Raw genomic sequence first — 57,395 nt, 5'->3', positions numbered from 1 at the left:
CCTGCACAGGACCCGGGTAGTTTTCAAGGGTGGCGCGGAGATTGTCGGCCTGCTTTCCGTCGGGGAAGCAGGCGTCTGCGATAGTGCGCAACGCCCCTGTTGCGCCGTCCAGTCGTTTGAAGCGTATGATATTTTCGATCATACGGCGCGAGATCAGTGACTTGTCGTGAACAAGGAGCTGAAGGATCGGCTCAAGGGTTTTGCGTCGATCTTCCGAGATGAAGCCGTTGATGAACGTCATGTTCACGTCGGGACCAAGCCCGGCCGGGGCAATCAGAGACAGCGAGGCGACTTTCTCTGGAGCAAGCCGCGCCAGCTCCAGCGAGATCGCGCCGCCAAGAGAGTGGCCAATGACATGAACTTTGTCTGCGTCGAGAGTTTCCAGAAGCTTCGCGACGGTTCCGGCGAAACTGGAGGGCTTGCCTTCGCCGGCGCTCTTGCTGGACTCGCCGTGACCGGGAAGATCGAAGGCAATCACGCGGCGGTCATGGGAAAGGGCGCTCTGGTTCAGCATCCAGCTGGTCAGATCGCCGCCGAAACCGTGGATCAGAAGAACGGGGAGTTGCGAACCCTCGGCAGCGCCCACGTCCTTTACGCGAATGTCGAGGCCATCGACGGAAACGGTGGAGGGCTCTGCGTCGGCGGCGGAGGCTTCCGTGTCCGCAGAGGCGTTATTGGCCTGAAATTCGGCTATGAACGCGTCGATGGCGTCGTCAGCGACGCTGGCGTCCGCAACGACGCCGAGTAGCGCGCCGACCGGCAGCGTTTCGCCTGCCGCGACGACCTGACGCCGTAGAACGCCCGAGACCGGGCTCTCGTAGCCGTTCGTAATCTTGCTTGTCTCGATATCGGCCAGTTCCTGACCTGCGCTGACTGTCTCGCCGACCTGGATGAGCCAGTCGGCAAGTTTGCCTTCCGTCATGGCGAGGCCGAACTTGGGCATGGTGACGGGGGTAATGGCGCCGGACATGGATTAAACCTCCTCTTTCATCCGATAAGACATGACGGATTTCACGGCCGCTTCGATCTTGTCTGCGTTGGGCATGTATAGCGCTTCCAGCGTCGACGAGAACGGAACCGGGGTGTGCGGCGGCACGACGCGGCGGATCGGAGCTTTAAGGGCGTCGAAGGCCTCTTCCGCGACAAGGGCCGCCACATCTGTCGCCAGATTGCAGCGCGGGCTCGATTCATCGACGATCACAAGACGTCCCGTGTCGGCCACGCAATCGAGGATCGTCCCGGTGTCGAGCGGAGACGTCGTGCGCGGGTCGATAACTGTGCAGGAAATTCCGGATTTTTCCAGACGATCGGCTGCTTCGTTGGCGAAGTTCACCATGCGTCCGAACGCGACGATGGTCACGTCGTCGCCCTCGCGGGTCAGGTTCGCCTCACCGAAGGGGATGGTGTAAGAACCGTCCGGAACGTCTTCCTCGTCATCATACATGACCTTGTTTTCAAGGAAAATGACCGGATCGTCATCGCGGATCGCTTCGATCAGCAGGCCTTTCGCCTCATATGGAGACGACGGGATGACGACTTTCAGGCCCGGAATATGCGTGAACAGCGGGTAGAGCGCCTGACTGTGCTGGGCGGCCGCGTTGAAGCCTGCGCCGTACATGGCGCGGATAACCAGCGGCGTGCGGGCTTTTCCACCGAACATGTAACGGAATTTTGCAGCCTGATTCATGATCTGGTCGAGGCAGCAGCCGACGAAATCGACGAACATCAGCTCGGCAACCGGGCGCAATCCGGTGGCGGCGGCTCCTGCGGCGGCGCCGATATAGGACGCCTCGCTGATCGGTGTGTCGAAGACGCGATCTTCGCCGAATTCGGTCTGCAATCCCTTGGTGACGCCAAGCACGCCGCCCCATGCGTCGGTCACGCCGGACGTTCCGCCCCGACCGCCTGCGACGTCTTCGCCCATCAGGATGACGCGTGGATCGCGTCGCATTTCCAGCCGCAGCGCCTCGTTGATCGCCTGGCGAAAGCTTTTTTTGCTCATTGGTTCAGGTCTCCGTGTGCGTCTGCGGAATCAGTAGGCGACGTAAACGTCTTTAAGGAGATCCGCGTCTTCCGGCGTTGGAGCCGCCTTCGCGGAGACGACGGATTGTTCGACTTCCGCTTTTACGGCGGCGTCGATTTCGTCGAGCGCAGCGGCGTCCAGAAGTCCGGCTTCGGTCGTGCGCCTGCGGAAGTTGACCAGACAGTCGCGCTCGGCGCGTTCGCGTGCGACTTCTCCGTCGATGCGATAACTCATGGAATCGCCTTCGAAGTGCCCATACCAGCGGGAGAGGTGGACGTGGACCATAGCGGGGCCTTCGCCCGCGCGCGCGCGTTTGATCGCTTCCCCGGCAGTCTCGTAGACCGCGAAAAAGTCCGTGCCGTCACATTCGTAGTAAGGCATGCCGAAGCCTTCAGCACGGGCTTTCTGAGTTCCGGCGACGGCGTAGGATGCGCCGGTCGCTTCTCCATAACCGTTGTCCTCGACAACAAATATCGCAGGCAACTGCCAGACTGTGGCCAGGTTCAGGCTTTCCAGCGTCGAGCCCTCGTTGGATGCGCCGTCGCCGTAGAACGCGACGGCCACGCCGCCGTCCTTCAGCAGTTTGTGCGAGAGAGCCGCCCCGCAGATGAGCGGCGGCCCGCCGCCGACAATGCCATTTGCGCCAAGCATTCCCAGAGACAGGTCGGCGATGTGCATCGATCCGCCTTTGCCGCGACAGACGCCAGTGCTGCGTCCATAGATTTCGGCCATCATCCCATCCACGCCGACGCCTTTTGCGATGCAGTGGCCGTGTCCGCGATGGGTGCTGGCGATGGTGTCGGTGTCCGTCAGATTGGCGCAAACGCCGACGCCAGAGGCTTCTTCACCGCAATAAAGATGAACGAATCCCGGGATTTCGCCCGTGGCGAACTCGACATGCAGGCGTTCTTCAAAATCGCGGATCGTGCGCATGGATCGGTAGGAACGAAGGAGTATATCTCTGGCGATTTGCATTGATTGCGCCTTATTCATCAGAGGTTCGGTGGTCGATTGACCGCGTCGTCCGGCTGCGCCATGAATTCGTCACGAGCGCCAGCGTCAGGCGATGTGAACGACTTCAAAGCGGCGCGGTTAAGACGCCGGATAATCAATGTCACGCGCATGTGACCTATAGCGGCCCTAACTGTCGCGGATATGCGACACACATGGTTTGGGTCAGGAACGGACCGAAGCAATGCACGATGTGATCACGATCCCGGAGGAGCGCTTCGCAGGACTCAAGCCGCCGCTTCGGGCGTCCTGGAGCCGCTGCGCCGGAGATTATCGGATGGATCCGGCGCATCAGGTGGGGGCTGATCTTCTGTGTGGCGCCGAGTTGAGGCAGGCCTGCTCGCGGATGGGCGCCTTGATGAAGACCGCCGACCCGGAGCTTGACCGCCTGCATGGCATTGTCTCGACACTTGAGTACACGGTGCTGCTGTCGGACGCCGAGGGGGTCGTCGTTTCGCGACGGGGCGATGGTCCATTCGAAAAGGGGTGTCGCCGGTGGCATCTGTGGCCCGGCGCCCGTTGGGGCGAAGGCGAGGCAGGCACCAACGGCATCGGCACCTGTCTGGTCGAGGGCGCGCCGGTGACGGTGCATATGGAGCAGCACTGGCGACTGGGCTTGCGTTATCTTGCGTGCACGGCCGTTCCATTTTTTGGTCCGGACGGGCGTGTGGCCGGGGCGCTGGACGCGAGTTCGATCCGACCGGATCCAACCGGGCGAGTGGCGGTGATGATGGAGGCCGTGTTGATCGACGCGGCGCGGCGCATCGAACGCAGAAGCTTTATCGAGGCGTTCAGCTCGCACTCGATCGTGCTTCTGGGGGAGGGAGACGGAGTGTCCCTGCCGATGGTCGCGTTGGATGAAGCGAAGGTCGTGGTGGGCGCCACGCACGCCGCGCGCGTCAAACTGGGACTGGGCGATCGTCCTGGCGGCGATGTGTGTTTCGATCTGGGCGCCCGGGGTATGGGCGCGCCGGATTTCATGGAGGCTGAGCGGGCGGTGATCGAAGGCGCGCTGGCCATGGCGGGCGGGAAAGTAAGTCCGGCGGCGCGGCTTCTGGGCGTCAGTCGGTCCACATTGCACAGAAAAATAAAGGCGCTGCGTGAGCAGGCCTGACGGCCTGTGAACCCGTTTGAAAATGCGCGCAGGCGATGATCCGGCGCGCATTTTCTGTGCCTCGACGTTCGCGACCAGCAAAGCCGCTCCACTCTGATGCTCGAAAGCGCACGCTGGCTGCGGCTTGAGCCGGGCCGCTCCCGCTCGCTGGCGCATAGTTCCATATCGGTTCTGAGCACGCTTCCGCCGCTTGGGGAACGTCAAGGACCGCGCTACAAGCGACGCGGGCCGATCCGGTTCGGTCTGCGGGGCGCATTGCGTCGTCCGCCATTAATCCTCGGTGGAGCGCGGCCATGGCTGACGGACGTCTTGTTATAGGCACGAAGCGTTATTCGTCATGGTCCATGCGGGGGTGGCTATCCGTTCATCTGGCTGGTCTGGATGTCGTAGAAGAGCTCGTGGCGCTCGCCCAGCCTGACACCGCTGAGCGTCTTACTGCGCTGTCTCCCAGCGCCCGGGCGCCTTATCTGGAGCATCTTGGCGTCAGCGTGTGGGACAGCCTGGCGATCGCCGAATACTGCGCGGACATCGAGCCGTCTCTGTGGCCCGTCGATCCGGTGAAGCGCGGGTTCGCCCGGTCCATGTCTGCAGAAATGCACTCCGGTTTTCAGGCGCTGCGTGTGGCGATGCCGATGAATCTCGGCCGCGGGGGGCGAGGGCTGGCCAACGGAATTCCAGACGCGGTTAGAGCCGACATCGCGCGGATCGACGCGTTGTGGACGGAAGCTCGGGATCGCTTTGGCGGTGGAGGCCATTACCTGTTCGGGGCGGAGTTCGGCAATGCGGACGTAGCGTTCGCGCCGGTCGTCGCCCGGTTTCTGGGTTATGGCGCGCCCCTGTCGGCGACGGCGCAGCGCTATGCGGAGGCGGTGCGTGCGCATCCTCTCGTCGCACGCTGGTATGCCGAAGCCGAGGCGGAGCCGACGGAGTGGCTTGCCGAACGCTACGAATCTGCAGATTGACGGCGGCGGTCGGCGGCGCGCGTGTCTGGCGGTCTTGTCACGGTTCTTCCTCCACGTGAACGCTTTGCGCCGGGCGAAGCCGGGGCGGTGGCGCTGCTTGTGCGTAGCCTCGCAGAGCCCGGTGAGACTGTTGTTGGCGGCTCGACCACGGGACAGCCGTTTCAGGATGTCCGATTTTTAGCCGCCATTGATCGAGGGCCGTGGCGTTCCCGGTGGCCGCGTCGGCTGTCTCCGCCGTTCGGCGTCCGGTTTGGCCCGCTTCGATACGCCGCTTCAGTTGCGGCTGTTCTCGACACGTTACGGCCGACTGGCGTTGAAATTCATAACCGACCCGAAATCGCACTGGCCTTGCGACGCTGGTTTCCCGATATCCCGATGCGTCTTGTCCTGCATAACGATCCTTTGGGGATGCGGAAGGCGGGGTCTGCACGGGAAAGGGAGACGCTTGCGCGTCGGGTCGCCGTAGCGTGTGTTTCCGGCTGGCTCCGGGACCGTTATATTTCTAAAACATCTTTGTCGGCGTCTGATGTTGCAGTTTTGCCGAATTGCGTCGACCTCGGGGCTCTGCCGTCCTTGAGGGCGGAAACCGACCGCGAAAAGCTGATTTTGTTTGCTGGGCGCGTCGTGGCCGATAAAGGGGTGGATGCGTTCGTCGCAGCCTGCGCCGAGGCGCTGCCGAAACTTCCCGGCTGGCGGGCGGAGATTATCGGCGCCGATCGTTTTGGGCCGGATTCGCCTGAGACGCCGTTTCTGTCGGCCCTGCGTGTGCGGGCAGCTTCGGCGGGCGTCGCCATGGCGGGATATAAATCTCACGACGCGGTCTTGGAGGCGATGGCCTCCGCCGCGATAGTAGCCGCGCCAAGCCGTTGGTCGGAACCGTTCGGACTTGTGGCGCTGGAGGCGATGGCCTGTGGTGCTGCGCTGATCGCGTCGGATCGCGGAGCATTGCCGGAAGTCGTCGGAGAAGCTGGAATCTTGGTGGATCCGGATCGTCCAGACGTGTTGGGAGATGCAATTACACGTCTAGCCACAGATCGGGCTTTGCGGGCGGACGTCGCCGCGCGCGGCGTTGCGCGCGCGGCCAATTACGATCTTGCGCGAGCGCGAGCGCGTCGCGCAGCGTCTGAGATGAGATAACTGAAGGAGCGCCAGCGGCGAAATCCTGTGTCTGCGGGTTACTGCGCTTGGGTTGGAGGGTTGCTTGCAGGGTTTCGTTTGTGTGTATTTTTCAAATACATCATATAGGAACGCATTTTTTCTGATTTTGATGAGAAATTTCCGACGCCGCCGCAAAAATGAACGAGGCCGCAAATCGGAATTTCGTGAAAATTCGCCGATGGCCAGTTTTGTACAATGGATTTTAGGTATTTTTTATCATAATTCCCATTTTTTATGATCGCGTAATTGAAGGCGGATTGGTCATAGGCCCAGTGAGACAGGCCGTGCCTCTTGATGATATTCTTCGATATGATACCGATCATGCTAGAAACATCCATCATGTTTTCTTTGGATGAGTATCCGAAAAATCCAGAATTGATAGCGTCGATTTCGGTATCGCGGAGAAGTGCGTCATCCTTCTTGAAACTGGCGATGAACCACCCGCTGTTTTCTATAGTCGCTGCGTCATATCGGTCTTCCGTATTGACGAGTATATTTTCAGTTTTTATCAGATAATTTTCGAGACTTTTAAGGGAGTTATTGCACACGATGTCTGCATCTGAGTAAATGACCGGATTGTATAGACGCATTTTTTCAATTACTTCTTTTTCATATCTTTTGTATACGTGATCTATGAGGCCGGTAGATTCGACATTAATTATTTCTATGCGATTATGAGAAATGGTGTTTGGTATTTTTACGTTTTCTACATTTGTAAATATAACGTAGGAAAAATCTACTTCGGAGTAAAGAGAGTAAGATTCTATGGACGCAAATACCGAAGTGAGAATTTCTTTTGATGAAAGAGCACAAAAATAGACGGCTGGATTTCTGAAAGCAATTTTTCTTATGCAGGCGAATTTATCGGCGATGTAAATATTCTTGTTTTTGACCGATATATCTAGATTATATTCCATGGGAAAATTATTAATCCCATCCTGGATTGCAAAAGATTTCAGTTCTATGCTTCCCTTGTCGATAATCTGTCCATTGTCGGTGTAATGTAATCCATGAAGAGATATGGAGCGAAGAAACAAAAACATATCTTCTGTTATCGGAAGAAATTTTTCCCATTTTTCACGAAGTTTCGTGAGAAGCAGTTGACCGTCCTCGTTTGACGACAAAAATATTTTTTTTGAGGAGTAATAGAAGAATGCGTTATCCATTTCGATATAAGACGATGCCTTGTTTGACGCCAACGCGTGAAAAACGCCATCGACTTCATTCACGCAGATATCGACGCCAGCATATGTGAGGCGTAAATTGTCGCTATCGAACATGACGCAGTCATTTTTGCTGATATCGACAATTTCGCAGAAATGGAGTGCGTTATTTTTGTTTGAAAGTATTTTCCCGTGAAAATCCATAATATATTTTAGATCGCGCCGTGACGTGACGCCAGCGGCGATGGACGGATTGTGTGTTGCTGTAAAGTAGGGCGAAGGCGTGATCATAAGATAATCCGGGTCGCGCGTGAGGTGGGACGATTACCAGAGCGTCAATGGTGCAAAGAGGTGGAAAATAAGTGAAAATGAGTTGGAGAGCAACCATCGTCAATCGTCTTTCTGTGTTTAAAATGCTGAAAGCTCCGCGGGCGGTTGTTGGTTTGTGGTAAATTCATTGAAATAATCACAATGAATATTTATGAAATTGACTAATTTATTGCGCATATAATAGACGATATATCTATTTGATAACTGCATGCGCGGTTCAAGCGTCGTCATGAGTTGTCCTGCCGACGTCTGATGCTCATACCTGCGTGATCTAACGATATCAACTTGAAGCCTTCTACCACCCTTACAACACTATGGAAGGTTGGAGGCCCAAAGGCGGACGCAGCAACTGCTGGCGAATTATACGGCAAACGACCCGAGCCAGAGCGGATGAACCGTCGCGAGGGTGTCGTTGCCTGGCCCGCGGATTTCGTCAGGCCAACCGTTCGTAAACCCGGTCCGTTCGGCGAGCATCCCTCAGGCTGGAGCTCGGGCATGACGATTGTGGTGGAACTTTTCGCCTTCTCGCCGCATGAACCATGCGACAGGCCCCGATGCGGTCTGCAACGGCATCACAGGGTGACGGCATGCGTCTGGACGACGAACGTGAGAGCAACAACATCGACGATATCCGTGGAAGCGGCGGAGGCGGCGTGCGTGGGCGGACGCCGATCCGGATTGGCGGCATAGGCGGGGTGTTGCTGGTTCTCGGGGCGATGTATTTCGGCGTCGATCCGCGGATCGTCCTCAATCTGCTCGATCAGGGATCGGGCGGCGCTCCATCGGTGGTCGCGCAGCAGCAGGCTTCATCGTCGTCGCCGACGGCTCCGGCCAGCGATCCGCAGAAACAATTCCTCTCCCGCGTTCTGGCGTCCACGGAGGACGTGTGGACAGCCTATTTCCAGCAGATGGGGAAAACCTATCACGATCCGCGCCTGGTGCTGTTCTCCGGCGGCGTCCGCTCTGCCTGCGGCTACGCGGAAACCTCCGTCGGGCCATTTTATTGTCCGGCGGACCAGAAAGTGTATCTGGATCTGACCTTCTTCCGTGAGCTCAAGGACAGGTTGGGAGCCGGGGGCGACTTCGCGCAGGCGTATGTCGTCGCGCATGAGATCGGCCACCATGTCCAGAACGAACTGGGCATCATGGAGCAGGTGAATCGCAGCGGGGCAGCGGCGAAAGGCGCGACGGGGACTTCGGTCCGCACGGAGCTGCAGGCGGATTGTTTCGCAGGAGTCTGGGCGCGTCGTGCAGATGACGCCAAACGCATCCTGCAAACCGGCGACGTGGAGGAAGGACTCAACGCCGCAGCAGCCGTTGGCGACGATCGGCTGGAGCGGCAGGCTCAAGGCTACGTAGTGCCTGACAGCTTCACGCACGGCACGTCCGCACAAAGAGCGAGCTGGTTTCGACGTGGCCTCAGCTCTGGCGATGTCCGCCAATGCGACACCTTCAGCGCGTCCACCCTGTAGCCAGCAGCGTCGTGCGGGCAGGGTTGGACGAAAGGCGCTTCGGTCCTCTATAAGCGCTACCCCTTCCCGCCGGGCCGCAAGCCCGGCCTTTTCCTAGAAATGGACCGGGTTTCATGTCTTGCACCGTGGGCGCGCAGCCCCCGTCATCAACGACGCTGCCTTCACCCATGTCCGGCGGCGCGTCGCAAATGCGCACCTTCGCCCTCGCGTCGTTGGGCGGCGCACTGGAGTTCTATGATTTCGTCATCTTCGCCTTTTTGGCGAAGGTGATCGCTGCGCACTTCTTTCCCGCAAGTCAGGCCGAATGGCTGCGTCAAACCGAGACCTTCGGGTTGTTCGGCGCAGGGTACCTGGCGCGACCGCTGGGCGGCCTGATCATGGCGCATTTCGGTGATATTTCGGGCCGCAAAAAAGTCTTTACATTCAGCGTTCTGCTCATGGCGCTGCCGACGCTGGCGATCGGCCTGCTGCCCGGATACGACGTGCTGGGCGTCGGCGCGCCGTTGCTGCTGTTGTTGCTGCGCATGGCGCAGGGGGCTGCAATCGGCGGGGAGGCGCCGGGGGGCTGGGTGTTCGTCTCCGAACACGCGCGACCGGGGCGGGCCGGTCTTGGAATCGGCCTGCTGACTGGCGGACTGACGGGCGGCATCTTCCTTGGTTCGGCGTTGATTCTTGCGCTGCACGGCGTGATGTCCGACGCGCAGATCGCCGCGTGGGGTTGGCGTATTCCGTTTGTCGTCGGCGGTATTTTCGGCGTGGGGTCGATGATTCTGCGTCGTTGGCTCGACGAAACGCCGGTGTTTCGCGAGATGCATGCGCGTGCGGAGACCGCCGAAACGCTGCCCGTAGCGATCCTGCTGCGCCAGCATCGCCGCGCCATCCTGTGCTCAATGGCGACGACCTGGACCCTGACCGCGGCCATCGTGGTGCTCGTCCTGATGATGCCGCCGCTGATGCAAACGCTTCATCACGCGCCAGCGCAAACAACGATGACCGCCAGCCTTGTCGCCACGATCACGCTAACCCTCAGCGTGATCATCGCCGGAGCGTTGTCGGACGTGCTGCCTCTGCGGTTGTTGGCGGCGATCTATGGGGCGTTGCTGGTTCTTGGCGCCTTTGGGTTATACGCCATAGCGCCGTCGCATCTGGCATCGCTTGTCGCTTGGGCGGCGCTTAGCGGGTTTTGTTCCGGCTTTGTCGGGCTGGTGCCGGTGGGCATGTTGCGTGCGTTCCCGGCGGCGGTGCGCTTCTCCGGCCTGTCGCTTTCCTACAATGTCTCATACGCGATCTTTGGCGGCCTGACGCCCGCCGCGATTTCCGCGTTGACGCCGCAAACGCCGCTCGCGCCTGCGGCGTATGTCGCGCTGACAGCCGCGTTCGGCGCCTGCGCCTTGTTGTTTTCGCCTGACCGGGGCTGATCTGGTTCGTGAATCTTGTCGGGAGCGGCGATTTTCAAGGGCCCGTCCGCCCAGCGGGAAGCTGGTCGGCGGGTGAACAGCCGCATTGCCCGGGGAGTCGTGGCGTGGTTGCATGCGCCACCTGAAATACCTGCGTAAGGATCGCTTGTGCACAAGAGAGCACTCTTCCTTCTGACTTCGGCAGCCCTTCTGGCGCCCTTCTCAAACTCTTTCGCCTCCGACGGACCGCAGCCGCTACCCCTCCCGGCCAAGCCGCCCGTCGCACAGGACACGCCCTATCCCGGAACCATCGACCTGCATGTCGTGGCGACCGATCTCGACCGGCACATTCTTTCGGTGTCCGAACATGTCCCTGTTCCGGCGGCGCTTTCCGCCAAGGGCGGCGACATGGTCCTGCTCTACCCCTCCTGGCTGCCGGGCAATCACTCGCCGACCGGCCCGATCACGCAGTTGGGCGGTCTGGTGGTTAAAGTGAGCGCCAAAACGGCGACCTGGACGCGCGATACGGTGGACGTCAACGCCTTTCACATCGCAGTCCCCGCAGGCGCGCAAGCTCTGGACGTTTCTTTTCAGACGCTCAGCCCGATCACGCCCGAAATAGGGCGTGTCGTGATGACGCCGGCCATCGTCAACGTGCAGTGGAACCAGACCGCCCTTTACCCGGCCGGGTACTACACGCGCGACATTCCGTTCCGCACGAGCCTGACGCTTCCACACGGCTGGGGCTACGGCACGGCCCTGCGTCCGGACGCCGCCCGCAAGGGGACGCAGGCCGCCGGGGGAGACGAGGTCACGTTCGGCGTCGTTCCGTTCAATACGCTGGTCGATTCACCGCTTTTCGCGGGACGGTATTTCCGTCGCATAGAGCTGACCAAAACCGGCGACGCCCCCGTCTCGCTCGATCTGGTGGCTGATCGGCCGGAATACCTTGCCGCGACGGACGAGCAGATCGCAGTTCACCGCGCGCTGGTCGAGCAGGCGCAGATGCTTTTTGGCTCGCATCATTACGACCACTACGATTTTCTGCTCGCGTTGACGAACGAGCTTGGGCGGATCGGTCTGGAGCATCACCAGTCCAGCGAGAACAGCGGCCCCACCGGCTATTTCTCCAAATGGGACAAGACCTTCCCGGCGCGCGATCTTCTTGCGCACGAATACACCCATAGCTGGAACGGAAAATTCCGCCGCCCCGCCGATCTGTGGGCGCCGGACTTCAACACGCCGCAACGCGGCTCCCTGCTGTGGGTCTATGAAGGCCAGACCCAATACTGGGGATACGTGCTGGCCGCGCGCGCCGGGTTGATGACCGCCGATCAGGCGAAAGACGCGATCGCCATGGTCGCCGCCACGTACGACACGCGCGCCGGGCGCACATGGCGTCCTTTGCAGGACACCACCAATGATCCGGTCATCGCCCAGCGCGCCGCCCTGTCGTGGCGGAGCTGGCAGCGTAGCGAGGATTACTATTCCGAAGGGCAGCTTGTCTGGCTCGACGCCGACACGCTGATCCGCTCGCTCTCGGGCGGCAAACGCTCGCTCGACGATTTCGCCCGCGCGTTCTTCGGCGTCGATAACGGCAGCGTCGTCACCCGGACCTACAGGTTCGAAGACGTGGTCGCGGCTCTTAACGGCGTTCAGCCTTATGACTGGGCCACGTTCCTGCGGCAGAGGCTGGACGCCGTCAGCGCCCACGCGCCGCTCGACGGACTTGCGCGCGGCGGCTACGCGCTGTCTTACACGGACGAGCCGACGCCTTACATCAAGGCCTATGAGGCGATACGGAAAATGCGCCTGTTCGACTTTTCCATAGGCTTCTCGATCAATAGCAAAGGCATGCTGACGAACGTTCTGTGGGGCGGCCCGTCGTGGAAGGTGGGGATCGCCGCCGGGGAGAGCATCGTCGCGGTGAACCGGCAGGCGTATGACGCCGACGACCTTTCCGACGCCATTGAGCAGGCGAAAGACGGGAAAGCGCCAATCTCGCTGCTCGTTCGTTCGGGCGACAGGTTCCGCACAGTCTCCATCGATTACCACGGCGGCTTGCGGTATCCGCACCTCGTCCGACTCGAAGGTAAGGACGATGTGCTCGGGACGATTCTCGCCGCGCGAAAGTAACGCGGAACCGGCCCTGCTCCTCGTTTCATGACGGTCTGATGGTTGGGATGCGGGGCCGGGGAGGAAAATGACGCGCGGCGGCTTGCGTCGCGCGTCTCAACTGGCTAAACAGCGCCTCACCGAGACCGGGTGCGTAGCTCAGCGGTAGAGCATCGCCTTCACACGGCGGGGGTCACAGGTTCAATCCCTGTCGCACCCACCACGGTTTCCCTCAGAAAATAGCTGGTTAGTGCGGGTTCGCTGTTTGTCAGTCCGGATTTTCGGTTAATTCTGGCGTTGGTTTGTCCGGTTTTATCCAGCGCCAGTTTACATGAATCTGCGTAGTGTTTTGCGCGCTGGCATTGCTTGTGATTCGCGAAATTCTTTGCGGGCTGCTGCGACGCAGGATGGACAATGCAACTCGTGACAGGCGAGATTAAGTCCGATGAGTCTCTTGTCTTACCATTCGATCGTGATGAGCTCGGATTTCGTCGACTTTACATTTTTCAGCTTGTGGACGCCCGGCTTTATCCACCGCACTTCACCTGCTTGCATGGCTATCTTCTCAGGCTTGCCGACGCGCCAGTTCTCCTCTTCTCCCGAACTGGTGATATCTGTGATGGCGAGATTATTCAGGGCGATCAGAAGGGTGGTGTTGCGATCACTCGCATCCGCCATGACGCCCCCCGGATCAATCGTGACAGGCGTGATAGTGAGAGGCTGCTTCTCGGTCTGGACGGAGATGATGATCAGCCCCGGTCTGCTGCTGCCTTCCGGCGAAAACAGGATATCGTCGCCGGGTTTCGCTTCACCGTAATCGCCCCTCGAGATAGTTTTGCCGCCTTTTCCGGTCATGCCGCCAGTTAGCGCGATCCACACGGCTCCATATTGGTTCGTCGGACGCAAATGATAAGGCACACTCACAACCTCAATTGAGGCATCATGGACAGGCGCCGACGAAACGGCTTGCTGAGCGCGTGCGATGGCCGGAAAGGATGCTGTCGACATACTTAGGAAAAGTGTGAAGGATACTCTGAACACGGCTATTGCTTTCTACGGTTATTTTTGACCGTTATAGTCGTTAGGGGATCTTTGGCCATTGTTTCGATGATGGATTTCATGGCGTCTTCTGTCGTCCTGATACATCCTTCTGTCACGTGATCGGGGCCAATGCCCCGTTTGGCCGACCTGTCAGGTATGGTCGCCCTTCCTGCGTGAACGCCAACCCCCGTATGTCCGCCAAAAGGCATCATCCGAATGATGCCGTATGATCCATACTCGCCGTTGATGGTGTCTGCGCCAGATTGGGAGTGACGATGCGGCGCTGTCCGGTCCTGAAGCTGTAGAATCCCATTGGGGACAAAATGTAGCGTGGCATGGCTGTCCGTGCGATTGTTCGCTCGCCAGAATCCAACTGTGACGCCATCGTTATTGTTTAAAGTAATGGTTTAATGATTTCCGTCGAATGTTAAAGTTGACATTGAGAGTCCCTGCTTAATTTTGTGCAATGTAAATAAATTCTTAGAATCATAACGCATGAAACGTCAAAACAGAAAGAGGCGTATCGAATGATTTTTCGCCAGTGTCGGGCGCGGCGCCAGCGAAAGGTCAGCCCTCGCCGCGTGTCGGCTGACGTTCGGCGTGAGGCGCGCGCAGGACGGCTTCGTCAAACAGAGGGGAATTTCCCCCTACGCTTCCGCAAGATTGCGCCTGATATCCTGCGGCGGCACGCCATAGGCCCGCAGAAAGGCCCTGCGCATGCGGTTACGGTCGTCGAAGCCGGTTTCTCGCGCGATGACCTCGATAGGATGCCGCCCCTGCTCGAGCATCAGCCGTGCAGCTTCAAGGCGTAGTTTTTCGATGGCCTTGGCTGGAGATTCCCCTGTTTCGGCGCGGAAGAGGCGGCTGAACTGGCGGGGACTGAGATGCGCGGCCTCGGCGAGTTCCTCCACCGCCAGAGTGTTCCTCAGGTTACGCCGGGCGTAGTCCATGGCGCTTTGAATACGGTCCGATTTGGGCTCAAGCGCCAGCAGGGTCGAATGCTGGGACTGCCCGCCCGCGCGGCGGTGGTAGAGCACCAGTTTCTGCGCCACCGATCTTGCGATGTCGCGCCCCAGATCCTTTTCGATCATCGCCAGCGCAAGGTCGATCCCGGCGCTCATCCCGGCTGAGGTCCAGATCGCGCCGTCGATCAGGAATATCCGATCCTCCTCCACCTTGATCGCCGGAAACCGGGTGCGCAGTTCGGGTGACATGAGCCAGTGCGTGGTCGCGCGCCGTCCGTCGAGCAATCCGGCGTCGGCAAGGACGAAGGCGCCTGTGCAGATTGAGGCGAGGCGCCGGACGCTTTCAGCGGCAGTTCGGATATATTCCAGCAAATTAGGCGAGGAAACGGGAATGCCCGTCCCGCCCAGGACGATCAGGGTGTCGAAATGCGTGTCATCCAACGCCACGCTGTCGACGGACACGGCGTCTGATCCACGGATCGTGCCGCCGGCCTCCGAGCGGACCGATACGTCGTAGACCGGCGGGTCGCTGACGAGGTTGGCGACCTCGAACGCCGTCGCGGCGGCGAGGCCGATGATCTGGAAGCCCGGATAGATGATGAATCCGACGCGCTGCATGGCTGTGATCCTGTTTGTCTTGAAAAGACGCATATATGACATTCAAGACAAATTCCAGCCCGCCTATGGTTCCTCCAGACGAAGGCGACGGGCCTTCGAACGAAAAGGAACCACGACAATGACAACGAAACATCTGGGAACGGCGTTGGTGACGGGCGCATCGTCGGGCATCGGCGCCATCTACGCAGACCGGCTGGCGCGACGCGGCTACGACCTGATCCTGGTTGCGCGCAACCGGGAGCGGCTTGACGAAATGGCGGCGCGGATCACGGACGCGACCGGGCGGTCCGTCGAAGTTGTGGCGGCGGATCTTGGCCAGAGCGCCGACGTGCGCCGGGTGGCGGATATCCTGAAGACCGATCACAGCATCACCGCGCTGGTCAATAACGCTGGCGTCGGCTCGTCGGCTCCGGCTTTACAGTCAAATATCGACGCTATGGAAGCGATGATCGACCTGAACGTCGTCGCACTGACGCGGTTGACCTACGCCGTACTGCCCGGTTTCGTCACGCGGGATCGGGGCGTGATCATCAATATCGCGTCGATCGCGGCTATTGCTCCGGAAATCCTGAACGGCGTGTATGGCGGCTCCAAGGCCTTCGTGCTGGCGCTTACGCAGTCTTTGCACAAGGAGCTGTCGGAGACCGGCGTCACGGTTCAGGCGGTGCTGCCGGGCGCCACGGCGACGGAATTCTGGAATGTCGCAGGCACGCCAGTAGAGCATCTGCCGTCTGAAATCGTCATGAAAGCGGAAGACATGGTCGACGCGGCGTTGGCCGGGCTTGATCAGGGCGAATTGGTGACGATCCCGTCGCTGCCGGATGTTGCGGACTGGAACGCCTATGAAGCCGCACGCCAGACCCTGGCGCCGAATCTTTCTCGTTCCTCGCCTGCCGCTCGTTACGCGACGGCGCGTGCAGACGGCCACAGAGCCGAATGAGATCGTAATCTCATCTTCATGTCATCGTTTATCGTAAAGGATAGTAGAAATGTCACGCGTTAAAAATCATAGCCGTGCAAATGCGGCTTTCGTTCTTGCCTCTCTGTCTTCCCTGCTGCTGGCGGCGTGTTCCGACATCAAACCTCGTAGTGTGACGACGCAAGATCTGGCCTTCGCCGCCACAACGCCGATGTCGTATGCTGCTTACGAGCAAATACACGGTTGGGAAAAGTAAGATGAAAAATGGCCCGACGATTTTCTCTTGAATGGATCGGGCTGCAGATACGTATTCCGGCGACCGCGGCGGGTTGTGTGAACAGGGAAGGATTCCGAAAATGAGCGATGAATACACACCTAGGTGGTCGGGAGAAGGCGAGGTCCGCCATGTCGTTCTCTCGTCCGGAAACAGGATCCGATATCTTGTGACGGGCAGCGGCGCTCCGCTTCTGCTGATGCATACATTGCGGACGCAACTGGATTATTTTCAGCGCCTTATACCTCTTCTGGCGGAACGTTTCACCGTCTACGCCGTGGATCTGCCGGGCATGGGTTGGTCCGACATCCGCCCTCAGGCAGTTTATGACGAGCCTTCTGTACGGCGGGACATGCTCGATTTCATCGACCGCCTGTCCTTGAAAAATCTTGTCCTCGCCGGAGAGTCGATGGGGGCGACGCTGGCGCTGAGCATCGCGGCGCAGCGGGGGGAGGGTATCCGCTCGGTCGTAGCGGTCAACACGTATGATTATCCGCAAGGGGTAGAAAGAGCGAACGCTCTCGCGTCGTTCGTCGTCAAGGGAATGCGTATTCCCGGTGTCGGAAAAGTCATTTCGAGTATCGAGAACGAGCAGGTTCTGTCGGGCATTCTCGGTGGCGGGTTTTACGACCGACGCAAATTGCCATCGGATTTTGTGTCGGAGTTGATCCGAAGCGGGAAGAGGTGTGGCTATCCGACGGTCGAAACGTCGTATTTCAGAAGCCTTCCGAGTTTTATGGCGGCCCGGGTGCTTTATGGGCGCATCAGCGTTCCGGTCACGTTGGTCTATGGCGATCACGACTGGTCGAAACCATCCGAGCGCGAATCGGTAAAAAAATTGATACGTGGAAGCAATATACGGATATTGCCAAACACGGGGCATTTCGCTTCGTTGGAAAATCCAGACGAGGTCGCGGGCGCCATTTTTTCGACGCCCTGATGTGCGGCGGCGTCCGTAGCCAAATTTCGCCTGCCCCTTGAGGAAAGATCGACGCCGCCAATGACGGATCATTTGCAGCGTCGATCTTTCCTTTTCTTCGCAAGGAATATTTATAGAATGGCCTTGCCTGTCTGCGGGTCGGAATGATCGGTTACATGTTGCACGATTTCGGAGCCGATCGAGACCAGTTTCTCGACCAGTTGCGCTCCTGTTTCGGCGGAACAGAGCCGAGGGTCTCCTCCCCACACGCCACCGGGCACCGTGTCGCCGCCTTCCAGAGGAACTGTGATTGTGCCGCCGTCGCCAATGGCAAGCGACGTAAAGCCGGTGACGGGCAGGCCCCAGACGTCACTCGGTGTGCGGGCGGCGTGGAGATGTTCGGGCCTGATCAAATCAGGGAAAAGATGCATCACGACGCTGGTCAGCGGGTTGCAGCCGTGGCCGCTTGATCTGGCGGCCTGTTCTTCGCCGATAACGCCCGGCAGCAGATCCTGCGCGACGCGCCACAGGTAGAAGGACGGCATGATTACGCGCTGTTCAAGCCAGACTTTTTGCGTAGCATCGTTAATGACGCCGCAATTGCCGCCATGACCGTTGATGAAGACGACGCGCGTAAGGTCGTGGCGGAGCAGGCAGCGCAACATATCGTCGACCACAGCGCGTAGCGTTGACTGTGACAGAGAGATTCCTCCTGGCATATAGCCGAAAAAATCTTCCCCGCCGAACGGGACGACCGGAGCGACATAGGTCTCCCGCCCGTTCCGCGTCGCGCGCTCCGCTATTTTTTCAGCGATTTTCGCGGCGCTGAGGTAATCCCCCATGGGGGCGTGGGGGCCCTGATCTTCAAAACTGCCCATGGGCAAAAGGATGACCGGTTTGCGGACTGCGGCTTCGCGCATTTCTGCGGCGCAGAGTTCAGCGAGGTAATACGACGAAGGCATTGCGAAATCCTTGCTTCAGAGATCACGATCGGCGGGATGCTGGTTGAAAGACGGCGGCGTAAAACGACGGTCATTCCGCCAAAAGCGGCGTGGGCGTGAGGCGGGTGACGTGGGCCAGCCTGCCGAGGCGCTGGCGCGATCGGTGGCGGTGAACCTTGCGTGCGGTTCTCCCTAGGTGCGACGCGGCATGGCGCGCGGGGCTACGACAGGATCGGGGGGCATGCTTTACCCTGCTTTTGCCAGATAGGTCGAGGCGTGGGCGGATCGGAAGGCGCAGGAGGGGGATGGTCGTCTTTCGCGCTGAACTGAAAAATCGACGCCGTCTCCCTTGACCAAAGCGCTCGGCGCCCTCGACATTCACGACCGTCGTAACGAAGCGAATGGCGATCCCGCCGCCGGCTGGTTGAGTGTCGGACCGGTGGGGTAATTGCCGTTGCTTCGACTGATGCGGCCCGTCGATGCTCGTTCGAGTGGATGAGCGCGCCGGAGTGTGAACTGCGTCACGGATTGGAAGCACGGCGTTCCGACGCGTTACGGCCCAAGGAGAACCGCCTATGATCGTTCATCCGCCACTTTTCACATGCGACAAGACTCCTGTCGTTGGAAAGAAGGGCGTCGTCGTCGCCAATCATCCGATGGGCGCCGCGGCGGGTGCGGAGATGCTCGCCGCTGGCGGGAACGCTTTCGACGCGGCGGCGGCGACGTTGCTGGCGCTCACGGTGGTCGAACCCATGATGGTCGGCGTGATGGGCGGCGGCCTGTCGCATCTGCGTCTGGCTTCCGGCGAGCACATCGTCATCGATGCGCTGTCCTTCGCGGCTGCCTCTATGACGCCTGAGATTTATGAGCCTCTGGAAGATGAGGGGCCGCGTTATATGGATGCGGTGGGGCGGCGCAATCTTGTCGGACCAACCGCCGTGGCCGTTCCGGGAAATCTGTTGGGCTGGCATGCGATGCAGACGCGCTTTGGCAAACTGCCATTCGCGGATGTTGTCGCCCCCGCCATCAGGCTTGCCAAATCGGGTTTTCAGGTCACGCATTATCTCTCAGGCGCTATCAATGAGAACGGCGGGGATCTGCTCGTTGACCCGGTGATGCGTTCGCTGTTCCTGCCGGACGGGCGGGCGTTGCCGGTCGGTTCGCGCCTGCGTCAGCCCGTTTATGGAGAAGCGCTTGAACTGATCGCCGCCGAAGGGGCCTCGGCGCTGCACGGTGGGGCGTTGGGCGAGGCGCTGGTGCGGCGCATTGCCTCCGGGGATGATCCGGGCTGGCTGACCGAGGCCGATCTGCGGGATTACCGGACCGTAGACCGGGCGCCGATCGTCGGCCGGTATCGAGGTTTCGATATCGTGGGGCCGCCTCCGCCTGCGTCGTCCGGCGTGCATGTCGCGCAGATGCTGAACATGCTCGAGGAATTCGACGTTGCAGCCATGGGTTTCGGCAGTGTTGAGAGTCTGCGAGTCCTGACTGAAATTATTAAAATCGCCTTCGAGGATCGTCGTCGGTTCAGTGGCGACCCAGCTTTCGTGGATGTCCCCGTTGCGCGGTTGACAGCCAAAGATTACGCGCGCGATTGCGTTGCGCGCCTTCACGACGCGGGCGGTGCGCTTGCCGATATTCCTGCATACGGACGGGAAAGCGCGGACACGACGCACGTTACGGTCGCGGACGGGGAAGGAAACGTCGTGGCGGCGACGCATACGATCAACGGTCTGTTCGGCGCCCGTTTCATGGACCCTGAAACGGGGATCATTCCCAATAACTACATGAGCAATTTCGACCCTCATCCGGGGCACGCGCTTTCAATCCAGCCGGGGAAGCGCGTTCCGACGTCGATGGCGCCGATGATGGTGTTGCGCGACGGCGCTCCTCGTTTCGCTCTTGGCATGCCAGGCGGGTTGAGAATCTTTCCCTCAGTGTTTCAGGCCATCGTCAATCTTCTCGATCACGGCATGTCCTTGCAGGAAGCGGTCGAGGCGCCGCGTCTCTGGACGCAGGGGGCGGAGGTCGAGATTGAGCCAGCTTACCGGCTGCGGGAGGACGCGCTCGCACAGTCCGGATACGACGTGCGGCAGAAACCGCACATTGGCGGAGGGATGAACGCAATTGGGTTCAGGGCAGACGGCGCTATGGAAGGCGCGGCCTGCTGGCGCGCGGATGGTGTGGCGATCGCGCTTGGCGGCGGTCTTGCAAAGCCTGGCGTGCGCTTCTGGCCCGATCGTGCACCGGAAAATGCTTCGGATGGCTCGGTTGCGAGCGACGCGGCCAGTGCTTTGGTCGGTAAGTCGGAGTAACGTTTTGAGGCGGTGTGGATGATGGTGGTTTGAACTGATTTGTAAACGATTTTTGCCATATTTGCCTAAGTTTGCAGTATTTCGGGCCGATGTGATTGCGGTTCGATAACGGAGATACGAAAGCCGATGTCCCTGCGTCTTGTGATTTTAGACCCGATGCCGGAAGCGGGGCTCGCGAGGTTTTCTCTTTATGTACCTGAAGGCTTCACGCTTGCGACAAGCCGGAGCCGCTCAGCCGAAGACCAACTGGCGGCCATCGCGGACGCCGACTTCGCAATCACCGGGGATGTTCCGGTAACGGCGGACATGATCCGCGCCGGCGCTGCGGCGCGACTCAAGGCCGTGCAGAAATGGGGCGTCGGCTACGACAATATCGACCTTGAGGCCGCTCGCCAACGTGGCGTGCGCGTCATGCGCACGACGGGAAGCAACGCGGTTGCGGTGGCGGAGACCGCACTAGGTCTGATCCTGTCGCTGGGACGCAATATCGTCTCTGGTCATGTCGGGTTGCACGAAGGCCGGTGGCTCAAGGGCGCATTGGGCGGAACGTCGCGGCAGCTCACAGGGAAAACCGTGGGCCTGATCGGTCTTGGGTATATCGGAAAGCAACTTGCCCGGTTTTTGCGAGGATTTTCCTGCACGGTTCTCTATTACAAGCGCACGCCGCTCTCCCCGGTCGAGGAGCGTGAACTCGGCGTGCGTTACGCTCCGCTCGACGAGGTGATCGCGACCTCGGACATCATTTCGTTGCACTGCGCGCTTTCGAAGGAAACAGAGGGGCTGATCGACAAGACCGCGATCGAGCGGATGAAGGAGGGCGCGTTCGTCGTCAACACGGCGCGCGGGGGGCTTGTCGTCGAGGACGATCTCGCGGAGGCGGTGCGAAGCGGGCGTCTCGGGGGGGCGGCGGTCGACGTTTATTCCGTCGAACCGATCGGGCCGGATCATCCGTTCCTTGAGGTTGATCGTATGATTGTCACGCCGCATATCGGCGCGATGTCGGCGGACGCCTATGCGGGCAATGTCGAGCGTATGCTTCACAACATACTCTGCGTGGCGGAGGGGCGAGAGCCGCCCGAGTTGGACGTGCTGGTCTGACGGAGGCCGTCGCTCCGTCTTTGATCCGGCCTACGGATTGACGCGCCTTGCTGCGGGGCGACACACTCGGTTCATGACGCTGATCTCATCCCGCGACGCCTTGCTCGTCATCGACGTGCAGAACGACTTCCTTCCCGGCGGCGCGCTTGCGGTGCCCAATGGGGATGCCGTGGTTCCGTTGATCAACCGCCTGTCGGCGCTACCGTTCGGAGCCGTCGTCGCCACGCAGGACTGGCACCCCCCCAGTCATGTTTCGTTTCAGACAAGCGAGCCAGCTGGGCCTTGGCCGCCGCATTGCGTGGCGGGAACCGATGGGGCGGCCCTCGCCGCAGGACTCGATTGCGCACCGGTGGCGCTGGTGTTGAGAAAGGGACGTAGCAAGACGGTCGACAGTTATTCTGCCTTTCTGGACAACGACCATGCCAGTGCGACGGGGCTGGCGTCGTGGTTGCGAGAGGTTGGCGTCGAACGTGTGTTCGTTACGGGGCTTGCGCTTGACTACTGTGTATCGGCCACCGCGGTTGATGCAATGAACGAGGGCTTTGAAAGTATTGTTATCGTTGATGCTTGTCGCGGCATCGGGCCGCGCGACGAGGCGTTGCAGAAGCTTGCTGCTGCAGGCGTCGGCATTGCCAAAAGCGCCGCGCTTGCCTGATCACGTTAATTGTCGCAACAAGGAGATCGCAACGTTTTCGGAACGACATGCCGGGGGGCTAGGTGCGGACGGCGTTGTGGCGAGGGGGAGCAGTATGCGTTCTGAGCGGAGAGCCGGCGCGTGAAGGGTCCGGGGGGAGTCTTTACGGAGCAGCGTCGGCCAGAGGGTTTGGAGAGTGGACGTTTGGGTAGGTCGTTTGCGTCGTCTGGACGCCGCTCCCTGCTGCGCGGCGCAGCGGCGAGTTTCGGCGCAGGCATATTGCCGGGCGCCCTGCGTCCAGCATTAGGCGCCTCTCCCCTTAAACCTGTCGCTGAAGAAGATGCGCTGGTCGCATTCGGTCACACGGGGCCGATCACCGATGGCGGGTGGACGACGGCGCATGACCTCGGCGTGCAAGCGGTGCGCAAGGCCTTTCCGAAACTGAAAACGGTTTTCGTCGAAAGCATCCCGTACTCGGCAGACGCGACACGAATCTTTCGGCAATTCGTCGCCGAAGGCGCGCAACTGGTCATCTCCACCTCGAACTATGGCGACTTTATCAAGGATGTGGCCGATCGTGCGCCGGATGTTGGGTTTTTGGAGTGTGACGGACATACGGTGACCGGTAATCTGGGCTGGTATTACATCACCCACTGGTATGCGAGCTACATCATCGGTATCGCGGCCGGTTTGATGACGAAGACGAACCAGCTTGGTTATGTCGGAACGTTTCCGATTCCGTCTGTCTACGCAAGCGCCAATGCGACGCTGCTGGGCGCGCAATCCGTCAATCCGGCGTGCACGATGCGCGCCATAGCCATCAATGCATGGTTCGACCCGCAAGCCGCGACGCAGGCAGCCAGCGCACTGGTGGACAGCGGATGCGATTTTCTGTGCGGCATTACGGACGAACCTGCCTATCTTCGTGTGGCGGAGGCCCGTGGGATCAAGGCGGCGATGTGGAATCTGGGCATGCGGCAGTTCGGGCCGAAAGCCTATGTCAGTTCGGTGACGCTGGATTTTTCTCGTTTTTACGTCGAACAGGTCCGCGCTCGGTTGAACGGTTCCTGGCGCGGGGCGCCGCATTTCCTCACTCTGTCGGACGGCGTTGATCGCGACGCATGGGGCGAGACCGTGCCACCGGACATCGCGGCGCGGGCGGATGCGATGCGTACGCGCATTCTTGCCGGATACAACCCGTTTCGCGGTCCGATCCGTGACAACACTGGTGCGATCCGTGTGCCAGAGGGAACGGTCCTGAATGATGACGCCATCTACCAGTGGGATTGGGGCGTGCAGGGGATGACCGGCCTTGGTTGACGCGGTCGCACAGGAGGCCGGGATGGAAATGCCTGCCGCTGCGCCAGGCACCCCGCCGGTTCTGCAACTTGTGGGTATATGCAAATATTTTCCGGGCGTTATCGCCAACGAAGACGTCAGCCTCGATGTTCGTCCGGGTGAGATCCTGGCTCTTCTGGGCGAGAACGGCGCGGGCAAGTCCACGCTGATGAACGTGGTGACGGGCATCTATCAGCCTGACGCGGGCGAGATGATTCTGGACGGATACGGCACCGAGTTTGCATCCCCACAGGAGGCGATCCGCGCAGGCGTCGGCATGGTGCATCAGCACTTCAAGCTCGTGCCCGCGTTCACAGTGGCCGAGAACATCCATCTTGGCTGGTCGGAGACGCCGCGGAACGCGTCCCCCGCCGTTCTGGAGGCCAGAACGCAGGCGTTGTCCGAACAGTTCGGCTTTCCAGTAAATCCGTCCGCGCGAGTTGAGGATCTGTCCGCTGGCGAGCAGCAGCGGGTCGAGATTCTGCGCGTGCTCGCCCGTCGGGCTCGGCTTCTGATCCTTGACGAACCGACGGCGGTGCTGACTCCGGCGGAAGCGCGCGACCTGTTCTCGGCGCTGCGGGCGTTTCGCGCCGGAGGCAACGCCGTCATCATCATCAGCCACAAGCTTGACGAGGTCATGGAGATTTCAGACCGCGTCACAATCCTTCGCGGCGGCCGCAATGTCGGGACGTGGGAGACGCGGGAGTGCTCTCCGCGCATGCTGGCGGCGACGATGGTCGGGCGGGAGATCGTTCCGCAGGACATGCGCGCCCGCGCCGAGGGGGCCGCGCCACGCGGCGCGGCGCCGGAGTTGAGCCTGCGCAGCGTTTCGGTCCGCGATGAGCGCGGGATCGAGACGCTGTCGGACGTGACGCTTGATGTTTTCGGCGGGGAAATTCTCGGGATCGCGGGCGTGGCGGGCAACGGGCAGCGTGAACTGACCGAGGTTCTGACGGGGTTGCTGTCTCCGGAGCAGGGCGAGGTGCTGCTTGGCGGCCGGACGGCGGCGCCCGGAGCAGACGCTTTCGCACGCTCAGGCGTCGGACATATTCCACAGGACCGGCTGCACAGCGCCCTCGCGCCGTCGCTGGGGACTACGGACAATATGGCGCTTCGTGAATACCGGGCACCGCCGATTGGCGGCTCCGGGCTCTTTCGCGCTGACGCAGCGCTTGCGCTGGCGCGCGAGATCGCGGGCGTCGCGGAGGTCCGTATTCCGGATTTCGGCGCTCCTGTGCGCAACCTGTCTGGCGGCAACCAGCAACGTCTGGTCGCGCGTCGCGAAATGCGCATCGCCAGCCGCGTGCTGGTGGCCGCCTATCCGAGCCGGGGGCTGGATATCGGCGCCATCGCGACCATGCACCGCTATTTTGCCGAATTGCGGGACAAGGGCGTCGCTATCGTGCTGGTTTCCGAGGATCTGGAGGAATTGCTTAACCTGTCAGATCGGATCGGAGTGATGTTCCACGGGCGGTTGATGGCGACGCTCGACGCAGAGGACGCGGATATCGAACGGATCGGGCTGCTGATGGGCGGTCGCAATATGGGCGAGGATGCGGCGTCGGGTGGAGGCGTGGCGTGACACGGTTTCAGCGCTTTCCCACAGCGCCAGCCCGGCTGGTGCTTGCGTGGCGGGCCGCGGCGCTTGTGGCTGCGGCGTTGATCGTAGGCGTGTTGTTGGCGCTGTCCGGGCGCGACGTGTTCGTTCTGGGCGAGCTGGTGTTGCACTCGACGGTCGGTTCCCGTTTTGGGCTGGAGGATCTTGCGCTTTTCATGACGCCCCTGGTGCTGACCGGCGCCGCCGTCACGGTCACCAGCCGCATCGGATTGTGGAACATCGGCGGGGAGGGGCAGTTCTACCTTGGTGCGATCGGCGCGGCGGGTGTGGGGCTGTATCTGCCCGGCCCGCAAATTGTCGTGCTGCCGCTTATGGCTTTGGCCGCGATCGCCTGTGGCATGGCGTGGATCATCGTGCCGACCCTTGCGCGCGCTTATGCGGGCGTCAGCGAGATCATCACCACGTTGTTGCTCAACTTCGTGGCCGGGCTGCTTACGTACTGGCTGGCGACCGGTCCATGGCGCGACAGGGTTACAGGGGCGCTTGCGTCTTCTGGTCGCATATCGGACGCCATCCCCGAATTATGGGGCGTCGTGCATTGGGGATTTCCGCTTTCGCTGGCGATCGCGGCGGGGCTGGCGGCAATCATGACCTGGACAGGCTGGGGATACGAAGTGCGCGTCAGCGGCGCCAATCCGGGCGCCGCGCGCTATGCCGGGATGCCGATGCGCGGCCGCGTGATCGCCGTGATGCTGCTCTCCGGTGCGCTTGCGGCGCTGGCGGGCATGTTCGAGGTCGCCGGGACGGTGCACCGGTTGCAGGGCGGCATGGCGGATAATTTCGGCTATCTAGGGATTGTCGTGGCGGTGCTGGCGCGGCGGTCCTGCCTCGCGGTTATTCCTGCGGCGTTGCTGATGGCGCTGATCCTTGACGCCGGCATTGTGTTGCAGACGCAGCAGCTTGCGGCCACGGCGGTCCTCGCCATTACAGGACTCGTGCTGTTGCTGATCGCGATTGGCGACGAACTGGCGCATTACCGACCGGTCGCGCCTGCTTCGTCCACCCGGTCGGGGGTTGCGGCATGATCATGCTTCTGACTGGTCTTTTGACGACGGCGGCGCTGGCGGGCGGGGTGCTCTCGCTTGCGGCGCTTGGTGAGGCGCTGGCGGAGCGGGTCGGCGTGACCGACCTCGGCGTGGAAGGACTGATGTCCATCGGCGCGGCGACGGCGGCGCTTGCGGCGCTCGCCTCCGGGAGCCCGTGGGTCGGGCTTCTGGCGGCGATCTGCGTCGGTGCGGCGGGCGCCGCGGCCTTCGCCTTCGCCGCCGTCGTCATGCGAGCCAATCAGGTCCTGTGCGGGCTGGCGACGACGTTTCTTGGTCTCGGTCTGTCGGCGACCATCGGCCATTCAGTGGCCGGTCTGCCGTTGCCCGTGACGTTCACGCCGACGCCCATTCCTTTGTTATCGTCGATCCCGGTGATCGGGCCTGCGTTTTTCGGACAAAATCTTCTGGTGTTCCCGATCTATCTGGTCCTTCCGGCTCTGCTGCATATCCTGCTGTTCCACACACGCCATGGTCTGAACATGCGCGCGGTTGGCGAGAATCCGGCTGCTGCGGACGCTGTGGGCGTTCCGGTGCAGGCGATCCGGTTCTGGTATACGGTCGTGGGCGGCGCGTTCGCGGGTGCGGCGGGAGCGTATCTCAGCCTGGCGGTCATCCCGAGCTGGTCGGAAGGGATGGTGTCTGGTCGCGGCTGGATCGCGGTCGCGCTGGTGATTTTTTCCGGCTACCGGCCCTTCAACGCCGCCGGAGCAGGATTGTTGTTCGGGCTTATCAGCGCCATCGGCTTTCTGGGGCAGGCGCGCGGCTGGCCGATCGCGGCGCCGGTGCTGAACATGCTTCCTTATCTCGGCACGCTGGCTTTCATCATCCTTCCTGTGGTGCTGTGGAAACGCATGCGCCGCGCCATGGCGGCCCCCGCTGCGCTTGGCGCCCCATATTACCGTTCGGTGCGCTAAGGTCGCAGCCGCAGGCCGGAAGGAGGGCTGTTCCGGGCGTGGGGCGTGTCATCCCCAGGGCGCCGTCGTTGCCGACGGCGTGCCGGAAGATGGACCAGGCGGCTGCAGGCGGCCGATTGTCGGCACGGAGAAGGGCGGGATGACTGACATAGCGGCGCGGCCGGAAGATGACGACCGGGCGATTCTGGACCAATGGTATCCCGTTGCGTTTCTTGCGTCCCTGACGGCGGGGGAAACGAGGGTCCGTCTGCTGGGTCACGACCTTCTGGTTTCAGGCGACGGCGATGGGTTCGCGGTGCGGCGCGCGGACACGGCCGCTTTACTACCAGCGCGCAAGGCTCACGCCTGTCTCTGGACAACGCTGGGGCGTCCGAAGGGTGACGTCGTCGAGATCGCGGAGGCTGCGGAACCCGATCGTCGCGTCGTGCCCTGTGGGGCCATCAATGTGCGGACATCAGGCCTGCGGGTCGTCGAGAATTTTCTCGACATGGCGCATTTCCCGTTCGTCCACACCAATATCCTCGGCGCGGAGCCAATCACCGAGGTCGCGCCTTACCGAACGGAGCATCGTGTCGACGTCGATGAAATCTGGGCGACGGAGTGCCGGTTCGAGCAGCCGCAGGCGGCGCGGTCGTCGGTTGGCGGCATGACCACGGATTACGCCTACCGCGTGGCGGCGCCGTTTCTGACCCTGCTTTACAAGTCCTGCCCGAACGATCCGACGCGCCCGGACGTGATCTGCCTTTTCGTGAGGCCCGTCGATCAGGAGCGTTCGGTCGCCTATCCTGTGATGTTTCTGATTGACGAAACCTCTTCACAAGCTGAACTGGCGCAATTCCAGCAGCGTATTTTCGTGCAGGACCGGATCATTCTGGAAAACCAGCGCCCAGCGCGCCTGCCGCTTTCGCCCAAGGCGGAGATTCCCACCCGCGCCGATTCGGTTTCAGTCGCCTATCGCCGCTGGCTCAAGGCGGCGGGCGTGCGTTACGGGGCCATAGGATAATCGGGTCGCCGCGCGGGCTGCTTCCAGCCATCGCCCCTAAGCGCGTTCAGACGTGCAGGACGTTGCGGCAGATCGATTTCGCGAATGCGCCGGAATCCAGAGCGTCAGGAAGACGGCCGATCAGCTTCAGTTCGTCCGCGTATTGGGCCATCTGGTCGCGCAGCCATCGTCCAAGCAGGTGAACCGGCCGCGGTTCATGGGCCAGCATCGCATCGACGGCGTCGTCATCCATGTCAGTCAGGTGATGCGAGAGAAGCGTGGAAACTTCGTCCGTATGCGCCGCGATCCATCGACACGTATCGCGTAGCGCAAGGGTGAGGGCGACGCTTCCGTCCGGGTCGCTGTCGAGGAATTCGTCCGTAAGGCCAAGCACGAGATTTACGCGCTCGGCATATAATCCAGTGGTTGAGCCGGCCAGTTCCTTGAGCCCGGCGCCCGGCGCGGTCAGCAGCGTCCATGCAAACGGATCATGCGCCACGACGCCGTCGATATCTCCTGCGGCAAGGGCTCCCGACACCTCGTTCATGGGGAGCAGGGTCCAGTTCACGCTCCGGTCTGCGTCTATGCCCTTGCGGCGGAGCAGCACCGAGAAAAAACGCCGATCGGCGCTGTCTTCGTCAGTCGTCGCTATCGTCTTCCCGACGATGCTCTCCAGTCGCGTCACACCGCTTTTGACGCGAACAAGAACCCGGAAGGAACCTGCCGTAAGGCCAGCCACGAGTTTAGCGGGAATTCCGTCATGCAGCCGTGGCAGCCAGGAGAGGGCAGGGGCGACCGCGCCGACCGCGTGGTCCTGCGCGATTTCGCTGATAGCGCTGTTGCCCGTGGGTGTCTCTCCGGGCGTTTTGACGTCGAGGCTGTAGTTCGCGAAGAACCCGCGCTCTCGCGCGACGATCAGCACCGGGTCGCGATCCGCGTGCGGCCAGCGCAGGGTCAGGGTCCTGAAGCGGCCATCCGGCTCACGGTGGCTCTTCGTCGGGTGGCGCAACTGCGTCGCCACGCCATACGCAGCCGCCGCGCCGGCTACGCCGCCTGCCAGCATCAAGGCGCGCCTGCGCCCGGTCGCCGGTTTTTTTCCGTCCTGCGCGGTCATAGGCTTCTGATGCGTCTCCGGCTGCGCCCTGCAGGCTCCTTGCTGCCCTCAGCCGCGCCGGATGTCAAAAATGCCGGGCGAAAAAATCTTTGCCACAGGGGCTTTACGGCACCGGGCTGCCTTGGCTATACGGTGCCCCGCTGGTCCCGAATAGCTCAGTTGGTAGAGCAAGCGACTGTTAATCGCTGGGTCGTAGGTTCGAGTCCTACTTCGGGAGCCAGCCTTTCCCATATATTTCAAGAATTTAGTCGCACGGTTGCAGATTGGTTCTGCTGACAACAGTGTTAGCTTATCTTAGCTTAGTGCCGAGCGTGCAAAGTTAGGCCCAATGGAATCAATGGGTTAGCTAATATGAAGAAGCCCCCTAGCTTAGTTTTAGCTTGCAGTGCGAAGCGCTATACACCCAAAACTGACAGCGAGCCGCGCAACACGCATAAGACGATACGTTCTCTTTTGGAGGACGTATGAACTCACTTATTCCTCAAGACCCGGAATCGTTAGTCCACGCAGCAGACGCTATCGGTCACACGATCAAGAACGTGCCTGGTTTGTATGATGCCGTTTATGAGACCATCGCACATGTCTGGATTGACCCGATAAGGCGGCGGAGAAGGGCCAAGAATCTTCAGTACGAACTGGAAATGGCTGAAAAGATGATTGAGGGGAAACAGCGCCTTGACGATGTATCGGCAAAAGTAGCCAAGGAAATCCTCGAACCCGCTATGGAAGAGGATCGTGAAGAGCTTCAAAAGTTATGGGCCGCCCTGATTGCGAGATTACTGACAGGTCAACTATCATCGATTAGGAAAGAATGGATTGAGGTCATTAAGAGCTTAGAGGTCGTTGATGCTGCGGTTTTGAAATGTTTGGGCGACCTTAGTAAAAACACGTCTAAACGTGGAGACGGCAGTGTGTGGGATGCTCTTGATTTTTTGATTAAAGACAAATGGCCCCAAGTTTCAATCGGAGAAGATGAGATATTCCTCAGTGTAAAGCACTTAGAGAGGATAGGACTCATCGGAAAAGCTTTTAATACAAAAAAAGAACTTCCTTTTTGTGTGGATCGCTCAGGAGAACGATTTAGCTACGCTTTGAACATTTTGGGGATGAAGATAGTTGAGATCACTTCACCGGTAATTATGTCCTAAAAGGGCGCAGTTGCGGAAAATCTACACTCAGCAGAAGTTTATGGTGGGTCCTCGATATATCGCATTCGATGCTACGATAAGCCAAACAGCGTTATTCTCGATCACGCAAACCGGACGCTAAGCGTGCTCCGTAAATTAAAAATAATTTATAAAATAAAATACACCCGGCATTATAGAAACTGTCACTTAGCTTGGTTCAGCTTAGCGTGATTTTATTCCTTGTAACTGCTTGATAATAAAATGGTATTTTGGTCAACACGCTACTGTTAATCGCTGGGTCGTAGGTTTGAGTCCTGCTTCGGGAGCCAGCTTTTCAGAAAGTCCCTTATAAAAACAAAAAACTAGCGTGTTTGTGCGCTTCTCCGTCCCTCGTGTTGTCCCTCATACGGATTGCGTTTAGGGAGCCTCCGAGCGTGCTTGTGAGGCGTGATTCTGTTCGCTCGACCTCAAAGCGAACCGCGCCAGCATCGCCGCCTCGGCGCGTCCGTCATCCTTCTTCGTGTTGGACAGGCCGACGTTGCTTGGGGGCAGCCGCATGGCGACGCCGTCCTCAAGCATACTGACGCTGCGCCCGAACGAGAATGCGACAGCCGGTCCTTCGCCCGGATCATCGTCGCCAGAAGTGGCGCGGACCCGACGTTGCGCATCGCGTTGCCCGTTATTCTGACCGAGCTGCCAGTGAGCAACTGTAAGGGATCGTGAGGCGCGGCTATGAGTGAAGATCTGCGCTAGCTTGTTGGCGATCTATGAATCGGCGGCGACGCTTGATGATGTCTGCGTCGCCAATAGCGTCGACCGGCTGAAGCCTGTCTTCAAGCAATATCCTCTACGTTGAAACACACCCTGTTTCGTGGACTGAAGAAACTTCATTCAGGGGGGGGGAAGACCGCCTATGCTGCGCACAAACAACTGGAACGCGACTGTATGTAATAAGCGCTCGTTTCTATCGCGCTCTTCTAGAACCGGTCTCGTGGTCGACTGGCGTCTTTTGTGGGCGCACCACATATAACATCCTTGCGGAATACGATTTAAGTGGCCATTTGGCGGAAACCGGGTCACAGCCGCTCCCGCAGTCCGGAAACAACATAAGCGCGGTCAAGGGTGAAAAATATGTCCGATGAAATAACCTCCCGTGTCGAGGCTCTGGAGAGGAAAGTCTCTGAGATACAGGAGAAAATGGGAGAGGCTAGCCCGGAGCGCAACGCGCGGAACCTCGACCTCATCAGCAAGATCGTGGCGTCTATCTCTGTCAATATTCGTGAGTTGTGGAAAGCCGTGAAGATCAAGCGGCACTGAGAAAAGTTCGTGCAGATACCTGGTCGCGGCGCATCTGGCTTGACCAGGAGCGATCTTCTTTCGCCTGTGAAAGGTGATTAACCGCCAAACCTTCCCTGGTATTCAGGGGCAAGGCCGTTCTGAGAACGACCTGAACCGGGCGTATTTTGCAGGCTTGCGCCAAAGTTGACTTTCTGTTCGGTCAGGAGCGCGCCGGATGGCCGATCCAGCCGCCCGCCGACAATGTCTTTTCAGTGCGCAATCTGTGAGCATGCGACTGGACCACCGGCCTTCGGCGACCTCGTTCAGGCGCGCGAGAATAAGCAAAGCCTGTCGGACGGTGTGTTTTCGAGGTAAGATGCCTGACGGATTCACTACTCCCGGCACGGCGGTAAGATGCTCTTCTTTTTCTTCATAATTGCCCTCACCATCTCGATCCTGCTGGCAATGGTTCTGTTCGCGGCGTTGCGGGTGCTGTGGAAGCCGATCCTGATAGTGATATTGGTTCTGTGGGCGATAGGTTACTACAAGCATGAGATCGCGCCTCACTACCACAATGCGGCGACTGAATTGTGATGGTTGGGAGGGTGGAGAGGTAAGGGGCGGCAGTTGATTGCCGAGGCTTTGCGCTTGAGCTCGGGGGACTCACGCACAATGAGTTTCGTCCTGCGACCCTCCAAATTAGAGCTCTGGCCACCTGAAGGTCGTTACTTTTTTTCGTTCGAATCTGTGTCGTGATTCATTGGCATTTCTTGTGTCTCGCAGAGCGTAGTGGGAGTTTTTGATCCCGCCAGACTCAGGAGTTGTTTGGTGAGTCGGAGATGAAGCCTTCCGATGGCCCGACAGGTTCGCGCGTTTGCTTCTGGAGAAGCTCGCGCAAAGGCGCCGCAAAGGATAACCTTTGCGGCGCCTTTACTGCCGAGGGAAGTCGATGTCCTGTCGGGGACAATTGAGAACGTATATCATTCTCAATTGGAGTCAACTAAAAATACGCCGGAGGTCCGCAGTGGCCATAACCGATCATATTTATGAATTTGTCGGTTGGACGGCGCCGGTGAGCCGGTGACAGATGAGGCATGTTCTGACGCCGTCCTGAACACCTTAACGCTATGAGTGCGCCGGGGTTTTGGCGGACGGCGCGATCCATCCCCGATTTGTTGCGCCGCCCAACGCATAGTGGGGTATTCGTTTTTAATTCGCAATGATTTACATTGCCGAAAGGACGGTGTTTCTGTCGCCTGTCTTGGGTAGCGGAAGGAGCCGTTAGTCTGGCTTTCAATGCTCAGGGTTGCATCAAGACTTTGGCGTCTCCAGCGGAGCCCGGGCGGATCTTTCGCCTGTAAGCCTGACGGACGAAACCTATAACGGATGGCCCCTGTTCGACATCTGTCGATAGCGCCACCTTCATCGCATCACGGGATGTTACCGACACTTGCTCTTCGTAACTCGCGCGGCCGTCGTGATGCGGGCAACGTGCCGAAAGCTTTTCCCCGATGGAGTTCAGATGAAGCGCGTATTGGGTGTTTGTGCAACGGTCAGCCTGCTCGGCGCGCAAACTGTACTGTGCAGCGCCGCTTCGGCGCAGACGAGCACGGTCTACAACGGGCAGAATTACACGTCAGCTCAGTCCGCTGCTTCTGGAGATGGAGAAGCGCAACCCGGATTCAGGCACGGGGAAGGGCGGTGCAAGCGTCCGCCACCGCCGCCAGACGGAAAACGTGGACCTCCTCCCGGTGGCCGCGATATGCCGCCGCCTGACGGTGGGCCGCCCCCTTCAGCGAACGGCCGCCCCCCGCCGCCGCCGCGGGATGGTTGCCCTCCGCCTCCTCCACCGCCCGATGCGGCAGCGAACTGAAAATCAAGATGTCGGCTGCACGAGCCTACAGATAACCGCCTTCGTCACCCGATCGGAGGACGACCGTTCGCTTGGTGGCGGGCGACTGGTTCGTACACCCAACAGGAGTTCAAGGCATCAGCGCAATCGGGAGTATTCCTGATCGCAATGTCTGCGCATGGGATAATTCGCGCCAAGAGGGTCCGTGTTGTCGACGGTCTACGCACACCAGAGGCGAGGGGGCAGCTCTCGTCGGTATGCGTCTGACAAGCGTCCGTTAGTCACCCGGCGACCGCGTGGCCCCGACTGAACGTCGGTCCCACGCAGTGGCAGATAAAATGGATCAGTAACCACCGCCCTGTTGGCCGCCGCCATAGCCGCCTTGGCCGCCACCGTGTCCTCCGCCGTAGCCGCCGCCCTGTCCTCGACCGTAACCGCCACCGCCACCCGGACCGCCGCCGCCGGGGCCCTGCGGGCCGTCCGGCGGGAAGCATGCGGCGAGGCCGAGAGTCGCGATAGCGAGCACAATTATCTTCTTCATAGAATCATCCTTCTCTCAATCTCGATGTATCGTTGCAATACAATCATGGCGACGACACGTCGGCGGTTGTCACGGAATGCAACGACAGAAGGTCTGCTCTTGCCGTCTCGCAGGCGCTCGCTTTTCGGAAGGCAAATCTTTTTGGAGAGAGTACGGACGTCGGGCGCAACATGATTCGAGATGGCCGCGCTGTCGGAGGCTGTCACAACAGCCTTATGTGCTCCCGTCGGTAAGCGGAGCACATCCGCCATTGGAAAGGGGTAGGGAACGGACAATCCGCCTTCGGCATTCAGGGCGAAATTGAAGGCGGAGTTTGTCGCTGGACACTTCATCTTCCAGAGAGCGTCGCTTGTGGCGGCATCGCCGCGACCATCACGCTATCGCGATTGAGCCATTAATCGCTACTAAACTGAATTAGAATAACATATATACGAAATGTGCCTTAACCCAAGGGCACACCTTCCCGCAGAATCTCGCGAAGGCGCCGGGGCGTCCTGCAACCAGTCCCGGCGTTTTCGCGAGAGCTGGCCTCGCCTGGTCTGGTGGCTGAGGAAGCCGGCAATCAGATTCGGGCGACCTACCAGTCTTCCCGATGTCCGAGCTGCGCTAAAATATCTTTCCTGAGAGATAAAAGTTTAGGATCGTCGCGATGGCGTCGCTCGGGGAGCGACACAGGGATATCCGCCAGAATGCGTGCCGGTCTGGGGCTGAATACGACGATTCTTGTCGCCAGCAAGAGCGCTTCCTCGACGTCGTGGGTGACCATCAGGGCCGTGAACTGCTTTTCGCGCCAAACCCGCAGAATCTCCGTCTGCATGGTCAGGCGCGTCAGGCTGTCCAGCTTGCCCAGAGGTTCGTCGAGCAACAGCAACCGCGGGTCATTCACCAACGCACGGGCGAGCGCCACGCGCTGAGCCATGCCGCCCGAGAGCTGGTGTGGCCATGCGCGTTCGAAGTCGAGCAGATCGACGAGTTTCAGCGCAGCGGTGACTGCTTCGTCGTCGGCGCGTCCGTTTATGTCGTGCCCCAGCGCGACATTGCCGCGAACTCTCCGCCACGGATAAAGCGTCGGATCCTGAAACATGATGATGCGATCGGGCCCGGGGCCTGTCACGGGCGAGTCGTCGCCATAGATTGCCCCTTCCTTCGGGGCTTCCAGCCCTGCGATCAGACGCAGCAGCGTTGACTTGCCGCACCCGGACGGGCCGAGAAGCGCCACGAACTCTCCTGGCGCCGCCTGCAACGATACATTGTCGATAACAGGGACAATCGCGCCGTCTGAATGGAAGGCGTGGCTTACGTGTTCGAGGCGCAGGGCGAGGGGCGTCGTCCGGCTGGGGGAGATCACCATTTCAGGCCGTCCTTCTGCCAGTTCAGCAAATGGTCGCGCAGTTTGAACAACACTGTCATCAACGCAGAGCACATCAGCGACATGACAAGCAGCGCCGCGTACATATTTGGATAGGCCGCCCATCCCTGCGCCCACTGCAGATAAAACCCGAGACCTGATTTCACGCCCAGCATTTCAGCGACGACGAGCATTGAGAACGACGCACCGAGGCCCATGAACAGCCCGACGAAAATCTGCGGCGTAGCGGCGGGTAAGGCAACGTGAAACAGCAGGAAGCGCTGTTTTGCGCCCATCGTGCGGGCCACGTCGTAATAGGCTGGGTCTACGGCGGCGATGCCGGACCATGTCAGCACTGCGACGGGAAAGCCAGCCGCAAGCGCCATCAACGCGTCTCCAGCGACTCTGCTTGATGGGATCAGGACGAATGCAAGCGGCAGCAGAGCGACAGGCGGCAACGGTCCGATCAGCCGCATGATCGGACGCACCCAGTAACGGAAGCGGGGCGACCGCCCCAGTCCCGCGCCGACGGCGATCCCAAGCGTCGCCCCGCCCAGATATCCGATCGCCAGCAGCGCGAGCGAATGCAGCAGGCTATCGCCGAGCTTGCGCCAGTCGCTCTGAAACACGTCGAGCAGGTCCTGAGGCGTTCCAAAGAAGGGGCGGGGAAGCCAGAGCAGCTTGGCTTGCGCGACTTCCCACAATCCGAACCCTACGCCAAGCGCGATGGCCCATGGCGCGCGGGCGGACAGGCGGCGACCAGCTGCTGCGACCAGAAGGACGACGCCAAGGGCCGCGAACAGAACGGCGAGGTCGTTCGTGGCGGGAAAATCGTCGGCGTCGGGAGCGCGCCACGTTACGAGCGCGGCCACAAGCCACACCGGACCGGCAAGCCACGGGAGCGTCTGCGCCAGCGGGAAAGCACGCCGAACGGTCGTGACATTCGGGGAAGGTGCGAACCGGACGGATGAGGCGAGGCGCTGGCTCATGAGCTGAACAGATCCTGAGTAAATCGCTCGGCGTAGCGGTGGGAGTCGAGCGACGGTCGGAAGACGCCGACCTGCTTCAAAGCGTCGGCGTAAAGCACGATCTCATCCCGGAAAGCTGCGCCCGACGTCTGGTGATGGTGGCCCTGCGCCCGGATGATGGCCGCCAGATCCGCCGCGTTCGCTTTCGGCGCGTATGGTTTGAAGATTTCAGCGGCCTCGTCCGGGTTGCAGGAGAGCCAGGCGCCCGCTTCGAGAATTGCGCGCGCAACACCCGTAGCGGTCGCGGGATCATCCCGGATCAGCGATCCGCGCAACCCGACGACGCAGCATGTCGTATGCGCCCATTTGTCGCGCATGTTGCTGTCGATCTCGACCAGCCCGAACTGTTTTTTCTGCATGGTCGAAAACGGATCGCCGTCAGAAAAAGCCTGCACCTCGCCGCGTTGCAGCGCAACGGGCAGCAGGTCGACCGGAAACTGCCGCCATTGCACGTCCGTTTCCGGGTCGACGCCAGCCTCTTTCAGGCGAATGGAGAAAAAGTTGCGATCCGGGCCGCCGATATCTGTGACGCCGATGGTCTTCCCACGCAGGTCCTGAAGTTTGGAGAGGCCCGAGGTCGGCGTGGTCATGAGGAACATGCATCCCGCGTGCAGCCCCGCGACCAGCTTGACGTCGAAGCCCTGCTGCAACGGCTTCAGCCAGCGCAGGGCCATCCCCGGCGCTCCGTCCGCCTTGCCGGTGGACAGCGCCTCCAGCAACTGATCGGTGGATCCTGCAAAATTTACGTAATCGACGTCGATATTACGACGCGCGAAAAATCCCTTTGCCTTCGCAACCGGAACGGCGGCCGTGCAGACGGCAGTTTCGTTCCACGCAATCGTCACCTTACGTGGCGGGCCGGATGGCGCAGGCGCCGGGCTGTCGCCGGACGCTGGCATGCAGTTCATGTCGTGGGGACCATCGGCGCGCGCGGCGAAGGGGAGCGCCGCGCCCGCGAGCAGGCCGAGCGTCGATCGGCGGGAAAGAGCATAGGAAGATTTCATCGTCGACCGAACCTGTGTCTTCAAAATTGCGTCGTGAAACGGGGAAGGACGTGAAAGCGACGGTCGAACCATGCAAGGCCGTGTCCGTCGTCCGACGGGTGAGCGATAGCGTTGACGCGACAGAACAGAACGTCATGGCTGCCGGAGGTCTGCACAGACGCAACGGCGCAATCGAGCGTCGCGACCGCCTGCTGGAGAAGGGGCGCGCCGCTTGCGCCCACGCGCCACATGCCATTGGCGAAACGTTCTTCCGAACTCAGGCGACTGCTGGCGAACGCGCCCGCGATCGCTTCCTGTCCTTCGGCGAGTATGCTGATCCCGATCGCGCCGTTGCGCAAAAAGGCGGCGTGCGACCTGTTGGACCGGTTGAGGCAGATCAGAACGGTGGGCGGCGTGTCGCTGACGCTGCATATGGCGGAGACGGTCAGTCCGTGCCGCCCGTGCGCGCCATCCGTCGTCACCAGTACGACCGGCGCGCCGAGCAGGCTCATGGCGCGCCGAAAATCGTCTTGCGTTACATCGCCGGGAGAAATTGTGGCGGTGGGTGTGTCCGCGTCACGCAGCATGGGAGATTTCCGTTGACGTCAGGCCGAGGGCCTTCAGAATCGTCGAGGTCTCCGTTCGCTCCATCCAGTCCGGAGAAACATCGGCGAACAGAACCTTGCGATCCGGAGAGATGATCAGGACAGCGGGCTTCGGCAGTTCCCATACGTCGACGCCGTTGAGCGCGTGCGGCGTCCCCCCCTTGGCTTCCGCAGCCGCGCGGGATGCGTCGTCAAACTGGTAGGTCACGCCGAGGGCCCGACCGAAAGCAAGTTGCGGGTCGGACAGCACGGGAAACGGCAAAGCATGCGCCGTGGCGATGTCGTTCAGAGCCGGGAAGGGCTGCGGCGAAACCGCCGCGAGCGCGACCCCTGCGGCCTGAAGCGACGGCCAGAGAGTATCGCGATAATACGGGAGGGCGATATTACACGCCGGACAGGTCGCAAAACGAAACAGGACAATGACGGCAGGCCCTTTTTCGGTCAACGCGTCAAGGGAAACGGATTCTCCGGCGGCGTTGCGCAGCGTGGCTGGCGCCAGCGTGTCCCCAACCTGCACATGAGGGGATGCGGCGTGGTCGCGGCGCAGCGTCGCGCGCTGGTTGACGTTGATCGCAAGCGCTTCCGGCGCCCATGTCCTGCGGCGCTCGGCGTCGAGCTCGCGGAAGAGGGCGTTGAGGCTCGGGGTGCTGTCTTTCTGGTTATTGGCCACGGCGTTCATCCTGATCGGTGTTTTCGCGCCATTTCTTATGAAGGACCGAAGAGCGCGCGGACCACGAAGTTTTTGTCATCAGGCTCTTGGGCTTAGCTCAACGATTGCCGATTGTGCGGGCGAGAAGATCGCCGAGATCGCGTGCGGCTTCTGACAGACCTTCCCGTTCGACCAGCACCGTTTCGATTTCCGGTAATGGCGGCAGGGCATCCGGCGCCATGATCGGCAGCCTTTCGGCGGCGGCGAAGCGACGCGTGCGGCAACTCAGGCCAAGGCGTCCCCGCACCCCCGCCCGCATCGCCGGGAGGTTGGGCGTCTCCAGCACGATCCGGTAATCACGTCGCGCCTCTGTCAAAGTCCGCAGCGCGGCGTCACGAAACCTGCAGGGAGGTTCGAGCAGGGCGAGCGGCAGTTCGTCGAGTTCGGTCAGCGCGGTATCGCCCAGCCAGACCATCTGGTCGTGGCCGACGATGCGCCAGCTCGCGCCGGGTCGATCTCCGTGCTGACCGAGGCACAGCACGACGTCGAGCCGAGAGCGGTCGAACATCTCCAGAAGCTCCGCCGATCCGCCGACGCGGACGATAAGGCGTGCGCGGGGGTGTTCGAGGCGGAAACGGTTGAGCACATCGGGAAGAACCGTGTCGGCGAAATCCTGCACCATCCCTACGGTGATCGGGTCTTCGTCCACGCTCTGTCCGAGCGTGTGCATGATCCGATCGTTGAGAGCCAGAAGCTGGCGCGCATAGGAGACGAGTTCCTCGCCTGGCGCCGTGAGGGTCAGGCGACGCCCGTCCCGCCGGAACAGTTTCTGTTGCAGCACATCCTCAAGCCGCTTCATCTGCAGGCTCAGGGCGGATTGCGTGAGGAAAATCGTCTCCGTGGCCTGCGCCATCGAGCCAGCCTCGACGATCGCGACAAACGATCGCAACAGTTCCGTAGGAACATTGCGCGCCATCCGTTGAGGGAGCGTGGACTGGGACGATTGCGACACGGGGACGTCTCCTGATGACGCGGGTTGTCGCGCGTCGAATAAATCACTTAAAATGTAAGTTATATAAATATATATGGACCAAATTAATACATTTAACAAGTGTTTATATAATTAACTATTTCAGGTGGTGAAAATGATTTTCTCGCATTAAAATATTGATAAAAAAGATTTTTTTCGAACGGCAGGAGGGCGCATACGACGCGACGTTCGAGCCACGTTCGATGTGTGCTGCGCGACGGTCGTATGCGCCCCCGGATTGGACTTCAGCGCAGGTTGGGGGCTGGGAAGAGGCCGTTACTGAAGTTGGAACACGTCTGAGTCAGGCAGGTCCGAGCGATTTGAAAAGCCAGAATGGGTCTCTCAGCAGGGACAACTGGACATCAAAATCTGCAGGGCCAGTGACGCCGCTTCGTCGAGCGTGGCTTGATTTATAGAGCGACGTCTCAAGTGATCGTCTTAAATTTTACGATTCCGGTTGCGATTTGGCGACGGGAAGAGAGTTGGTATGTCGAAATTGCTCGGACGACCTGCCTGCACCGTCATCGCCGGGTCACGTCGCGAGCCGATAATTCGAAATTTCGATCAGGTTTAGATCCGGGTCACGAATATAAACGGACCGGATGGGGCCGTTGGCCCCTGTTCGCTCTACCGGGCCTTCCTCGATGACTATTTTCAGTCTGATCAGTTCGACGATCACGTCCTCGATGGGTGTTGTGGCGATGATGCAAAGATCGGCGGAACCCGATGTGGGTTTGTGCGCCTTTGGCTCGAATTCATGGCCGACCTGATGAAGATTGAATTTCTGGAGTCCGAATTGCAGAGCTTTGCGTCCCGTTCCGAACGTGACGATTTCGAAGCCGAGAACGTCCCGGTAGAATGCGCATGTTTTTTCGATATCCGCGACGGTCAGAACCAGGTGATCGAGGCGATCAATCTGAATCATTGTGCATATCCTTGTTCGGTTTTGCATACGCCGCCGCGGGGGGGCGGGTCAGCGAAAAGCTGACATGATAAGGCGGTCGAACATCCGGTCGGACAGGTGACGCCGCAGGAACAATAACGGCCGCGCCATAAGCCCGCCACTATACCGGGTGGCCGGGCGTCGTGCGTTTAACGCTCGGGCAACCAGATTGGACACTACTGCGGGCGGCGGAGCCTGACGCTTGCCCCGCATGTTGCGGAATTTCTCGACCATCGCAGCGTAGGCGCCGCCGCCCGAAAGGCGTGCGGCTTCATCCGCTGCGATGCTCTCCCATTCTGAGGCTATTCCGCCGGGCTCGATCACGATCACCTCGATCCCGAACTGGCGCACTTCATTCCGCAGCGCGTCTGAATATCCCTCAAGAGCGAACTTGGAGGCATGGTACCAACCGCCGAGCGGCAGCGCGAACTTTCCCCCGATCGAGGAAATATTGAGGATCGCGCCGTCGCCAGCGGCGCGCATATGAGGAAGACAAAGCTGAACAAGCCGGGCGGCTCCGATCAGGTTCGTCTCCATCTGACGGCGGGCTTCCGTCATCGGCACGTCTTCCAGCGCTCCGTATTGGCCGTAGCCGGCACCGTTGACCAGCACGTCGAGACGACGTTGTTCGTGCATGATCCGGCTGATCGCCTGCGTCATTGAAGCGTCGTCGGTGACGTCCAGCGCAATGGCGTGACCGCCGACAGCTTCGATATCCGCCATATTTCCGACGCGGCGTGCGCCGCCGTAGACGACGTAGCCTTCCCGGATAAGGCGCAGGGCTATGTCCTTGCCGATGCCGGACGATGCGCCCGATACGAGGGCGACGGGTTTGGAAACATTGGCCATGTCAGTGTCACTCCATGCAGTTTTATTCACATGGCCATTCAGATAATCTGTAGGGAAACCCCACAGTCAAGAGGCGCGCAATGCTGATCAGTGAAGTGGCGAGGATCGCTGGCCTGTCAAAGGACGGCGTCCGTCATTACGAAGAGATAGGCCTGATCGCCTCGACCGAGCGGCGGGCCGGAAGTCGCGTCTATCGCGAATATGACCCTGCCGTGCTGACCACGATAGAAAAAGTGCGTCAGGCGCAACGCCTTGGTTTTTCGCTCAAGGAGATTGGGCCGCTGCTGAAAGCGCATGGCGCTGCGAACCTCACGCCTGAACAAACGGTTGTCTTTCTTGAGGAGCGGCTCGACGTAATCAGGGGCAAGTTGAAAGTTCTTCAGGAGGTCGAGGCTTTTATAAAGACAAAACTTGATCACTACAAAAGGGAGAAATTATCGAGATCTGACAAAAAAATATAGCGTTGTCGCCGTGTTTAACAAAAGCTGGCCTCATTGTGCACGGCGGATCGATATCCGTCAGACTCAAGCTTCGGCACTGACGTTAAGGATAATTCTTGCCGGTTGTCAGGACGTTATCGGGCGCGCGAAGTGTCAGTCATCGACCAGTTCGAAGAGAGAAGACCCGGTTTCGTGTTGAAAACCGTCCGACAGATGTCTCGATTTATACCTGCGCCCAGCGCGGCGAAGATCGCCCCCTGCGTATCAGGTGAGAGCGAGCCGTCCCGCCCCGCCGAGCGCTGAATCCCCCTGCGGCGTGTGAATGCGTCCGCACAGCACGTCCCGATAGTGACGTTCGAGTGGATTGTCCTGACTGAGCGCCGGATTTCCGATCGCCGCGACCGCTTTGCCGACGGCGGCGATGGCGTTCTCCGTCACCGTGTATTTGATCAGGCCAGCGTCGGCGTCGCCTCGTTCTCCAGCGGCTTCGCGCGCCAGCCCGTGTTCGATCAATGCGCGATTGGTGAGCAGCAATGCGTCAATCTCGCCCAGCAGGGCATGAAAGCGCGGCAGGCTGGCCAAAGGCGCGCCCAGATTGGCCGGGGTGCGTTCTTTCAGGTAGCCGACCAGCCAGTCGCGGGCCGTGCGCGCCACGCCGTCGTAGAGCGCGCCGATGACGATGGCGTGCCAGCTCGCCAACGCGACGGCTTCGTCGACGGACGCGCCCGGCGCCTTCAGCGACACGAGGTAACGTTCCGGGATTTCCACGTCCTCGAAAACAATCGTGTGGCTGGCGGTCGCGCGCATGCCCATATGACGCCAGCTTTCTTCGATCCGCACGCCCGGGAGATCCAGCGGCACAAGAACCTGCCCCACGCGCGGCGTTTCCTCGTCGGTACGGGACCAGACGACGCCCCAGCGAAGGGCGGTCGATCCGGTGGAAAAGATCTTGCGACCGCTGATCAGGAAACGTCCGCCTTCACGACGGACCGTTGTGGCGGGCAACCCGCCCCGTGCGGGGGTGCCAAGTTCCGGCTCGACGCGCAGTGCGTTCACCAGAGCCCCGTCGCGCACGACGCTGGCGAACACCTCGTCGCGAACCTCTTCCGACCAGCCCGAGGCACGCGCGATAGCGCCCGTCTGAAGATATTGCATCGCAAGGATCAGCGCCGTCGTCGGATCGCCGGTCGCTACACGTCCGACGATCTTCGAGATTTCGGTCACGCCTATGCCCGTGCCGCCCTTGTCGTGCGGCAACGCGAGAGCAAGCAGTCCGGCTTCCTTCAGGTCGAGAAGATTGTCCAGCGCGATCTTTCCGCTGCGATCGTATGCTGGAGCACGTTCAGCGAAGATCGGAACCAGCCTGTCCAACGCAGCTTCGATCGCGTCCGACGGGCGATGCAGTCGGGGTGTGAGCACATTCATCGAGCGATCTCCTTGTGTCGCGCCGCCCGCGTGTCGCGGGCGTGAAGGACGGTGGTTGTGACGTTCCAAAAGGTCACGATGAAAGGCCGAAGCAGTCATTGCTGATAAGCAGTGCTGGCAGGACGATAACAGAATACGTCGACGACGGGCGCTTCATATTGCAGGTCGGCGCGGCTGATCGGTAAGAGGTCATCCATCGCGGGCGAGCCTGAACACGTCCTCCATACGCCAGTGCTGGTTGGCGTAGCGCGGGTTTTCGCTCCATTCGTCCCATCCCGACTCCCGCCGGTATTCGCCGAGCAGAGGCGTTATGTCTGACGGCGTGAGGCGCGCCGCCATCGCAGGTTCGGCTTCAGGATGAACAAAAAGTGCGTCCGCCGTGCAGTAAAGTTCACAGAGGAAGCATGTCTGGCAGTCCTGCGGACGGGCGATCGTCGGTATATGCTCCGTCTTTTCGAAGACGTCGCGCGGGCATGTTGCGACGCACTGATTGCAGGCGGTGCAACGCTCAATGTCGAGAGAAGTAATCATGAGACGGTTCCGGCAGCCTGGCGACGCGTCCAGACGGCGTCTGCGCCGCCCGAAATTACATAAGCCGGAACGTCGCTTCCGTTAGTGCTGCTGTCGGTGCGGCGGTGCATGCCGAGACTTCCCGTGCGCGCCGCGGCGCTTGCGACGCACCAGCGCGCGGTTGCGGTCATGGCGGCAAGCTCTCGAAACCGCTGGCGTTCGCGCGGTTCGGCGGAAGGAGGCGTCGCGTCGCGTAACGCGCCCCATGCGGCGGAGAGGCGCGTGGAAGCTGCGGCGAGCGTATCGGCGCTCCTGAAGTACTGACGCGTCGGGGACAGCATTTCCTCACGCAGGACGATCTCGACTTCGCTCGAAGCGCTGACGTCCAGGCGCGTCGGGCCTGTCGACAGCGTGGTCGCAAACGCGGATCGCGTCGTCGACGAATTCGTGCGGTCACGTCGCGTCGACAATCCGGCGTCACCCAGAGGCTCTAAAATCGATCGCTGGGCCAAAGGGTTTTCCAGCGCGCTGCGAGCAGCGGCTTCGGCTGCGATGCAACCTGACGCTAAAGCCCATGCGGCGTTGACGGCGCCTCCGCCGGTGACCGGTCCTGTTACGGGCTCTCGCGACGCGACGTCACCCGCCACGTACAAGCCGGGCACGCCAGTTCCGGCGTCTTCTCCTGTGACGCGCACGCCGCCTACGCCACGTATCGTCCCCTCGCCCAGCAACGAGATTGGAAAGCGTTGCGTGAAAGGATCTATTCCGAGCCTGCGAAATGTGAGCGTCACGTTCGGAGAGATCTGGGGCAGCTGACGACGGACGATCTCCGGCGTCGCCGACAGGTCGCACAGGACCGGCCCGCCTTGCAGCGCAACGGCGATAGCACTGTGATCGTTTGGCGCTGCGGGTTTGGCGATCTCACGCCCCTGCGTGTCGTAATATCGTGCGAAACTGAAAATCATCGCGCGGGACAGCGGCGTGTTTGCGGGGGCGACAGTAAAGAAGGAAGAGAATTCCATCCCGGACAACGCCGCGCCGGCTTCGACCGCCATCAGCAGGCCGTCGCCGGTATTGTTCGAACCGCCCAGAAGGTGCGAGCGGAACGCGCAGCCTCCCGTTGCGAGAACCACCGCGCCGGCCCGCACCAGCCACTCGTCCCCGGCGCCTTGCCGGGAGACGCCGCGCGCGCCGGAAACACGGCCGTCGCGGCGTGCAAGAAGCTGCAAGGCGGGGCTGTGGTCGAGCAGGATCGCGCCCGCAGCAAGGGCCTTCTCGCGGAGGGCGCGGAGATATTCCGGCCCCCGCAAGGCGTGCCGCCGAATGGCGCCGGAATCGTCTGGCGTGTAATGATAATGCGTGCCGATATCGGGGAGAGTCCGATACGTTTGGTCTATGATGCGCTCCATCCATCGCGCGTCGCCCAACCCTTGGGCACCCGCCATTCGACGAGCGATCGCTTCTTCCCGCAACCGTGCTTCGGGAGGAACGAACCAGTGTCCGGGACCGGCGGAGGCGGCCACGCCGGATGTTCCGCAATACCCTTTTTCTGCGACGATGGCCCGGACTCCGGCCCGCCTAGCCGAGATCGCGGCCCAACATCCGGCCAGCCCGCCGCCGATGATCAGGACGTCCGTGTCATATGTTCGGACCCGGTCGCTCACGGCGCGGCGAAACCAGTGATGAACGCGGCGGCGACCGGACCGCCATGGTCGACAAGATTGGCGGCGTGATAGGCGTCGAGCGTCGCCTGTTCAGCCTGAACGACGGAAGGGTTGACGGGGCCGGGGGTGGAGATCAGCTCCTTCGCCACAGCCACGGAAACATCCTGCGGCATTCCCGTCTGGCGTGACAGGATGGCCGCGTATTCGCTCTGGTGGTTTTCCGCCCAGCGCGAAGCCTCGCTGACGCGACGATAGAAATCGGTCAGCAAGGCCCGCTTGTTCTGCAGAGCGGAGTCAGTTGCGACCAGGAAACTGTTGTTGGGCAGCACGGTCTGCCCGTCGGCGACCACGTGTCCATGATTTTGCACAAGGTTGAGGGACACATACGGCTCCCATGTCGACCACGCGTCGACTGCGCCGCTGTCCAGCGCCGCTTTCGCCTGCGCTGGAGGCAGAAACACGATACGGGGGGCGGGAGCCGGAATCGCGCCGGTCTGGATCAGACGCAGCAGCAACAAATGACCGATGGAGCCGCGCCCCGTCGCGATGATCTTGCCAGACAGGTCTGCTGGTGTGCGTATCGAGGAATGCTCGCCTGTCACGACGGCGGTCGTATGGCCCGCGCCCCTCGGGGGGAGCCAGTAAGCGGCCTTGATCGGCTGCCCGGCGCCCCAGGCGAAGAGGAACGGCCCGTCGCCAGCGACCCCCGTGTCCACCGCCCCGGCGCCCAAGGCCTGCAGCAGCGGCGCTGCGGCGTCGAATTCAACCCAGCGCAGGCGGTATGGCAGATTCTGATCGGCCTTCGACGCCTGCAGGACCGCCTTCTGAAGCCCCCTCTGGTCGGCGACGACCAGTTCGTCCTCCGCGCACGCCGCTGTCGCCGTGATTGTCAGAGCGACCGCGAAGGCGAGGAGGAAATTGGCTGCATGCAAGAATGGGCGCGGCATTAAGGGCGGTCCTGAATTGTTCCGGCAGTTGGTGACATCGCCTGTGGACGGCTTGCTGTCGGGAGAGTGCCAACCGACGGGAAAGGGGGCAAATAAAACACATCAATGAATGTGATTAATTAATTTAACATTCAAGGTCGTATATAATGCACTACCGTCGCGCCCTGAACGTGGAAATCGGAGCGCGAAACATGTCGGAAACCCTCATAAGCATAGCGTCCCGAGGGCGATCTCAAGGAGCCAGCGGGCGGATCACCCTTCGGGAACTGGGGCGTTTTCGTCGGTATCTGTCGCCCCTACTTCTTGTTGCGGTATGGCAGGCCGCATGCGCTTCCGGCTTCGTGTCGACGCGCCTCGTCGCGTCGCCGTGGCAGATTGCGCAGACTGCAGCCTCTCTCATCGCTGACGGGACGCTGACATCGAATCTTGGCGTGTCCCTGCTGCGCGCGGGCGCTGGGTTCAGTATTGCGGCGGTCGTCGGCGTGACGTTGGCCCTGTTCTCCGGACTTTCGCGCGTCGGGGAGGATCTGGTCGATGCGCCGCTGCAGATCATGCGCACGTTGCCCGCACTGGCGCTCGTGCCGCTGTTCATTCTGTGGTTCGGCATCGGTGAGACGCCGAAAGTGCTCCTCGTCGCGCTTGGGGCCACGTTTCCGATTTACCTGAACCTCCACAAGGGCGTGCGATCGATCGATCCGAAGTTGCTGGAAATGACCCGTACACTGGGCCTATCCCGTCTGGACACGATCCGTAATGTGATCTTGCCGGGCGCGTTACCGGATCTTCTCATCGGCGTTCGCTACGCTGTCGGCGTATCGTGGCTGATGTTGGTGGTCGCCGAACAGGTGAACGCGGAAAGCGGCATCGGTCATATGATGATGGACGCGGAAGACTTCCTCCGAACAGACATCATTATGGTCGGCTTGCTGGTTTATGGCGTCCTCGGTTTGCTTTCCGATCAGATCGTTCGTTTCCTTGAAGCGAAGCTTCTCGTCTGGCGTCCGCTGGCGCGAGGAGCGACGCGATGAGCGCGGCGCTGAAACGCGTGCAGGGCGAACTTGCCGCTGCATCCGTCCATGCTGCGAGCCATGAAGACGGCAATGTCGCAGTGATCGTCGAAGGATTGACGCGACGCTTTGGGGACGGCCCTGCGGTGTTGGACAGACTCGATCTCGCTATTGCCCCTGGTGAGTTCGTGGCGCTTCTGGGGCATAGCGGTTCGGGCAAGTCGACGCTCTTGCGCACACTGGCGGGTATCGATCCTGTCGTCGAAGGCGCGGTATCGCGTCCTCGGGAAGTTTCGGTCGTCTTTCAGGAGCATCGTCTGCTTCCGTGGAAGCGTGTCTGGGAGAACGTTGTTCTGGGGCAGGAGGGAAAGGACGGACGGGATCGCGCAGCCGCGATTTTGGAGGAGGTCGGACTCGCGCACCGGATCGACGCGTGGCCGCTGACCCTTTCCGGTGGCGAGGCGCAGCGCGCAGCGCTCGCGCGCGCGCTTGTCCGGGAGCCCGGGTTTTTGCTGTTAGACGAGCCTTTCGCGGCGCTGGACGCGCTGACGCGTTTGAAAATGCAGGGGTTGGTCGGAGAATTGTGGAAGCGGCGGCGCTGCGCTGTCCTGCTGGTCACTCACGACGTCGACGAGGCGCTGTTGCTGGCCGACCGCGCCGTTGTGCTGGAACGCGGCAGGATCAGGGTGGATATGCCGGTGGCGCTTGAGCGACCCCGTAAGCACGTCGATCCCGTCTTTGAAGATAAGCGCGAGACGCTTCTTAAATCGCTTGGCGTTTCCCTGTAGGAAATCGAAATCTGCGCGCCGCAGTCGCGACGGCGCGCAGACCGTCAGCCCGGAAGAAGCTTTGACAACGCGGGTGAGAAAACGGCGGCGACGTTGGCGTCCTGCGGTAAAACGCCCGCTTTTGCAAACGTTCTCGCTACGGCCTCGGCGCTGACGATATCGTCCTGTCGCCAGGCTCGGGCGCGATATGGCCGGTTCTGCGCGCGCAAATAAGCGAGCACGACATCTTCGGGAACATGAATGACAGGCGAGACCACTTTGGCCCATAGCGCCTTGTCGGCTTCGAGCGTGGCGTATGCGCGGTTGAGCCTGTCAAGATAATCGGCGGCGGCGGCGCGGAAAGCCGGATCCCCCAGTTTACGCGGGTTGGCGCCGATGAAGTAATGTCCAGAGAGAATGTCGGCGGCGCTTTGCAGAACCCGCGCTGCGCCAGCGGTTTCCAGTATCTGGATTGCGTAACCGTATGTCGCCCACGCATCCAGACTGCCGGATTTGATAGCGGTCAATCCCTCGCTCATCGAAAGGGCGACGGGCTGGATATCCGTCCATGAAAGCCCGGCCTGCTCAAGCATCCGGATCAGAAAGTAATGTGCTGTAGTGGCGCGGATGTATCCGACGCGTTTGCCGCGCAGATCGCTGATGGATTTATAAGGAGAGTTGGCAGGCGTGAGCACCGCCTGATCGGTTGTAGGGCCTTCGAGAGTAGCCACGACGGCGACATTCGATTTGGCGGCTGCGGCGAACACCATCGGGATCTCGCTCCAGCCGCCCAGATCGATGGCGTCAGCGTTGATGGCCTGCGCTATGAGGTTGCCGGAATTGAATTCGCTGTAGGCCACGGCGTAAGGGAAGTCTGCGACGTGAGCCGCTGGCAGCAATGTTGAGTCCGCGCCACGAAAAGTCGCCACCCTCAACGTAACGCCCGGATTTGCGGCTCGGGCCCGCGTAACCAGTGCTCCACTAAGACAGGTCATCGCGGCCGACCCAAGAAAATTTCGGCGTTTTATGGGCGTAGTTGAAATTTCTGACATGGAATATGTTCTCTTGGGTGGCGGAAAGGTGCGCGCAGCGCAATACGAGCACTGCCGACTCGTGACGAATATTTCGAAATCAGAGGCGTTTTCTTCTTTGGTGAAGACCAAACGATGGCGCCAGAGAGACGATGATTCAACGATCGAAAAGTACAAATATTATAAAGCATCATATTCAATATTGTAACGGACGCCTGGAGGCGTGAACGTGTGATTGTCGGCGTAAAACATCCAGGGGGGGCAGGGAGTGTTGAAATAAACCCATTGAGCCTATTTCGGATGGCGACCAACGAATGGGCATCTGGAGTTTCTCGCGGAGGCGAGGGGCCTCATATCACGAACCGTGAACGAAAATTACATTGAAGGGAGTTTTTAGATTGCTGAACCGGACGCGCTACGGGCCGCAAAGGTTCTCTAACGACGTTCAGAACAAATGTATCTGAGGCGACCGTAGGGATGCGGTGTATGGGCGTTGCGATGTGCGTAACGCCGCGCGTCGTTCGCTGCGGGGACGACAGCGGCTCGGGAGCCGTCCCCGCACTTAAAGGCGAAAAATATTGAGTTCAGAACTCGGTGCTGACCGTGCCGAAATATTCGCGAACAGAGCCGCGCTCCATTGACTGGTAATCGGTGGACACAGGGAACCCGTTCTCGCCCATCATCGCGATGTATTTAGCGTTGAAGAGGTTATAGACGTTGAAACCGAACGTGACGTTTTTCAGAGCCCAGTAATCGCCAAACGAATATTGAGCGCCTGTGTTGGCCAGCCAGTACGCCGGAACATAAAGATTATTGATGAGCGTGAAGGGACGTTTTGAATAATAATTGACGTCAAAATGAACGTTGAAGCGCTTGTAGGAGTAACTGGCGTTCGCCTTGTACATCACCTGCGGATAGCCGGTCATTTTGGCGCCACGGAGATCGTGATAATCCCCGTTTCCGTCCATGATGCTGACGTTTTTACTGTATGTGAAGTGATTGTAGCTGACGGAGTTATAGATCGACAGCCCACGCAGCGGTCCAGATGCGAACGGTCGTATCGTCGCCGATGCGTCCATGCCGTACATCGTCGCCTTGCGAGTATCGAGCAACGATGTCTGCGGGTTGTTGAGCGAGCCGACCGAAGCCGAGATCAGGCGATGAGAGATATTCGCGTGATACGCGTCGACCGAAGCAGTCAACAGGCGAGAGTTGTAACGATATCCCACCAGATAGATCCAGTCCCGCTCAGGCCGAACGGACCGACGAATGCTATCGAAAAGCTGCTGGTTCGTGACGCCGGAGCCAGAGGGGCTCGAAATCGCCCAGGGCGACGCACTGCCGCCGGTAGGCGCCACGGTATAGGGGCGCATGTTTTCCGCGATATCGAAGTAGAGTTCATGCCCGGGAAGGAAGTGCCAGCTGACGTTGATATGCGGCAAGAAAGCAGACGCCGCCGTCATCGAACCGTTGGGCAAGTTTCCTTCATAAGTCGGCAAGGTGCCGTCGTACGATTCCTGATTTGTGTAGTTTGATCCGCCAGACGTCGTCTGCAGCATGGATTTGAAGCCGAGCAATACGGTCAAATTGTTCAGCGGACGCCACGTATCCATGACGTGATACTGGAATGTGTTGGTGTTCCACTGAAACCCGTAATTCTGGGCGAACGCGGGGCCATAGGTCGTGTAAGGGCCGACGGTTTTCAGCGGCGACCCTTCGCCCAGAACAGGTTCGTTGTACCAGAATTGTCCGGCCCACTGATTGTTGTTTTCATACCAGGCGCCGGTGTTGATCGTATGTTTTCCGATCTTGTACTCGAACGCCGAATTGAAGCCGTAACGCTCCTGTCGATACTGCCAGACCTGCTCGGACAATGGCGCTCCGGTCAACGACGGTACGTAGGGGTCGCCATAGGTGGCGTAGGATGTGTCGCTGTGTCCGTAAAGCGTCGTAATCCAGCGTAACCTGTCGGTAAGCGCGAGATCGAATGTCATGCCGCCGATATAATCCGTCGACGCCTGCCCTGCGTCATAATATGCGACGCCAGCGGTTTCGTTCGTATTCTCCCAGCCGGCGGGCAACTGGTTCGGACCGCGTTGCGCCAGAGGTTGTCCGGTCAGAGGATTTGTGATCGGTCCGCTCGAAGCGCAGGAATTTCCAGGATTTGAAAGCCCGGAACAGGCCCAGTTCCATTGCGCCGCCGCATACGCCCCAGCGTAATTCGGGTAGAACGATTCCGTTCGCCATCCTACCGTGTTCAGAATATCAAGAGACTTGTCCGCGTATCCCCAGACCTGCGCGTTGGTCCAGTTGAAAAACGCCGTCATCTTGCTGCGCTCGCCGATCGGCTGCTCCAGCTTGGCGTCGGTCTGTTGCATGAATGCGGGGCTGGGCGCGTCGTATTTTTTCTCGTAACTCCGTGAATAATCTACGAAGAATTTTGTTCCTGTGGAATTGAGAACGCCGCTGTCGACCCGAACATAGGTGCGTTTCATGCCGTAGCTGCCGAAGCCCTGCAGCACCTTGCCGCCAAACTTGTCTTTCGGGGGCGTGATGAAAAACTGCATCGTCCCGCCAAGATTGGTATTCGAGGGCAGATCGACGGCGCCTGCGCCCTGCGAGATGCTGCTGTGATCGATATCGTCGGAAATGACGGCGTTGTTGACGTTGAGTCCGTTGATATTTGTGTATGTCTGGTCGTTCAGCGGAACTCCGTCGACGGTTACGCCCAACTGATCCATGAAGAAGCCGCGCATGTAGATGCTGGCGCCCCACGTGTCGATGCCAAGGGCGTCGGTTGCGCTGAAGCTCACGCCGGGGACCTGAGCGAGCATGCGCAGCACGTTGGAGCCGGACACCATCTGCTCGATTTCGGCTCGTCCGACCACCACTTCAGAGTTGTGCGAGATATGTCTTTGCGCAGTTACGGCGACAGCTTCGTCGCCATTGGCGACGAGGTGCGCAGGTCTTTTGGCCGGAGCGACTCCCGCCTGACGCTGGGCCGCTCCGGTTGACGCAGCGGGCGTGACCGCGCCGCCGTGCGTTGCTCGTGTTTTGCCGTGACGTGCGACGTGTTTCACCGCCGAGGTGTCGGTAGCAGCTTTAGCCGCAAGCCCTCCCAAAGTGGAACTGCCGATAAACACCGAGCTCCACAACGCTATGCGGGATACTTTGTTGCGCGGGAGAAGGCGGCGAACCATGAACGCTCCATTTCGTTTTCACCGGCTTCGCTTGGTGGTCGCGCCTGCCGGTTTTTGATTGGCGCCAGTATCGAAATCGTGCTGCGACGCACGCAAGTGTTATTGTATCGAAATGAGTGTGAATTTTTCGGTTGCGTTCGCATTGTGTCGTTTTCGCATCGTTTTGTTCCGACGCGCTGCGTGCTCATGCTCCGGTGGGCGACGTTTGTGCGGCCAGACCGGGTATGGCCGGACCGACGTCATTTGCGGTCCAGCGCTCGCCCCCGATTGAGCATCGTGTCGCCAAAGCGCGTCCGAATCGAATCTATGGCGTTCTGCACGGCGGCGCGGCGGCCCGAATTCGGGTCAGCAAGGTCAGGCGGGTCGGCCGCGCCCAAGGGAGCCAGCCCGTTGGTCCCTATTCCCAGCAGGCGGTACGCTGATCCATCGATTTCTTTCGTCAGCAGATCGCGAGCAAGCGTGAACAGACGCTCCGGCAAGATCGTAGGCGTGAAAAGCTGCGCGGCACGCGTTCGCGTCTCGAAACGGCTGGTGCGGAGCTTCAGCGAAACCCCCGTCGCCGCAAGTTCGCCTTTGCGAAGCCGGCTCCCGAGGCGTTCGCAGAGCAACCACAGACGGCGCTCCAGCTCTGCAACATCGGAGATGTCGGTTGCGAACGTTGTTTCGACGCTGACCGATTTGGCGGGACGAGACGGGGTCACGCGCCTCGCATCCTCGCCTCGTGCGCGCGCAGCGAGCGACGGCCCTTGCGGGCCAAGTCGCCGCGCAGCGTCGTGGTTGCTCAACGCGGCAATGGCGCCGAGCGTGGTGAAACCTGCGCGGCCAAGCGCTCGTTCCTGAGCGGTCCCGACTCCCGGAAGGGTGCGGACTGAACGCGGGGCGAGCCACTGCGGCGCTTCGGCTCCGATAACGCCATATCCCCGCGGCTTGTCGATTTCGGCGGCCAGCTTGGCCATCATCGGGTTCTCGGCGAGCCCAACGGAAATCGAAACGCCAAGCTCTCGTTCCACCGCCAGCGCAAGGCGGGCGGCCACCACGCAGGGCGGAGCCCCGTGAAGCTGCATCGTTCCCGACAAGTCAAGTACGGCTTCATCGATCGACCTGGCTTCGACCAGCGGCGTCAGGGCGCTCATCATCTCGCGCATCGTCTTCGCGACGGCGCGATAGGCAGAAATGTCCGGTTCGAGAACGATGGCGTCAGGGCAAAGCTGCCGCGCCTGTCGCATCGGCATAGCCGACCGCGCGCCGCTCAGGCGTGCGATGTAGCAGGCGGTGCTAACGACGCCCCGATCGCCGGTCCCGCCGACCAGCAGGGGCTTGCCCGCCAATTCCGGCCGCCGATGCTTCTCGACGCTGGCGAAGAAGGCGTCGCAGTCGACATGGACGATGGACAGCCGCTCAAGATCCGGGTGCGCGACGATCCTGCGCGACCCGCACGAAAGGCAATGTGCGACGGGCGCGCCGCGCGGCAGGAGAGAGGCGCAATCCCGGCATAACGCCGGAACGCTTCCGTTCGTCAGCGGGTCGTTTCGGAGGGCTCCCACAGCCATGCGGCCCCCCGTACGCCGGAGCTGTCTCCGTGCTTGTTGCCGAGAATCGGAGTCTTGCAATCGGGGGTGACGACGTGGCGTTGCAACAGCCCCGGCGTCCTCTCTCGCACGGCGCGGATATTCGAAACGCCCCCGCCGAGCACGATTGCGTTGGGGTCGAGGATGTTGATCAGCATCGCGCAGGCGCGAGCGAACCGATCGACGTAGCGATCGAGCGCTGCGACGGCTCTGGCGTCTCCGTTCGCAGCAGCGTCTTCAATTCCCTCCACGCTACGATGGCCCGGTCCCTGCCAGTCTTCCGCCAGCGCCGATCCGCACAGAAAGCGTTCCAGACACCCTTCGTTGCCGCAGAAACACTTCGGCATCGGGAACTCTTCCAGACGTGGCCAGGGCAGGGGCGTATGGCCCCATTCGCCGGCGACATGGTTGAGGCCCGAAACCAGTTTGCCGTTCACTACCAGGCCGCCGCCCATGCCGGACCCGATGATCACGCCGAACACGACGTTCTTCCCGGCAGCCGCCCCGTCTATGGCCTCCGAAAGCGCGAAGCAGTTCGCGTCGTTCTCGACGCGGGCAGGACGGCCAGCGACTTCAGGAAGATCACGCTCGAAAGGCTTGCCGTTAAGCCATGTGGCGTTGGCGTTTTTCACCAGGCCGCTCGACGCATCCGTCGATCCCGGAATGCCTACGCCGATTGGTAGCGGGGCGCTTGAGGAGGATGCGCCCAGTTCATCGGCGGCCGAGTTCGAAAGGTCGCGAATTGTAGTGAGGAGTGCGTCATATTGTCCCGGATTCGGCACGCGCCGACGCAACTTCATCTCTCCTGTGCGGTCGAGGGCCACGATTTCGATTTTCGTGGCGCCAACATCGATTCCAAGCCGCCAGTCGTTCATAGCTCTTCAGCCTCGTTTTTGTAGGAAGCACTGCCGCGCGCGGCCGCTTCACATGAATTGGGGAGGTCGGATTGTAAGGAATCGCGCAGGATGGTTCTTATGTCTACCTTTGCCGCAATCTGCCGGAGATGGATCGCGCGTCGTGAATGAGACAATCCTGGATGTAAGGGGCCTTGGCTGCCCGTTGCCCGTGTTGAAAGCCAATCGGGCTCTTCGTGGCCTCGGCGCTGGAGACAGGCTGCGAGTGCTTGCGACGGACCGCGCTTCCGTGTCTGACTTTCAGGCGTTTTGTCGGGAGAGCGGGCACGCGCTGGTTGCGTTTGGCGAAGAGGGCGGCGTTCTTTCTTTTGTGATTCGCAGAAAACCGGACTGAGCGCCAGCTGTGGCCCGTTTAGGTGTCGGCGTCGGTCGCTGAAGCACGCATGGCTGGACTGTTTCCCACCCCCGCAGGGTTGCGTTTGAGGGATCGCGGGGAGTAAGGGCAACGGCTTGACGAATGGCGGAGCGCAATCCGGAATGGTTGGACGGAAATGAGCGGCGACATTGCCTCAATGTCTTTCGAAGAAGCTTTGGCTGAGCTGGAGCGCATCGTAAAGGGCCTCGAGGGCGGGCAGCTCAAGCTGGAAGACGCGATCACCGCCTACGAACGAGGCGCCGCGCTGCGCGAGCATTGCGAGAGCAAGCTTCGTGCGGCCGAAGCGCGCGTACAGGCGATCGTCCAGCGTGCGGACGGTGCTCTCGATACAAAAAAAATAGCGGATTGAACGGGTTATGACCATCACCGGCGCGGTTCAGCGCACAGCCTCCCCTGTGGCCAGTCAGGGCCTTGAAGGAAACAGCGCGGGAGACGGCGTCGCCCTGCGCGCATCCCTGCGCGACAGGGCGGCGGCGATCGAAGCTGCCGTGGATGCGCTGATTCCTGCTGTGCCAGGGCCGGAGGCGCGCGTGGTCGACGCCATGCGTTACGCGACGCTCGGCGGCGGCAAGCGTTTGCGGGGATATCTGGTCGCGGAAGTGGCGGCCCTGTTCGCCGAAGGCGCGGACGCTGACGCCCGCGCTTATCGCGTCTCCGCCTCCGTCGAGATGCTGCACGCCTATTCTCTGGTGCATGACGACCTGCCCGCCATGGACGACGACGATCTGCGGCGCGGTCAACCGTCCACGCATCGCAAGTTCGACGAAGCGACCGCCATTCTGGCGGGTGACGCCCTGCAGACGCGCGCCTTCGAAATTCTGGCCGAGACAGCGACGCACAGCGACGCCGTGGTGCGGACCGACCTTGTGCTGGCTCTCGCCCGTGCTTCCGGCGCTGCGGGCATGGTCGGCGGACAGATGATCGACATGGAGGGGGAGGGACGTTCGCTTTCCCTTGAAGAGGTCCGGCATCTGCACGCGCTGAAGACTGGCCGCCTGATCCAGTATTCCGCCGAGGCCGGGGCCATTCTCGGTCAAGCGACGACTGAGCAGCGGGAACGCCTTGCAGCGTATGGCCGCGATATTGGCGCGGCCTTCCAGATCGCCGACGATGTGCTCGACGCGACTGCCAGCGCAGAGGAACTCGGCAAGACTGCGGGCAAGGATCTTGCCGCTGAAAAATCGACCTTTGTCGCGTTGCTCGGCGTCGATGGCGCCCGGCGCGAAGCCGAGGCGCTGGCGCGCCGCGCGACGGAGGCTCTCGCCCCCTTTGGCGAAAAAGCTGAACGCCTGCGCGATCTCGCGCGTTATGTCGTCGAGCGCAGGAGCTAGCATTCATGACCGCGTCGTCTTGCCCCACTGTGGGTCGTTTTCCGTTGTTGGACCGTGTTGATGTTCCTGTTGACCTACGGAACCTGTCGATTGAGCAGCTGAAGCAGGTTGCGGACGAGCTTCGTTCGGAGACCGTGGACACGGTTTCGACGACGGGCGGTCATTTCGGGTCGTCGTTGGGCGTCGTGGAGCTGACGGTTGCGATCCACGCGGTGTTCGACACGCCGGACGACCGCGTGATCTGGGACGTGGGGCACCAGACCTACCCGCATAAGATCCTGACAGGCCGTCGCGAGCGCATCCGCACGCTGCGCCAGCCGGGCGGGCTGTCGGGCTTCACGCGCCGCTCGGAGAGCGAATACGACCCGTTCGGCGCAGCCCACTCCTCGACTTCGATCTCCGCAGGCCTGGGCATGGCGGTCGCGCATCACCTGCGCGCCGGGGACGATCCGTCCTACAGGGAACGCAACGTCATCGCGGTGATTGGCGATGGCTCGATCT

The 57,395-nt window shown here is 60.7% G+C and carries 52 protein-coding genes and 2 tRNA genes (1 of these 54 running past the window's edge); 29 read left to right on the top strand and 25 right to left on the bottom strand.

The annotated features are described in order from the left end of the window. The 3 genes in view from G442_RS0112150 to G442_RS0112140 are tightly spaced (at most 30 nt apart) and all read right to left on the bottom strand, a layout consistent with a single transcriptional unit that may run on beyond the window. Positions 1-970, bottom strand: partial view of an acetoin dehydrogenase dihydrolipoyllysine-residue acetyltransferase subunit gene (locus G442_RS0112150; protein WP_026398213.1) — the 5' portion only. The gene continues 164 nt to the left of window position 1, outside the view; the window shows 970 of its 1,134 coding nt (coding positions 1-970); it begins with the start codon at positions 968-970; its stop codon lies beyond the left edge, outside the window. Positions 971-973: 3 nt separating this feature from the next. Then, the gene (locus G442_RS0112145) at positions 974-2,002 is read right to left on the bottom strand and encodes an alpha-ketoacid dehydrogenase subunit beta (protein WP_026398212.1); all 1,029 of its coding nucleotides are present in this window, start codon (positions 2,000-2,002) and stop codon (positions 974-976) included. Between the two features lie 30 nt (positions 2,003-2,032). Then, positions 2,033-2,998, bottom strand: a complete 966-nt coding sequence (locus tag G442_RS0112140; RefSeq protein ID WP_026398211.1) for a thiamine pyrophosphate-dependent dehydrogenase E1 component subunit alpha — start codon at positions 2,996-2,998, stop codon at positions 2,033-2,035. A 220-nt stretch (positions 2,999-3,218) separates the two neighbouring features. Between G442_RS0112140 and G442_RS0112130 the strand changes: the two genes are divergently transcribed. From G442_RS0112130 to G442_RS22120, 3 genes are all read left to right on the top strand, one after another. Then, the gene (locus G442_RS0112130; protein ID WP_035376578.1) at positions 3,219-4,148 is read left to right on the top strand and encodes a helix-turn-helix domain-containing protein; all 930 of its coding nucleotides are present in this window, start codon (positions 3,219-3,221) and stop codon (positions 4,146-4,148) included. A 293-nt stretch (positions 4,149-4,441) separates the two neighbouring features. Further along, the gene (locus G442_RS0112125; protein WP_026398209.1) at positions 4,442-5,110 is read left to right on the top strand and encodes a glutathione S-transferase family protein; all 669 of its coding nucleotides are present in this window, start codon (positions 4,442-4,444) and stop codon (positions 5,108-5,110) included. Between the two features lie 21 nt (positions 5,111-5,131). After that, complete coding sequence (locus G442_RS22120) at positions 5,132-6,247, top strand: glycosyltransferase family 4 protein (RefSeq protein ID WP_035376577.1); 1,116 nt, start codon at positions 5,132-5,134, stop codon at positions 6,245-6,247. Between the two features lie 38 nt (positions 6,248-6,285). On the opposite strand, the gene G442_RS0112115 is transcribed toward G442_RS22120, so the two are convergent. After that, positions 6,286-7,722, bottom strand: a complete 1,437-nt coding sequence (locus G442_RS0112115; RefSeq protein ID WP_026398208.1) for a hypothetical protein — start codon at positions 7,720-7,722, stop codon at positions 6,286-6,288. A 626-nt stretch (positions 7,723-8,348) separates the two neighbouring features. Between G442_RS0112115 and ypfJ the strand changes: the two genes are divergently transcribed. The 4 genes from ypfJ to G442_RS0112090 all read left to right on the top strand — a co-directional run bounded on the left by ypfJ (position 8,349) and on the right by G442_RS0112090 (position 12,968). After that, positions 8,349-9,233, top strand: a complete 885-nt coding sequence (gene ypfJ, locus G442_RS0112105) for a KPN_02809 family neutral zinc metallopeptidase (protein ID WP_026398207.1) — start codon at positions 8,349-8,351, stop codon at positions 9,231-9,233. Between the two features lie 167 nt (positions 9,234-9,400). Continuing rightward, complete coding sequence (locus tag G442_RS0112100) at positions 9,401-10,651, top strand: MFS transporter (protein WP_035376576.1); 1,251 nt, start codon at positions 9,401-9,403, stop codon at positions 10,649-10,651. 147 nt (positions 10,652-10,798) lie between these two features. After that, positions 10,799-12,766 carry a M61 family metallopeptidase gene (locus G442_RS0112095; protein WP_035376575.1) on the top strand — a complete coding sequence of 656 codons (1,968 nt, stop codon included), beginning with the start codon at positions 10,799-10,801 and terminating at the stop codon, positions 12,764-12,766. 127 nt (positions 12,767-12,893) lie between these two features. Beyond that, positions 12,894-12,968: transfer RNA gene (locus G442_RS0112090), tRNA-Val, on the top strand. A 236-nt stretch (positions 12,969-13,204) separates the two neighbouring features. Here the strand turns inward: G442_RS0112090 and G442_RS0112085 are convergent. After that, on the bottom strand, positions 13,205-13,663 hold the full coding sequence (locus G442_RS0112085; RefSeq protein ID WP_146882442.1) for a hypothetical protein: 459 nt from the start codon (positions 13,661-13,663) through the stop codon (positions 13,205-13,207). A gap of 770 nt (positions 13,664-14,433) precedes the next feature. Further along, positions 14,434-15,369: a GlxA family transcriptional regulator gene (locus G442_RS0112075; RefSeq protein ID WP_026398203.1), complete on the bottom strand. Its 936-nt coding sequence runs from the start codon at positions 15,367-15,369 to the stop codon at positions 14,434-14,436. Between the two features lie 118 nt (positions 15,370-15,487). Here G442_RS0112075 and G442_RS0112070 point away from each other — a divergent pair, with 118 nt between their 5' ends. Continuing rightward, positions 15,488-16,309: an SDR family NAD(P)-dependent oxidoreductase gene (locus tag G442_RS0112070; protein ID WP_026398202.1), complete on the top strand. Its 822-nt coding sequence runs from the start codon at positions 15,488-15,490 to the stop codon at positions 16,307-16,309. Positions 16,310-16,644: 335 nt separating this feature from the next. Then, the gene (locus G442_RS0112065; protein WP_026398201.1) at positions 16,645-17,502 is read left to right on the top strand and encodes an alpha/beta fold hydrolase; all 858 of its coding nucleotides are present in this window, start codon (positions 16,645-16,647) and stop codon (positions 17,500-17,502) included. Between the two features lie 110 nt (positions 17,503-17,612). On the opposite strand, the gene G442_RS22115 is transcribed toward G442_RS0112065, so the two are convergent. After that, positions 17,613-18,443 carry a creatininase family protein gene (locus G442_RS22115; RefSeq protein ID WP_035376574.1) on the bottom strand — a complete coding sequence of 277 codons (831 nt, stop codon included), beginning with the start codon at positions 18,441-18,443 and terminating at the stop codon, positions 17,613-17,615. A 554-nt stretch (positions 18,444-18,997) separates the two neighbouring features. Between G442_RS22115 and ggt the strand changes: the two genes are divergently transcribed. The 8 genes from ggt (at position 18,998) to G442_RS0112020 (ending at position 28,388) form a co-directional block, all read left to right on the top strand. Continuing rightward, the gene (gene ggt, locus G442_RS22110; protein WP_084440566.1) at positions 18,998-20,737 is read left to right on the top strand and encodes a gamma-glutamyltransferase; all 1,740 of its coding nucleotides are present in this window, start codon (positions 18,998-19,000) and stop codon (positions 20,735-20,737) included. A gap of 126 nt (positions 20,738-20,863) precedes the next feature. Beyond that, entirely contained in the window at positions 20,864-21,835 is a 972-nt protein-coding gene (locus G442_RS0112050; protein ID WP_026398200.1) for a 2-hydroxyacid dehydrogenase, read from the top strand. A gap of 73 nt (positions 21,836-21,908) precedes the next feature. After that, entirely contained in the window at positions 21,909-22,490 is a 582-nt protein-coding gene (locus tag G442_RS0112045) for a nicotinamidase (protein WP_026398199.1), read from the top strand. A gap of 168 nt (positions 22,491-22,658) precedes the next feature. Further along, positions 22,659-23,789, top strand: a complete 1,131-nt coding sequence (locus tag G442_RS0112040; RefSeq protein ID WP_051292262.1) for a BMP family ABC transporter substrate-binding protein — start codon at positions 22,659-22,661, stop codon at positions 23,787-23,789. A 22-nt stretch (positions 23,790-23,811) separates the two neighbouring features. Beyond that, on the top strand, positions 23,812-25,389 hold the full coding sequence (locus G442_RS0112035; RefSeq protein WP_051292260.1) for an ABC transporter ATP-binding protein: 1,578 nt from the start codon (positions 23,812-23,814) through the stop codon (positions 25,387-25,389). Next, positions 25,386-26,450 (top strand): ABC transporter permease, encoded by a 1,065-nt coding sequence (locus tag G442_RS0112030; RefSeq protein ID WP_026398196.1) that lies wholly within the window; start codon positions 25,386-25,388, stop codon positions 26,448-26,450. The genes G442_RS0112035 and G442_RS0112030 overlap by 4 nt, the downstream gene beginning before the upstream one ends. Continuing rightward, positions 26,447-27,385, top strand: a complete 939-nt coding sequence (locus G442_RS0112025; protein ID WP_035376573.1) for an ABC transporter permease — start codon at positions 26,447-26,449, stop codon at positions 27,383-27,385. The genes G442_RS0112030 and G442_RS0112025 overlap by 4 nt, the downstream gene beginning before the upstream one ends. Before the next feature lie 139 nt (positions 27,386-27,524). Next, a complete protein-coding gene (locus G442_RS0112020) occupies positions 27,525-28,388 on the top strand; it encodes an aromatic ring-hydroxylating oxygenase subunit alpha (RefSeq protein ID WP_026398194.1) in 864 nt (287 codons plus the stop codon). A gap of 46 nt (positions 28,389-28,434) precedes the next feature. Here the strand turns inward: G442_RS0112020 and G442_RS0112015 are convergent, their stop codons facing one another. Then, positions 28,435-29,481 (bottom strand): ABC transporter substrate-binding protein, encoded by a 1,047-nt coding sequence (locus tag G442_RS0112015; RefSeq protein WP_026398193.1) that lies wholly within the window; start codon positions 29,479-29,481, stop codon positions 28,435-28,437. Positions 29,482-29,625: 144 nt separating this feature from the next. On the opposite strand from G442_RS0112015, the gene G442_RS0112010 reads away from it, so the two are divergent. The 5 genes from G442_RS0112010 (at position 29,626) to G442_RS25775 (ending at position 32,480) form a co-directional block, all read left to right on the top strand. Next, positions 29,626-29,701: transfer RNA gene (locus G442_RS0112010), tRNA-Asn, on the top strand. Positions 29,702-29,945: 244 nt separating this feature from the next. Then, positions 29,946-30,629, top strand: a complete 684-nt coding sequence (locus G442_RS0112005) for an Abi-alpha family protein (protein ID WP_026398192.1) — start codon at positions 29,946-29,948, stop codon at positions 30,627-30,629. Positions 30,630-31,055: 426 nt separating this feature from the next. After that, entirely contained in the window at positions 31,056-31,331 is a 276-nt protein-coding gene (locus G442_RS0112000) for a hypothetical protein (RefSeq protein WP_026398191.1), read from the top strand. A gap of 408 nt (positions 31,332-31,739) precedes the next feature. Further along, entirely contained in the window at positions 31,740-31,925 is a 186-nt protein-coding gene (locus G442_RS0111990) for a hypothetical protein (protein WP_026398190.1), read from the top strand. 375 nt (positions 31,926-32,300) lie between these two features. Further along, positions 32,301-32,480, top strand: coding sequence for a hypothetical protein (locus tag G442_RS25775; protein ID WP_026398189.1), 180 nt, complete (start codon positions 32,301-32,303; stop codon positions 32,478-32,480). 1,601 nt (positions 32,481-34,081) lie between these two features. Here G442_RS25775 and G442_RS0111970 read toward each other — a convergent pair. The 9 genes from G442_RS0111970 to G442_RS0111925 form a co-directional block, all read right to left on the bottom strand. Continuing rightward, positions 34,082-34,279, bottom strand: coding sequence for a hypothetical protein (locus G442_RS0111970; RefSeq protein ID WP_026398187.1), 198 nt, complete (start codon positions 34,277-34,279; stop codon positions 34,082-34,084). Positions 34,280-34,856: 577 nt separating this feature from the next. Beyond that, the gene (locus G442_RS0111960) at positions 34,857-35,630 is read right to left on the bottom strand and encodes an ABC transporter ATP-binding protein (RefSeq protein WP_026398185.1); all 774 of its coding nucleotides are present in this window, start codon (positions 35,628-35,630) and stop codon (positions 34,857-34,859) included. Next, on the bottom strand, positions 35,624-36,616 hold the full coding sequence (locus G442_RS0111955) for an ABC transporter permease (RefSeq protein ID WP_051292257.1): 993 nt from the start codon (positions 36,614-36,616) through the stop codon (positions 35,624-35,626). The genes G442_RS0111960 and G442_RS0111955 overlap by 7 nt, the downstream gene beginning before the upstream one ends. Beyond that, the gene (locus G442_RS0111950) at positions 36,613-37,659 is read right to left on the bottom strand and encodes an ABC transporter substrate-binding protein (RefSeq protein WP_026398183.1); all 1,047 of its coding nucleotides are present in this window, start codon (positions 37,657-37,659) and stop codon (positions 36,613-36,615) included. The genes G442_RS0111955 and G442_RS0111950 overlap by 4 nt, the downstream gene beginning before the upstream one ends. A gap of 20 nt (positions 37,660-37,679) precedes the next feature. After that, positions 37,680-38,225: a flavin reductase gene (locus G442_RS0111945; protein WP_035376572.1), complete on the bottom strand. Its 546-nt coding sequence runs from the start codon at positions 38,223-38,225 to the stop codon at positions 37,680-37,682. Further along, on the bottom strand, positions 38,215-38,913 hold the full coding sequence (locus G442_RS0111940; protein WP_026398181.1) for a peroxiredoxin-like family protein: 699 nt from the start codon (positions 38,911-38,913) through the stop codon (positions 38,215-38,217). The genes G442_RS0111945 and G442_RS0111940 overlap by 11 nt, the downstream gene beginning before the upstream one ends. Positions 38,914-39,010: 97 nt before the next feature. Next, positions 39,011-39,904 carry a LysR substrate-binding domain-containing protein gene (locus G442_RS0111935; RefSeq protein WP_051292255.1) on the bottom strand — a complete coding sequence of 298 codons (894 nt, stop codon included), beginning with the start codon at positions 39,902-39,904 and terminating at the stop codon, positions 39,011-39,013. A 550-nt stretch (positions 39,905-40,454) separates the two neighbouring features. Further along, on the bottom strand, positions 40,455-40,847 hold the full coding sequence (locus G442_RS0111930; protein WP_246789431.1) for a VOC family protein: 393 nt from the start codon (positions 40,845-40,847) through the stop codon (positions 40,455-40,457). Positions 40,848-40,895: 48 nt separating this feature from the next. After that, on the bottom strand, positions 40,896-41,714 hold the full coding sequence (locus tag G442_RS0111925) for an oxidoreductase (RefSeq protein ID WP_035376570.1): 819 nt from the start codon (positions 41,712-41,714) through the stop codon (positions 40,896-40,898). An 80-nt stretch (positions 41,715-41,794) separates the two neighbouring features. Between G442_RS0111925 and G442_RS0111920 the strand changes: the two genes are divergently transcribed. Next, positions 41,795-42,175 (top strand): MerR family transcriptional regulator, encoded by a 381-nt coding sequence (locus tag G442_RS0111920; RefSeq protein WP_026398177.1) that lies wholly within the window; start codon positions 41,795-41,797, stop codon positions 42,173-42,175. 243 nt (positions 42,176-42,418) lie between these two features. Here G442_RS0111920 and G442_RS0111915 read toward each other — a convergent pair whose 3' ends face one another. From G442_RS0111915 to G442_RS22105, 4 genes are all read right to left on the bottom strand, one after another. Further along, positions 42,419-43,579, bottom strand: a complete 1,161-nt coding sequence (locus tag G442_RS0111915; protein WP_051292253.1) for an acyl-CoA dehydrogenase family protein — start codon at positions 43,577-43,579, stop codon at positions 42,419-42,421. A gap of 189 nt (positions 43,580-43,768) precedes the next feature. Next, the gene (locus tag G442_RS0111910; protein WP_026398175.1) at positions 43,769-44,110 is read right to left on the bottom strand and encodes a 4Fe-4S dicluster domain-containing protein; all 342 of its coding nucleotides are present in this window, start codon (positions 44,108-44,110) and stop codon (positions 43,769-43,771) included. Then, positions 44,107-45,753 carry an FAD-dependent oxidoreductase gene (locus G442_RS0111905; RefSeq protein WP_026398174.1) on the bottom strand — a complete coding sequence of 549 codons (1,647 nt, stop codon included), beginning with the start codon at positions 45,751-45,753 and terminating at the stop codon, positions 44,107-44,109. Before G442_RS0111905 ends, G442_RS0111910 begins: the two co-directional genes overlap by 4 nt. Then, positions 45,750-46,700, bottom strand: coding sequence for an ABC transporter substrate-binding protein (locus G442_RS22105; protein ID WP_035376569.1), 951 nt, complete (start codon positions 46,698-46,700; stop codon positions 45,750-45,752). Before G442_RS22105 ends, G442_RS0111905 begins: the two co-directional genes overlap by 4 nt. A 191-nt stretch (positions 46,701-46,891) precedes the next feature. On the opposite strand from G442_RS22105, the gene G442_RS0111895 reads away from it, so the two are divergent. Further along, positions 46,892-47,728 carry an ABC transporter permease gene (locus tag G442_RS0111895; RefSeq protein WP_035376589.1) on the top strand — a complete coding sequence of 279 codons (837 nt, stop codon included), beginning with the start codon at positions 46,892-46,894 and terminating at the stop codon, positions 47,726-47,728. Then, positions 47,725-48,495: an ABC transporter ATP-binding protein gene (locus G442_RS22100; protein WP_084440565.1), complete on the top strand. Its 771-nt coding sequence runs from the start codon at positions 47,725-47,727 to the stop codon at positions 48,493-48,495. The genes G442_RS0111895 and G442_RS22100 overlap by 4 nt, the downstream gene beginning before the upstream one ends. A 44-nt stretch (positions 48,496-48,539) precedes the next feature. Here the strand turns inward: G442_RS22100 and G442_RS0111885 are convergent, their stop codons facing one another. The 4 genes from G442_RS0111885 to G442_RS0111865 form a co-directional block, all read right to left on the bottom strand. Then, positions 48,540-49,469 (bottom strand): ABC transporter substrate-binding protein, encoded by a 930-nt coding sequence (locus G442_RS0111885; protein WP_246789430.1) that lies wholly within the window; start codon positions 49,467-49,469, stop codon positions 48,540-48,542. A 620-nt stretch (positions 49,470-50,089) separates the two neighbouring features. Further along, entirely contained in the window at positions 50,090-52,705 is a 2,616-nt protein-coding gene (locus G442_RS0111875) for a TonB-dependent receptor (RefSeq protein ID WP_084440564.1), read from the bottom strand. 239 nt (positions 52,706-52,944) lie between these two features. Next, positions 52,945-54,255: a DNA polymerase IV gene (locus tag G442_RS0111870; protein WP_035376568.1), complete on the bottom strand. Its 1,311-nt coding sequence runs from the start codon at positions 54,253-54,255 to the stop codon at positions 52,945-52,947. After that, a complete protein-coding gene (locus G442_RS0111865; RefSeq protein ID WP_026398168.1) occupies positions 54,222-55,148 on the bottom strand; it encodes an ROK family protein in 927 nt (308 codons plus the stop codon). Before G442_RS0111865 ends, G442_RS0111870 begins: the two co-directional genes overlap by 34 nt. 142 nt (positions 55,149-55,290) lie before the next feature. Between G442_RS0111865 and G442_RS0111860 the strand changes: the two genes are divergently transcribed. From G442_RS0111860 to G442_RS22095, 4 genes are all read left to right on the top strand, one after another. Continuing rightward, on the top strand, positions 55,291-55,521 hold the full coding sequence (locus G442_RS0111860; RefSeq protein ID WP_026398167.1) for a sulfurtransferase TusA family protein: 231 nt from the start codon (positions 55,291-55,293) through the stop codon (positions 55,519-55,521). Positions 55,522-55,678: 157 nt separating this feature from the next. Then, positions 55,679-55,912 carry an exodeoxyribonuclease VII small subunit gene (locus G442_RS0111855; protein ID WP_026398166.1) on the top strand — a complete coding sequence of 78 codons (234 nt, stop codon included), beginning with the start codon at positions 55,679-55,681 and terminating at the stop codon, positions 55,910-55,912. Positions 55,913-55,919: 7 nt separating this feature from the next. After that, positions 55,920-56,894 carry a polyprenyl synthetase family protein gene (locus tag G442_RS0111850; protein ID WP_084440563.1) on the top strand — a complete coding sequence of 325 codons (975 nt, stop codon included), beginning with the start codon at positions 55,920-55,922 and terminating at the stop codon, positions 56,892-56,894. Between the two features lie 5 nt (positions 56,895-56,899). Then, positions 56,900-57,395, top strand: a 496-nt coding sequence (locus G442_RS22095) for a 1-deoxy-D-xylulose-5-phosphate synthase N-terminal domain-containing protein (protein WP_281491866.1), incomplete at its 3' end; no start/stop codon positions are given.

The organism is Acetobacter nitrogenifigens DSM 23921 = NBRC 105050 (assembly GCF_000429165.1).
Classification (GTDB): Bacteria; Pseudomonadota; Alphaproteobacteria; order Acetobacterales; family Acetobacteraceae; genus Acetobacter; species Acetobacter nitrogenifigens.
Note: the sequence above shows the minus strand (reverse complement) of the source record. Positions and strands in the feature narration are given on the sequence as shown.

What these genes read in the sequence shown, in the direction of transcription:
- G442_RS0112145 (WP_026398212.1), bottom strand. Translation starts at nt 2,002, where the DNA reads ATGAGCAAAAAAAGCTTTCGCCAGGCGATCAACGAGGCGCTGCGGCTG.
- G442_RS0112140 (WP_026398211.1), bottom strand. Translation starts at nt 2,998, where the DNA reads ATGCAAATCGCCAGAGATATACTCCTTCGTTCCTACCGATCCATGCGC.
- G442_RS0112130 (WP_035376578.1), top strand. Translation starts at nt 3,219, where the DNA reads ATGCACGATGTGATCACGATCCCGGAGGAGCGCTTCGCAGGACTCAAG.
- G442_RS0112125 (WP_026398209.1), top strand. Translation starts at nt 4,442, where the DNA reads ATGGCTGACGGACGTCTTGTTATAGGCACGAAGCGTTATTCGTCATGG.
- G442_RS0112115 (WP_026398208.1), bottom strand. Translation starts at nt 7,722, where the DNA reads ATGATCACGCCTTCGCCCTACTTTACAGCAACACACAATCCGTCCATC.
- ypfJ (WP_026398207.1), top strand. Translation starts at nt 8,349, where the DNA reads ATGCGTCTGGACGACGAACGTGAGAGCAACAACATCGACGATATCCGT.
- G442_RS0112100 (WP_035376576.1), top strand. Translation starts at nt 9,401, where the DNA reads ATGTCCGGCGGCGCGTCGCAAATGCGCACCTTCGCCCTCGCGTCGTTG.
- G442_RS0112075 (WP_026398203.1), bottom strand. Translation starts at nt 15,369, where the DNA reads ATGCAGCGCGTCGGATTCATCATCTATCCGGGCTTCCAGATCATCGGC.
- G442_RS0112070 (WP_026398202.1), top strand. Translation starts at nt 15,488, where the DNA reads ATGACAACGAAACATCTGGGAACGGCGTTGGTGACGGGCGCATCGTCG.
- G442_RS0112065 (WP_026398201.1), top strand. Translation starts at nt 16,645, where the DNA reads ATGAGCGATGAATACACACCTAGGTGGTCGGGAGAAGGCGAGGTCCGC.
- G442_RS22115 (WP_035376574.1), bottom strand. Translation starts at nt 18,443, where the DNA reads ATGCCTTCGTCGTATTACCTCGCTGAACTCTGCGCCGCAGAAATGCGC.
- ggt (WP_084440566.1), top strand. Translation starts at nt 18,998, where the DNA reads ATGATCGTTCATCCGCCACTTTTCACATGCGACAAGACTCCTGTCGTT.
- G442_RS0112050 (WP_026398200.1), top strand. Translation starts at nt 20,864, where the DNA reads ATGTCCCTGCGTCTTGTGATTTTAGACCCGATGCCGGAAGCGGGGCTC.
- G442_RS0112045 (WP_026398199.1), top strand. Translation starts at nt 21,909, where the DNA reads ATGACGCTGATCTCATCCCGCGACGCCTTGCTCGTCATCGACGTGCAG.
- G442_RS0112035 (WP_051292260.1), top strand. Translation starts at nt 23,812, where the DNA reads ATGGAAATGCCTGCCGCTGCGCCAGGCACCCCGCCGGTTCTGCAACTT.
- G442_RS0112025 (WP_035376573.1), top strand. Translation starts at nt 26,447, where the DNA reads ATGATCATGCTTCTGACTGGTCTTTTGACGACGGCGGCGCTGGCGGGC.
- G442_RS0112020 (WP_026398194.1), top strand. Translation starts at nt 27,525, where the DNA reads ATGACTGACATAGCGGCGCGGCCGGAAGATGACGACCGGGCGATTCTG.
- G442_RS0112015 (WP_026398193.1), bottom strand. Translation starts at nt 29,481, where the DNA reads ATGACCGCGCAGGACGGAAAAAAACCGGCGACCGGGCGCAGGCGCGCC.
- G442_RS0112005 (WP_026398192.1), top strand. Translation starts at nt 29,946, where the DNA reads ATGAACTCACTTATTCCTCAAGACCCGGAATCGTTAGTCCACGCAGCA.
- G442_RS0111990 (WP_026398190.1), top strand. Translation starts at nt 31,740, where the DNA reads ATGTCCGATGAAATAACCTCCCGTGTCGAGGCTCTGGAGAGGAAAGTC.
- G442_RS25775 (WP_026398189.1), top strand. Translation starts at nt 32,301, where the DNA reads ATGCTCTTCTTTTTCTTCATAATTGCCCTCACCATCTCGATCCTGCTG.
- G442_RS0111970 (WP_026398187.1), bottom strand. Translation starts at nt 34,279, where the DNA reads ATGAAGAAGATAATTGTGCTCGCTATCGCGACTCTCGGCCTCGCCGCA.
- G442_RS0111960 (WP_026398185.1), bottom strand. Translation starts at nt 35,630, where the DNA reads ATGGTGATCTCCCCCAGCCGGACGACGCCCCTCGCCCTGCGCCTCGAA.
- G442_RS0111955 (WP_051292257.1), bottom strand. Translation starts at nt 36,616, where the DNA reads ATGAGCCAGCGCCTCGCCTCATCCGTCCGGTTCGCACCTTCCCCGAAT.
- G442_RS0111950 (WP_026398183.1), bottom strand. Translation starts at nt 37,659, where the DNA reads ATGAAATCTTCCTATGCTCTTTCCCGCCGATCGACGCTCGGCCTGCTC.
- G442_RS0111945 (WP_035376572.1), bottom strand. Translation starts at nt 38,225, where the DNA reads ATGCTGCGTGACGCGGACACACCCACCGCCACAATTTCTCCCGGCGAT.
- G442_RS0111930 (WP_246789431.1), bottom strand. Translation starts at nt 40,847, where the DNA reads ATGATTCAGATTGATCGCCTCGATCACCTGGTTCTGACCGTCGCGGAT.
- G442_RS0111925 (WP_035376570.1), bottom strand. Translation starts at nt 41,714, where the DNA reads ATGGCCAATGTTTCCAAACCCGTCGCCCTCGTATCGGGCGCATCGTCC.
- G442_RS0111920 (WP_026398177.1), top strand. Translation starts at nt 41,795, where the DNA reads ATGCTGATCAGTGAAGTGGCGAGGATCGCTGGCCTGTCAAAGGACGGC.
- G442_RS0111915 (WP_051292253.1), bottom strand. Translation starts at nt 43,579, where the DNA reads ATGAATGTGCTCACACCCCGACTGCATCGCCCGTCGGACGCGATCGAA.
- G442_RS0111910 (WP_026398175.1), bottom strand. Translation starts at nt 44,110, where the DNA reads ATGATTACTTCTCTCGACATTGAGCGTTGCACCGCCTGCAATCAGTGC.
- G442_RS22105 (WP_035376569.1), bottom strand. Translation starts at nt 46,700, where the DNA reads ATGCCGCGCCCATTCTTGCATGCAGCCAATTTCCTCCTCGCCTTCGCG.
- G442_RS0111895 (WP_035376589.1), top strand. Translation starts at nt 46,892, where the DNA reads ATGTCGGAAACCCTCATAAGCATAGCGTCCCGAGGGCGATCTCAAGGA.
- G442_RS22100 (WP_084440565.1), top strand. Translation starts at nt 47,725, where the DNA reads ATGAGCGCGGCGCTGAAACGCGTGCAGGGCGAACTTGCCGCTGCATCC.
- G442_RS0111885 (WP_246789430.1), bottom strand. Translation starts at nt 49,469, where the DNA reads ATGACCTGTCTTAGTGGAGCACTGGTTACGCGGGCCCGAGCCGCAAAT.
- G442_RS0111875 (WP_084440564.1), bottom strand. Translation starts at nt 52,705, where the DNA reads ATGGTTCGCCGCCTTCTCCCGCGCAACAAAGTATCCCGCATAGCGTTG.
- G442_RS0111870 (WP_035376568.1), bottom strand. Translation starts at nt 54,255, where the DNA reads ATGGCTGTGGGAGCCCTCCGAAACGACCCGCTGACGAACGGAAGCGTT.
- G442_RS0111865 (WP_026398168.1), bottom strand. Translation starts at nt 55,148, where the DNA reads ATGAACGACTGGCGGCTTGGAATCGATGTTGGCGCCACGAAAATCGAA.
- G442_RS0111855 (WP_026398166.1), top strand. Translation starts at nt 55,679, where the DNA reads ATGAGCGGCGACATTGCCTCAATGTCTTTCGAAGAAGCTTTGGCTGAG.
- G442_RS0111850 (WP_084440563.1), top strand. Translation starts at nt 55,920, where the DNA reads ATGACCATCACCGGCGCGGTTCAGCGCACAGCCTCCCCTGTGGCCAGT.